This is a genomic window from Pseudolysinimonas sp., from assembly GCF_039912695.1.
In the GTDB taxonomy this organism is placed as follows: Bacteria; Actinomycetota; Actinomycetes; order Actinomycetales; family Microbacteriaceae; genus Pseudolysinimonas_A.
In genome coordinates, this window is record NZ_JBDSPJ010000016.1 from 1 (window position 1) to 55,319 (window position 55,319).

Below are 55,319 nucleotides of genomic sequence, written 5' to 3' on the forward strand. Positions count from 1 at the left end.
CAGGTCCGCTTGAGGAGCCTCCGGGCAGCCCGCCTGGCACAGCGGGGTTGGGCGGAGCCCCGTAGTGCGGGTTGGCGCCCGCGATGCTGTACGCGAATTCGTCGGTCTGGGCGATGCCCACGACATCCGCTCCCGCCTCGAGCAGCATGGCGACCGCTGGCGCCGAGCCGATCTCGACCTCTGCTTCGGCGAGGAAGGTCGGGTTGCCGAGTCCGACTTTGAAACCCTCCACGTCGTAGAGGTCTTTCACCGCGACGGTCTCGCCGCGCAACGGGCCTTCGGCAGCCCCCGCGATCAGCGGCTCACCGTACTCACGCCAGACCGAGGTGTCGAAGGAGGTCACTCCCCCACGCTATCGAGAAGCGAAGCGCGCGATCCACGGGGTCGCTGGCGCGGCAGCAAGTTCTGCGAGGGTGCCGCGCTGCACGATGAGCCCCTTCTCAATGACCGCGAGTTCGTCGCCGAGAGCCTTTGCATCGTCAAGATCGTGGCTCACGATGATCGTCGGCCCGCCGAAGTCACGTACGTAACCTGCCAAGTCGGTTCGCACGTCATCCCGAATCTCGACGTCGAGCGACGCCATCGGCTCGTCGAGCACGAGCACAGCGGGCTCTGAGGCGAGCGCCCGGGCCAGGGCCACGCGCTGCGCCTGCCCGCCCGACAGCGCTTCGGGATGCCGATCGGCCAGGCCCGCAAGGTCGAACCTGTCGAGCCAGGGTTGGGCCGCCTCGCGTGCGGCTTTCCACCCGCCGACGCTGACTCGCGCAGCGAACGCGACGTTGTCTCTGACGGTGAGATGCGGGAACAGCAGGAAGTCCTGGAAGACCACCCCGACCCCGCGCTGCTCGGCGGGCAGGTTGTTGAGGTCGCGGTCGTCCAGGTGGACTGAGCCCGTGCCATCCACGAGTCCGGCGATGGCGGCCAGCACCGTGGACTTGCCGGCGCCGTTGGGCCCGACCAGCGCCAGCGCGTGACCCGAGGTCACTTCGAGCTGTGCCACGACGTCGAACGCCGCGCGGGGGACGGTGATGTCGATCGTCAACGCGCTCATGACAGTGCCCCCGGAAGCCATCGATCGCGCAAGGCCAGCAGCACAGCGAGCGACACCACGAGCAGCACGAGGGCGAGGGCGATCGCGGTGTCGGGGTCGGAGTTCATCGCGAGGTACGACGCGATCGGCAGGGTGCGGGTCACCCCCGGCAGCGAGCCAGCGAAGGTGATGGTCGCCCCGAACTCTCCGAGTGCGCGGGTGAAGCAGAGCACGGCCCCGGCCGCGATGCCCGGGCCGATGAGTGGCAGGGTGACAAGTCGAAACACCTGCGCGGGGCTCGCCCCGAGGGATGACGCGGCGAGCTCCGAGCGGCGGTCGGCCGAGCGCAGGGCTCCCTCGACGGCAAACACCAGGAACGGCATCGCCACAAAGGTCTGCGCGATCACGACGGCTCCGGTGGTGAACGGGATCGTGACGCCAATCCCGTAGAGGAACTGTCCGATGAGGCCGCGACGCCCGAGCAGCAGCAGCAGCGCGATGCCGCCAATCACCGGAGGCAGCACGAGCGGAATCGTGATCGCCGCCCGCAACAGCCGACGCGGGATGACGTGCCACCGCACCGAGTGCGACAACAGCACTGCCAACGGGATGCCGAAGACGAGACAGAGGAGCGTCGAGATCGTCGCGGTGAGAAGCGATAGCCCGAGCGCCTGCAGCACGACATCGCTAGTGACGAGCGCGGGGATCTGCCCCCAGGGTGCGCGGAACAGCAGTCCGAGAAGGGGAAGGACGAGCAACGCGAGACCCGCCGCGGCGAGGATCGCGACGACCGGGCCGGTGCGTTGGCGCTGCAGGTTACGGCGCTTCGAAGCCGGCATCCACAAAGACTTTCACTCCGGCCGCCGACCTCAGGTAGTCGATGAACGCCTGCGCGGCATCCGGGTTCGCCGAGTCGGTGAGCAGCGAGATCGGGTACTCATTGATGACCTGCTGGGCCTCGGGAATTTCGATGCCCTCGACCTTGTCGCCGGCAACCTTCACATCGGTCACGTACACCAGCGCCGCGTCGACCTCGCCGAGTGAGACCTTGGTGAGGGCCGCCTTGACGTCTTCCTCCAGGGTGTCGACCGACGGCGTGATGCCGACCAGGGTGAACAGTTTGGCGGCGGCCGAGCCACACGGCACCGCAGGGTCGCACAGCGCGATCGTGAGGTCGGAGTTAGCGAAATCGCTGAGCCCGGTGACCTTGCCGGGGTTGCCCGCCGGCACAGCGATCTCGAGCACGTTCTCGAGCACGACGGTCGGCGCGACCGTGAGACCCGCGTCGGTGACCGTCTTCATCGTCGAGTCGTTGGCCGAGAAGAACACGTCGGCCGGGGATCCCGCGACGATCTGGGCGGCGAGCGCCGAACTGCCGCCATACGAAATCGTCACCTTCACGTTCGGGTGCAGAGCCTCAAAGGCTGTCACCACGTCGTCGAGCGACCCGGTCAGGGATGCGGCAGCGAGCACGGTGACGGTGCCGGTCAGAGCATCCGGGGTGATGCTCTCGGTCGGAGTCGCGGTCGGGGTTGAGCAACCGGCGAGGAGCGCAACCATGGCGGCGACCGGCAGGAACCTTTTCATGGATGCCTCGCTCAGTTCTCGGTCGGAACTTCGACAGTGACGACGGTGGCTTTCGCGCTCGCGACGGCGAGCATCCCCGGCTCGAGGCCGAGGTCGTCGGCGGCCTCGCGGGACATCAGCGAGACCACCCGGAACGGACCCGCCTGAATCACGACCTGCGCCATCACGCCGTCTTTGGTCACCGCGGTGACGATGCCCGTGAACCGGTTGCGTGCGGAAGCCTTCGCGAGCGGGAAGACTTCGGCGAGCGCGGATGCCGTCTCGGGTTCCTGAAGCAGGGGTAACAGATCGTTGCCAGCGACGACCTGGCGACCGTTCTCGCCCTTGTGAATCGGGAGTTTGCCGGTCTCACCCCAACGGCGCACGGTGTCATCGCTGACGCCGAGGAGCGCGGCGGCCTCACTGATCTTGAACTCGTTCATTTGCAGGCACCGCACTTGCGTGTCATTTTCCCCACTTTAGCCGCATCTGCGTGTACGGCCCGAGGTGAGCATCCAAGTTTCCCGGCGACCCCGACGAAGATTCAGGGCGAACCGACGAATTGGACCCGGAATAGGCCAGAAATCGCGGTTCAACCTGAATCTTGTGCATCCCGAGCACGATCTTTGGCATCCCGAGCGGGCGCTAGCGCACACCCACCCGACAGCAGCCCGCGCGGCGTACTGGGAGAATCAGAGAATGGTCGTCGATCCCTCCTCGCCGCGGTTCGCGCGCCAACGGGTGCTCGCCGGATTCGGCGAGGACGCCCAGCAGCGTCTCGCTGACTCGCACGTTCTGGTCATCGGCGCCGGTGGACTGGGCAGCGCGATCCTGCCCATTCTCGCGGCGGGCGGGGTCGGCATCCTGACGGTCGTCGATGACGACACTGTCGCGGAGTCGAACCTGCACCGGCAGACGCTGCACACCACCGACGATCTCGGCGCCGCGAAGGCCGAGTCGGCTGCCGAACGGTTGCGTGCGCTTGCGCCGGAGGCCGACATCCGGGTCTCCACGACACGCTTCGCCGAGGGCGCGACCTTCGACATCCTGCTCGACGTCGACGTGCTCGTCGACGCGAGCGACAACCCAGCCTCCCGGTACCTCGCGAATGACGCCGCGACGATCCGCGCCATCCCGCTGGTGTGGGGTTCCGCCCTCGGCTACGCGGGTCAAGTCGGCGTCGCGTGGGATGACAAGGGGATCGACTATCGGGACCTGTTTCCGCAAGACACGAGCGAGACCGGCGACACCTGCGAAATCGTCGGGGTGCTGCCGAGCGTCTGCGGAGTCATCGGCTCGATGATGGCAACCGAGGTATTCAAGATCATCACCGGGGTCGGCGAACCGCTGCTCGGCCGGGTCGCCGCATATGACGCGCTGACCGGGCGCACCCGCGAGATCGAGTACCGTCGCGATCCTGAGGCTCCGCGCCCCGGGTCGCTCGAGGAGAGGACCACCTTGCCTGAGATCATCCCGAATCGTGGCCTCGCTCCCGAAGAGCTAGCTGCCGAGCTGTCCGGCGACACCCCGCCGGTACTGCTCGATGTGCGCGAGCGCTGGGAGTCCGAACTGGTCTCCATCCCCGGCTCGGTGCTCATCCCGCTCGGCGAACTGCCCGACCGCCTGGGCGAACTCGACGCCGACGCCCCGACCGTTGTCTATTGCCATCACGGGATGCGGTCCGATCGCGCCCTCCAATTTCTTGAGCGGATGGAGTTCGCCCACGCCCGCCACCTCACCGGCGGGGTGGATGCCTGGGCGGCCAAGGTCGACCCGTCGCTCCCCCGGTACTGACGGCCGTGCCCCGCACCCCGGTCGCCGAGCATGAGGCACGTGTTCGTGCTCTGCTCTCGGATCTGAGCACGCGGGCGTCTGAGGTCGTGGCGCTCGCCGACGCTCTCGGACGGGTCACGGCATCCGACGTCGTGTCGCCCATCCCGCTGCCGCCCTTCCGCAACTCGCAGATGGACGGGTTCGCGGTTCTCTCGTCTGACGTCGTCGCAGTTCCGGTCGATCTGCCGCTCGTGGGCGAGATCGCCGCCGCCCCCGGAATGCCGGCACCCCTGATGGCAGGCACGGTCGTGCGCATCATGACCGGCGCGCCCGTTCCCGAGGGGGCGGATGCCGTTGTCCCCGTCGAAGACACGCACGTGAGCGGGTCGACAGTTTCGATCGCACGGGGCAGGGTATCCGGCGAGTACGTGCGTGAGATCGGGTCGGATCTTCCTGCCGGAGCCGTCGTCATTCCGGCGGGCGTGCGGCTGGCATCCCGTCATCTGGGAGCACTCGCCGCGTCGGGGCTCACGTCGGTCGAGGTGACCTCACCGGTTCGAGTCGCCGTGATCAGCACCGGCAGCGAACTCGTCGAAGCGGGGGAACCGCTCGGCCCGGGTCAGATTCCCGATTCCAACGGCGTCGCGCTCGCGGCCGCCGTGCGCGCGGTCGGTGCGTTCGTCATCGCCGAAGGTCGGGTGACGGATGTCGCCGAGAGGTTCCGCGCCGTGCTCGATGCCGCCGTTGACGCGGGCGCCGAACTGGTGCTCACGAGCGGCGGCATCTCGGAGGGTGAGTACGAGGTGGTGCGCGAAACCCTCGAACCGCTCGGGGCGCACGTCGACGTGCTCGCCATGCAGCCGGGCGGACCGCAGGCGACGGCCAGCTACCGCGGGGTTCCCGTGGTGTGCTTCCCGGGTAACCCGGTGTCGAGCCAGCTCAGCTTCCTGATTTTCGTCGAGCCGGTGTTGCGTGCTCTGGCCGGGCTGGCTCCCGCCGTGCGAACCACCGGGGTGCTCGACCGCGCGCTGACCTCGCAACCGGGCCGCCGCCAGTTTCTGCGCGGGGTGCGGTTGCCCGACGGACGGGTCGCGCCACACGGGGGATCGTCGTCGCACCTGGTCGCGACTCTCGCCGCAGCCGACGTGCTGCTGGTGATTCCCGAAGACGTTACCTCGCTCGACGCGGGGGCCGCTGTGGAAGTGTGGGACCTATGAGTGAGGGACCCAGCGAGCACGGTGCCTCCGAACTGAGCCACCTCGACCACGAAGGTCGCGCGCGCATGATCGACGTCGGCGGCAAAGCCGTCACCCGACGCGTGGCCACCGCGGGCGGCCGACTCGACACCACCGCCGAGGTCGTCGCCCTCGTGATGTCGGACGGGCTGAAGAAAGCCGACGCTCTCGCCACCGCTCGCGTCGCCGGCATCTCGGCCGCGAAGCGCACCTCAGAACTCATCCCGCTCGCGCACCTCCTCCCCCTCGACTCGGTGACGATCGAGTTCGAGCCCGGCGAGTCATCCATCTCGATCACCGCGACCGTTGCCGTCACCGCGAAGACCGGCGTCGAGATGGAGGCGCTCACCGCCGTCGCGATCGCCGGACTGACGCTGCACGACATGATCAAAGCCGTCGACCCGTCGGCCGTGCTCGGCGACATTCGGCTGCTGTCGAAAACCGGGGGGAAGAGTGGCCACTGGACGCCGTCTTCGGATGCGCAGGCGGTGGCCGGGTCGGCAGGATCCGCAATCGTCATCGTCTCGTCGACCGGCGCCTCCGAGGGTACCCGGGAAGATCGCACCGGCCCTCTGCTCGTCGAGTGGTTGACGGTGCACGGCTACACGGTCGGTGCACCCGTGGTGGTCGCCGACGCTTCGATCGACACAGCGGTTCGGGATGCCGTGGCCCGTGCGCCGGCGGTTCTGCTGACGACGGGTGGCACCGGGATACACCCGCAGGACCGCACCCCCGAAGCGACCCGTGCCGTGCTCGACCGCGAACTGCCGGGAGTCGCCGAGGCCATCCGTGCGGCAGGTCGGGGAGATACCCCGACGGCAGCACTTTCCCGGGCACTCGCCGGGGTCGCGGGGTCGACGATCGTGGTCAACCTCCCGGGCTCCCCCGGCGGCGTTCGGGATGGGCTCGCGGTGCTGGAATCCCTGCTTCCCCACCTGCACGATCAGCTCAGGGGCGGCGGGCATTGATTTCGTTCATCACCGACACCCCGCTCGACCGGGCCGCCCTCGAGGCCGCGGTGCGCACTCCCGCTGACGGAGCCGTCGTCGTTTTCGAGGGCGTCATCCGCGACCACGACCATGGCGACGGCGTTTCGTCGCTCGATTACCAGGCGCACCCCGATGCCGAGCGCTTTCTCGCCGAGGTCTGCGCGTCGGTGGCTGCCCAACACGGGTTACGAGTGGCGGCGGCACACCGCATCGGCCACCTCGAGATCGGTGACGTCGCTCTCATCGCAGTGGTCGCATCCGCTCATCGCGCCGAAGCATTCGCCGCCTGCGCCGAACTCGTGGAACAGATCAAGACGCGCGTGCCCATCTGGAAGCGCCAGCACCTCGCCAACGGCCCCTCCGAGTGGGTCGGGCTCTAGCCCGTCCGTTCCGGCAGCGTCAGTGGTGTCCGGGAATGTGGACCTCATGCTGAGACCTTTCGAGCCGTCCGACGCCGACGCCTACTTCGAGTGGATGCGTGACCCCGAAGCAGTTCGGCAGGCGGCGTTCACCGCGTCCGACCCCGACGACCGTGCCGCATTCGACGCCTGGCTCGCGCGCAACCTCGGGAATCCCGAGGTCATTAACCGCATCATCGAGGTCGACGGCACGGCGGTCGGGTCAATCTCAAGTTTCACGATCGAAGGCGACCGCGAGCTGAGCTACTGGATCGATCCGGCACTCTGGGGTCGCGGGTACGCATCCGCCGCGGTTGAAGAGTTCCTTGCGATCGAGCCAATCCGTCCGCTGTTTGCCCGCACGGCATCCCACAACGTCGGGTCAGCCCGGGTACTTGAACGCAACGGGTTCCTCGAGGTCGGCCGCGACGTCGGGTACGCCAACGGTGTCGGCGCCGAAATCGAAGAGATCATCCACCGCCTCGACTGAAGGCAGGGTTTCCAGACCTTCGGCGCCGCCACCGTTCGGACGCGGCCCGCCCGAGAAGCTGTTCGCCATGCCCCACCCACCCTTTCGTTCCGTCAGACGCTTACCCCAAATGGGGATTGACCAACTAAACTTGGTCAGCATGGTCTATCAAGTCAACGTCCAGGATGCGAAGACCCGACTCTCGGAACTTCTCGCGCGCGTCGAGCAAGGTGAAGAAGTCACGATCGCCCGCGGCGGCAAGCCGATCGCACGCCTGCTGCCGCTCGCGGACCCAGGTGCGCGCGCACTCGGTTTCGCACCCGGTCATCTCGATGATGCGTTCTTTGACGCGCTCTCTGTCGAAGAACTCGCCGCGTGGGAGAACCCGTTGTGAAAGTGCTGCTCGACACGCACTCACTCATTTGGGCACTGACCGATCCATCCCTACTGTCCCCCAAAGCGAGAGAAGTGATCGGCGCGCGCAGCAACGAACTCGTCGTTTCGGCGGCGAGCGCGTGGGAAATCGCGATCAAGTACCGCAATGGACGTCTGCCCCAGCTCGAGTCCACCGTTCTGTCGTACGAGGCTCAGCTGGCAACCCTCGGAACGGTTGAACTCGCGATCTCAACAGCCCACGCCCTGCTGGCCGGCCGCCTCGTCTGGGCGCACAAGGACCCCTTCGATCGGATGCTCGCCGCCCAGAGCATGCTCGAAAACGCCCCGTTGATCACCAGCGATTCAGTATTCGAGGGTCTGCCTGCGGTGCAGACCATCTGGTGAGCTGGAGCGTCATCCGCCCGAGAACGGCGGAAGAACATCCACCTTCGCGGTGATGGTGCGGTTTGCGTCGCGGGTGACGACACCGTCAACCAGGAACGACCCCGATTCGAGCACCTTCGCCATCGCGGGGTAGCGCTCAAGCAGGATGCCGCGCAGTTCGCCGACGGATGCCGCGAAGACGTTCTCCTCGTCGCGCCCGGCTACCTCGGCCGCGGCCGCGAAGTACCGAACGAGCACCTCAGCCACCGATGGCACCCATTGAGCGCACGGGACGGTGGAAGTCGTCGGCGTTGATGCCGTGGCCGGCCTGCTTGTTCCACATCGCGCCGCGCCAGTACTGGGCGATGAGGTCATCCGAAGACCCGTCGCGCAGCAGCGAGCGGAGGTCGGTTTCGTCGTCGCCGAACAGGCAGGAGCGCACCGTTCCTTCGGCGGTCAGCCGGGTGCGGTCGCAGGCTTCGCAGAACGAACGGGTAACCGACGCAATGATTCCTACGGTGGCGGGGCCGCCATCCACGAACCACTCTTCCGCGGGCGCGGACGGGTCTTCGCGGCCGGCTTCGGTCAGAGCGAACCGCGACCCGAGTTCTGCGAGCAGTTCGGCGGCTGAGACCAGGTTTTCGCGCCGCCAGGTCTCGTCGGCATCAAGCGGCATCTGCTCGATGAAACGCAGGCGCACGTCGTTCGCGAGCGCCCAGGCGAGCAGGTCGCCGGCATCCGGCAGGGTCTCGCGCAGCGCGACGGCGTTGATCTTGATCGGCCCGAGTCCGGCTTCTCGGGCGGCATCCAAACCGCGCAGCACTGCCGGCAGCCGATCGCGGCGGGTGACGGCGGCGAAGTGCTCGCGGTCGATCGTGTCGAGCGAGACGTTGATGCGCGTCAGGCCCGCCTCGGCCAGCGCGGCGGCCCGACGGTCGAGCCCGACGCCGTTCGTCGTCATCGACAGTTCCACCCCGGGAGCTGCGAGAGCCGAGAGCCGGATGATGTCCACCAGATCGGGGCGCGTCAGCGGCTCACCCCCGGTGAACCGCACTTCGCGAACGCCGAGGTCGCGCGCACCGATGCCGACGAGCCGCGCGATCTCGTGCGCTGACAGCAGCTCGTCCGTCGGGATGACCGGGAGCCCCTCGGCGGGCATGCAGTAGGTGCAGCGCAGCGAGCAAGCCGACGTGATTGACACCCGCAGGTCGTGCGCCACCCGGCCGAAAGAGTCGACGAGTTCGGCGCTGTCGGGGCGACCCTCCATCGATGGGGCCGTGGACGGATCGCGACGCAACGCCGGGATCCCGAGGGCGACCGACGACATCCCCTCAGCCTACGGCGCGGATGTTTGCGAAAGCCCGGACATGAGGTTGACTGACGAGTCGAGGAGGCGCGCATGGCAGGGGCACGACGACGCAGGATCACACGCGCCGCGATGGTTCTCGCGATCGCTCTGCCGCTCTCCGCCTGCGCAGCCTCGCCCGCCAGCAGCCATCTCGACCTCCGGTCGGCAGGGTGCCCCGACGACATTCGCATTCAGACGGATGCCATGCCGCGCGTCGAACTGGGCTTCCTGTACGGCTTGCTTGACCCGCATCACTATGAGCTCGGCGCCCACGAGGTGTCGGGCCCGCTCGTCTTCGAGGGGCGGGCAACGGGCGTGCGCCTCACCATCCTCACCGGCGACGCGACCGACGGGGTGAGCGGCAACGTCGCCCTCTACGACGACCCGTCGCTTCTGTTGGCGGCGGTTGACACCGATCAGGCGATGGTCGACAGTGTGCGGTATCCGACGGTCGGGGTGTTTGCGCCCCTCGCGAAAGACCCGCGGATCATCTACTGGGATGCCAACGTCTACCCGAAGGTGAGCAGCATCGGAGGCCTCGGCGCGACTCTCACGCCAGACGGGTCGACGGTCGTCCCGGTCGTCGCGGCTGAGCCGACACTGTTCGACGACTACCTTCTCGGCAAGAAGCTGCTTCGCGCAGATCAGGTCACGGTTGGCCCGGTGAGCCTCGCCACATTTGCGCGTGCCAACGGCATCTCGGCCCAACAGGGCGACGCACTCATCGATCCCTACGTGTTCGCGCAACCCGACGCCTACCCCGATACGATCCGCTCGCAATTCGCCGACGATGTCGGTTACACCCGCGACGCCGGGGTGCTGTCGGCCCGACGCCAGACCATCGTTCGCTACGCCGACTGCCTGCGTGAACTCGTTCCGCTCTTTCAGCGGTCACTGATCGGGTACGTCACCAGCCCCGATGCGACGACAGCTCTCATCGTCGACCTCGCAGCCGCCTACGGCGACGACACCTACCCGACTGACGTCGCGGTGCAGGCTGCAACGCGACTGAGCACCGAGCATTTCGTGGGAAATGGCCGCGACGACACCGTTGGCGACCTCGACATCGGACGGGTGCGCGGCCTCATCGACGACGCGCGACCGCTGCTCATTAAGGCCGGGGTCGATGTTCCGTCACGCGTTCAGCCTGACGACTTCGTGACCAACGAGTTCATCGACCGGTCGATCGGTTTCTAGCCTCGCCCGGCGCTCCTGACCGCCAACTACCGCGCGGCAGAACCCTCGACGTAGTCGGTGTCGGTCTGCTTCCAGGCGAACAGCGAACGCAGTTCCTTACCGGTCGACTCGATGGGGTGTGCGGCACCCTTGGCGCGCAGCGCGAGGAACTCGGGCGCGCCGGCATCCTGATCGGCGATGAAGCGCTTCGCGAACGCACCCGACTGGATGTCGCCGAGCACCTGCTTCATGTGCTCCTTGACCGACGGGTCGATCACGCGCGGGCCCGAGACGTAGTCGCCGTATTCGGCGGTGTCAGACACGGACCAACGCTGCTTCGCGATGCCGCCCTCCCACATCAGGTCGACGATCAGCTTCAGCTCGTGCAGTACCTCGAAGTACGCGATCTCCGGCTGGTAGCCCGCCTCGACCAGGGTCTCGAAGCCATACATGACGAGCTGCGAAGTGCCGCCGCAGAGCACCGACTGCTCACCGAACAGGTCAGTTTCGGTCTCTTCGGTGAAGGTGGTCTTGATGACGCCGGCGCGGGTGCCACCGATCGCCTTCGCGTACGACAGGGCGGTCGCCCAGGCGTCGCCCGAGGCGTCGCGCTCGACGGCGATGATGTCCGGGATGCCGCGGCCCGCGACGAACTCGCGACGCACCGTGTGGCCGGGGGCCTTCGGGGCGATCAGGATGACGTCGATTCCCTCGGGGGCGTCGATGTAGCCGAAGCGGATGTTGAAGCCGTGCGCGAAGGCCAGCGTCTTGCCGGGAGCCAGGTTGTCTTTAATGCTGTCGGCGTAAATGCCACGCTGGTGCTGGTCGGGCGCGAGGATCATGACGAGGTCAGCCCACTTGGTGGCGTCGGCGACGTTGAGCACCTTGAAGCCGTCTTCTTCGGCTTTCGCGGTCGACTTCGAGCCGTCCTTCAGGGCGATGACGACCTCGACACCGGAGTCGCGCAGGTTCTGCGCGTGGGCGTGGCCCTGCGAGCCATAGCCGACGATGGCCACCTTCTTGCTCTGGATGATCGAGAGGTCAGCGTCTTTGTCGTAGAAGATCTCAGCCATTACTTCGTTCCTTCGGTTTCAGTGTTCTTAGTTTTACGCCGCCCGGAGGGCGGGCCTAATTCTTAAATACGCGTTCGGTGATGCTCTTGCCGCCGCGGCCGATCGCGAGAAGACCCGACTGCGCGATCTCCTTGATGCCGTAGGGCTCGAGCATGCGCAGCAGCGCTTGCACCTTGCCGCTGTCGCCGGTGACCTCGATCACGAGGGCGTCGGGAGCGACATCCACCACCCGCGCGCGGAACAGGGTCACCGCCTCGAGAATCTGCGACCGGCTGGTGTTATCGACCTTGACCTTGACGAGCAGGTGTTCGCGCTGCACCGACGCGTCAGGGTCGAGTTTGACGATCTTGATCACGTTGACCAGCTTGTTGAGCTGCTTGGTGACCTGTTCCAGCGGCTGGTCTTCGACATCCACCACGACGGTGATGCGCGACAGCTCGGGAATCTCGCTCAACCCCACCGCGAGCGACTCGATGTTGAAGCCGCGGCGCGCGAAGAGTCCGGCGACTCGGGTCAGCAGACCCGGCTTGTCCTCAACGAGGAGAGACAGCACATGACGGCTCATTCTTCGTCCCAATCCGGTGCCGCATCCCGTGCGTACTGCACCTGCGAGTTGCCGACACCCTGTGGCACCATCGGCCACACCATCGCGTCACGGCTCACGATGAAATCGATGACGACAGGTCGGTCGTTGGTCGCGATCGCCAGCTTGATGGCGGGATCGATCTCTTCCGGCTTGGTGACCCGGATGCCGAGGGCGCCATACGCTTCGGCCAACTTCACAAAGTCGGGAATCATCCGCGTCTGCTCGTCAGGGCCGGTGTGCCCCGTGTTGAGGTCGGTGAACGAGTGGCGACCGTCGTAGAACAGCGACTGCCACTGGCGCACCATGCCGAGCGACGAGTTGTTGATGATCGCGACCTTGATCGGGATGTCGTTGATCGTGCAGGTGGCCAACTCCTGGTTGGTCATCTGGAAGCAGCCGTCGCCGTCGATCGCCCAGACCAGACGGTCGGGTTCGGCAACCTTCGCCCCCATGGCGGCGGGGACGGCGTAGCCCATCGTGCCGGCGCCGCCCGAGTTGAGCCAGGCGTGCGGGCGCTCGTACTTGATGAACTGGGCGGCCCACATCTGGTGTTGACCGACTCCGGCGGCATAGATCGCTTCGGGGCCCGACAGCTGCCCGATGCGCTCGATGACCGTTTGCGGGGCGAGGAGGCCGTCATCCGGATCGTCGGTGTAGCCCAGCGGGAAGTTCTCGCGGAGCTGGTTGAGCCGCACCCACCACTCGGCGATGTCAGCCTTCTGCTTGCCGGCAGCCTCCTTGTAGGCGTCGAGCAGGTCAACGAGCACATCCTTGAGGTCACCGACGATCGGCACATCGGCCTGCTTGATCTTGCCGATCTCGGCCGGGTCGATGTCGACGTGCACGATCTTCGCGTGCGGCGCGAATTCGGCAACACGGCCGGTCACCCGGTCGTCGAAGCGGGCACCGAGCGCGACGATCAGGTCGCTCTCCTGAAGGGCGAGCACCGCGGGCACCGTGCCGTGCATGCCCGGCATCCCGAGGTTCTGCTGGTGCGAGTCGGGGAACGCGCCACGCGCCATGAGGGTCGTGACGACGGGGGCGCCGCAGGCTTCCGCGAACTTCAGCAGTTCGGGCGACGCCTCGGCACGGATGACGCCGCCACCCACGTAGAGCACGGGACGCTTCGACTCGAACAGCAGTTCGGCGGCGGCGGTGATCTGCTTGCCGTGGGCCTTCGTGACCGGACGGTAGCCGGGGAGGTCGAGTTTCGGCGGCCAGTTGAAGGTCATCGGACCCTGCTGCGCATCCTTCGTGATGTCGACCAGCACCGGCCCCGGGCGACCTGTCGTCGCGATGAGGTATGCGGAGGCGATCGCCTCGGGAATGTCCTCGGCGCGCTTCACCAGAAATGAGTGCTTGGTGATCGGCATCGTGATGCCGACGATGTCGATCTCTTGGAAGGCGTCAGTCCCCATCAGGTGGCTGAACACCTGCCCGGTGATCGCGATCATCGGCACCGAGTCCATGTGAGCATCGGCGATGGCGGTGACGAGGTTGGTCGCACCCGGTCCCGAGGTGGCGATCGCAACACCCACCCGGCCCGATGCGGCGGCGTAGCCCTCGGCAGCGTGCCCGGCACCCTGCTCGTGACGCACCAGGATGTGACGGATCGAGGTCGAGGCCATCAACTCGTCGTAGAACGGCATGATCGCGCCGCCCGGGAGGCCGAAGACATCCGTGACGCCCAGCTTTTCGAGCGAGGCGAGGATGGCCCCTGAGCCGGTCATTTTCTGGCCGTTGCGTGGGGGGCCGTTTTCGGCTCGAGCTGGGCTCGGAGTCGCGGGCTCGGTGTCGCTGCGAGCGGCGTTCATGAGTGGTCCTTTAGGAGCGAGATGGGATGCGGGAGCGGGCTACCCCGTGACCGCACCCTCCGCGGCGGAGTGCACGAGCTTGGAGTATTTCGCGAGAACGCCACGGGTATAGCGCGGAGGCAGTGGTGCCCAGCCGTCACGGCGGGCTTCCAACTCGGCCGCCTCGACCAGTAGGTCGATGGACCGGGCGGCGATATCGACCCGTATCAGATCACCATCACGCACGAAGGCGATAGGACCTGAGTCCACCGCTTCCGGTGCAACGTGGCCGATGCACAGGCCGGTTGTGCCGCCCGAGAATCTGCCGTCTGTCAATAGTAGGACATCTTTTCCGAGGCCCGCGCCCTTGATCGCAGCGGTGATGGCGAGCATCTCGCGCATCCCCGGCCCGCCCTTGGGTCCTTCGTAGCGGATAACCACGACGTCGCCGTGCTTGATCTGCCCGGCCGCGAGGGCATCCATCGCGGCCCGCTCGCGTTCGAATACGCGAGCCGGCCCTTCGAAGGTGGCCGCGTCGAACCCGGCAGTCTTCACAACCGCACCGTCGGGGGCCATCGAACCCTTGAGGATCGTGAGGCCACCGGTGGCGTGAATCGGCTTGTCGAGCGGCTTGAGTACCTCGCCGTCGAGTGGCGGCGGGTTGAGTTCTTCGAGGTTCTCGCGCATCGTCTTGCCGGTCACGGTCATCACGTCGCCGTGCAGCAGACCGGCATCCAGTAGCGCCTTCATCAGCACCGGGATGCCGCCCCGGCGGTCGACATCGTTCATCACGTACTTGCCGAACGGCTTCAGGTCGCCGACGTGCGGAACCTTCGCCCCGATCCGGTTGAAGTCGTCGAGGGTCAGTTCGACCTCGGCCTCGTGCGCGATCGCGAGGAGGTGAAGCACGATGTTGGTCGAGCCACCCAGCGCCATACCGACCGCGATGGCGTTCTCAAACGCCTCCTTGGTGAGGATCTGGCGCGCCGTGATGCCCTTGTTGAGCAGGTTGACGACGGCCTCGCCCGAGCGGTGCGCGTACATGTCGCGGCGTCCGTCTGAGGCTGCCGGGCTCGCGCTACCCGGAAGGCTCAGGCCCAGGGCCTCCGCCACCGACGCCATCGTGTTCGCGGTGTACATGCCGCCGCAGGCACCCATTCCCGGCGCGAACGCGCACTCGATGCGGTGGGCGTCTTCGAGGCTCATCGTGCCGGCGAGCACCCCGCCGACCGCCTCGAAGGAGTCGATGATCGTGATGTCCTTTTCGGTGCCGTCGCTGAGGCGCACCCAGCCGGGTGCGATCGAACCCGCGTAGAGGAACACCGACGCCAGGTCGAGACGCGCGGCGGCCATCAGCATGCCGGGGATGGACTTGTCACAGCCCGCGAGCAGCACTGAGCCATCGAGCCGCTCGGCCTGCATGACGACCTCGACGGAGTCGGCGATGACCTCACGGGAGACCAGCGAGAAGTGCATCCCCTCGTGGCCCATCGAGATGCCGTCGCTAACACTGACGGTGCCGAATTGGAGCGGGTACCCGCCGCCGGCGTGCACCCCCTCTTTCGCCGCCCTTGCGAGGCGATCGAGCGACAGGTTGCAGGGCGTGATCTCGTTCCACGACGACGCGATGCCGATCTGCGCCTTATCCCAGTCGGCGTCGCCCATGCCGACAGCGCGCAGCATCCCGCGGCTGGTGGTGGCTTCGATTCCGTCGGTAACCGTGCGCGACCGTGGCTTGTGGTCCACCGCGGGCACGCCCGAGTTGGGGGATGTTTCCGGCATGTGACGAGGGTACCGCCCGCCCGGGCTCGCCGCCGTGAGGGTGCGGTGCTGTCGTGACCTCAGCGGGCGGCTGCCGCTCCTACCCCGCGTCCACCTGTTTCCGCGTTCTACGTCGCGCCCCGCGTTCTGCACCGCAGCAATTCGCGGAAGCCGACGTAAAACGCGGATCCGGGGGAGCCTTCACGAGGCGCATGAGAGCCGGAGGGGGGTCTCGTCGAGATCGAGGAGTAGCGCGTGCGGCGGGGCGCTTAGTGGCCGCTACGGTCCGAGTCGACACCGGCGTTGGGGCCGCCCGAGAGAGTCGCCATCGCGGCGAAGTCGTCGGGACTGAGCTCGAACGAGAACACGTCGAGGTTTTGCGCGAGCCGCGTGGGATCCGTCGACTTCGGGATGGCGACCAGCCCCTGCTGCACGTGCCACCGCAGTACGACCTGCGCCGGGGTGCGTTCGAGTCGGGATGCGATCTGCTGCACGGCGGACGGGTTGAGCGCGCCTGTACCCGACCCGCCGAGCGGACTCCACGACTCGGTGACGATCCCGTGGGCCTCGTGGTACGCCCGCTGCTCCATCCGGGGGATGGCCGGGCTCAGCTCGATCTGGTTCACCGCTGGCACGACCCCGGTCTCGGCCGCGAGCTTCTCGAGGTGCGCGACCTTGAAGTTCGAGACCCCGATCGCACGAGCGCGTCCGTCGTCGTAGAGCTCCTCGAACGTGCGCCACGTCGACACGTAGTCGTCCCGCTGTGGCAGCGGCCAGTGGATCAGCAGCAGGTCGACGTAGTCGAACGCCATCCGCTCAAGGGCCGCCCGCAGCCCCGCGATCGCGAGGTCACCCCCCTGGAACGCGCCGTCGAGTTTCGTTGTGACGAAGAAGTCTTCCCGCGCAATCCCCGAGCGGCGGATGCCTTCGGCCACACCTGCTTCGTTTCCGTACCTGGTTGCCGTGTCGATGTGCCGGTATCCCGCCTCGGCCGCGAGAACGACAGTGGCCGCGGCCTCAGCGTCGTCGAGGGGCCACGTGCCGAGGCCCATCTGCGGGATCGACGTTCCTGAGTTCAGAGGAATGGACGGAACGCTCATTCCCCCATCCTGCGCTACCCGTGCGACCTATTGCTCGTGCACGTCACCGTCGCGGAAGGTCGCGAGCGTCGTGAGCGCGAGCGCGATCTCTTCGGGGCCGGTGACCCGAAACTCGGCACCCGTTGCGCCGACGCCGCTCTTGACTCCGACGTCATGGGGCAGGAGGGCGGCGAAGGCATCCTCGTCGGTCACATCGTCGCCCGCATAGAACACGGCGTCGGCCGCGGTGTAACGACGCAGGTGCTCGAGCGCCTCGCCCTTCGTGGTCGAACGCACCGAGAACTCGAGCACATCTTTGCCGCGACGTACCGTGAGGTTCTGGATTTCGGCTTGAGCCTCGCTCAGCGCCACGAGGTGGGCGACGCGGGAGTTTTCGGCGGTCGCCAGCCGCGTGTGCAACGCGAACCCGGCCGGTTTCGTCTCAAGCCACACGCGGTCAATCGAGTCGGCGACATCACCCAGCACCTCGTGCAGCACCTCGACCTGCTCGATCTCAGCCGTGTCGAGACTCACCCGAAAGGCGGGATCATCCAATCTGATCTCGATCCCATGGGACCCAACCAGCAGCGCACTGTCGGGCAGGTCCGCAACCTGTTCGAGGCTCGTCAGCGCGCGGCCCGAGATCAGGGCGACGCGAGTGTTGCGCATGGCGAGGAGAGCGAGCACGGCCTCCCGCGCTTCGGGCAGGGCCCGCGCGTGCTCCGGTGAATCGACTTCGAAGGCGAGCGTGCCGTCGAAGTCGAGAGCGACCAGGAGGCGTCGGCTGCGGGCGAGTTCGCGCAACGCCCCGACCAGCGCCGACGGTAACGGGGAAGCGGGGATGCGATGTCGGGCTGTCAACGTTTCCCCGGACGTTCAACGGTCCACTCGAGGTCTCCGAGCGGGTCGCCGTCGGGGTCGCTGTCTGGATCGCTCTGCGAGTTCGACCCAGAGCCGTCGTGCACGTGGGCGAGCGCATGCAGAAAGTCACGTGACCAGTGCGCGACGTCGTTCTCGCGCACCTTCGCTCGCATCGCCCGCATCCGCTCGGCGCGCTCTGGCTGGGGCATCGCGATGGCCCGCATGATCGCATCCTTCAGACCATCGATGTCGTGAGGGTTGATCCGAAGGGAGGTAATCAGCTCGTCGGCAGCACCCGCAAACTCGCTGAGCACGAGCACCCCGTCTTCGTCGAAGCGCGCAGCGACGTACTCCTTGGCGACCAGGTTCATGCCGTCGCGCAAAGCCGTCACGAGCATGACATCGGCCGCGAGGTAGAGCGCCGCCATCTCCTCGCGCGGAAAGCCCTGGTGCAGGTACTTCACCGCCTGATGCGCGGTCGTGCCGAAGTCACCGTTGATCCGCCCGACGGTGAGTTCGATTTCGTCGCGTAGATGCTTGTAGGTCTCGACCCGCTCCCGGCTGGGGCTGGCGATCTGCACCAGGGTGACGTCGTCAACCTGCACCCGCCCGTCTTCGAGAAGCTCGCCGAAGGCCTTGAGTCGGTGCCCGATGCCCTTTGTATAGTCGAGGCGGTCGACGCCGAGCATGACGACCCGCGGATTGCCGAGCTCCTCCCGAATCTGCAGCGCTCTGGCCTGAACCTCGGGCGTTCGGGCGAGCGCTTCGAAGGCGGCGGCGTCAATCGAGATGGGAAACGACCGCGCGACAACGCGTCGAGTGGGTGAGGAGTCAGATGCCGGAACCTCGATGTAGGGGCTCGTGGTTGCGTACCCGAGCAGTCTGCGGGCGGCCCGCGAGAAGTTTCCGGCATCCGAGACTCGCTGGAAGCCGACCACATCGGCACCCAGCAGCCCGTCGATGATCTGGTTGCGCCACGGAAGTTGGGAGAACAACCCGTATGCCGGAAACGGAATGTGATTGAAGAACCCGATCAGCAGATCAGGTCGAGCGATGCGGAGCATCTTCGGTACCAACTGCAACTGGTAGTCCTGCACCCACACCGTCGCACCGTCCTGTGCGACAGAGGCCGCCGCATCCGCGAACCGTTGATTGACCTCGACGTAGCTGTCCCACCAATCGCGGTGGTACGTCGGGGGCGCGATGACGTCGTGATAGAGCGGCCAGATCGTGTCGTTGCTGAAGCCCTCGTAGTAGTTTTCGATCTCGTACTCCGACAGGGCGATCGGGATCACTCGGATGCGGTCGTGCGTGAACGGGGCGACGGCGGCATCAGGGAGGCCTGCCCAGCCGACCCACGCGCCGTCGGCGTCGCGCATCACCGGCTCGAGGGCGGTGACCAGGCCGCCGGGGGACTGATTCCAGGTGGCGGTGCCGTCCTCGTCGACCACTCTGTCTACCGGCAGACGGTTGGATACCACGACGAAGGCGTAGCGCTCGTCGGCCATTCGGTCACGATATCGCACCCTCCTGGGAGGGGCCGAGTTCCCGGTTTGGTCACATTTCGGACACATCTGCAGGTTAGGTTGGACCAAATGATTTCGATTGGCATGAGCACCTCCTGCAACTTCCCGATGGGAGTGGAGCAGTCGTTCCGGCTCGCACGCCTCGCCGGGTATGACGGGCTCGAGGTCATGGTGACGACCGATCCGGTCAGCCACAATGCCGCCGCTCTGCGTGCACTCAGCGAGCGATACTCGATGCCGATCTTCTCGATTCACGCCCCGTCGCTGTTTTGGATGCAACTCATCGGCGGTCGGGATGCGCAGGTCAAACTCGAACGCTCGGCAGCACTCGCGGCGGAGGTCGGAGCATCCACCGTCGTCGTGCACCCGCCGTTTCGCTGGGAGGCGGGCTACGCGCGCAACTTCGAGCGCATCGTGCGAGAGACCGCGAAGAACGCGGGCGTGACCATCGCGGTCGAGAACATGTTCCCGTGGAGGGTGCTGCCCGGAAAATTTCCCCGCCCCTTCACCGCCTACGCGCCGAGCCCCGATCCGCTTGATTTGGATGTCGACGCGATGACGCTCGATTTCTCCCACGCATCTTTGACGGGCCGTGACTCGCTCGAATACGCGATGGCGATGGGCGACAAGCTGCGCCATGTTCACCTCTGCGATGGCACCCGGTCGGTCGATGACGGCAACCTGCACGACGAGCACCTGGTCCCTGGCCGCGGCAACCAACCCGTCGCCGAAACCCTGACCTACCTCGCCGAGAGTGGGTTCGACGGTCATGTCGTCGCAGAGATCGGCTTGCACAAGATCCGCAACCAGCAGACCCGGCTCGACATGCTGATCGAGACGGCTGCCTTCGCCAAGGAGTACCTCGGCCAGGAGCACGTGACACGCGACCCGATGTCGATCTCGCGTGACGACCGCATCAACGGGCGCACGGTACGTCGCGCCCGGAAGGCAGCGGCCCGCGCCTAGCCCGCGTCAACCCCTCCCCGATGCCGGATCAGCGAGGTAGCGTGGGTCAACGACCACGGGAGGCCGCGTTGCGCAGGTACATCTTCAACTGGAGCGTTCTGAGTTCGCTCTTCGGCGCCGTCGGCGTCCTTCAGGCGACTCGACGCGGGCCCCGCGACTGGCGGCTCATCCTCATTTGGATCGCGTGGTTGATCAACGTCGCGCTCGCCGTCGGCACCGTCGTCGAAGATTCGCGCGACGGTGAAGAGTGGTGACCCGCAGAAGGAGCTCACGTCCTTGCGCGGCGGGACGCAGTCGTCGTGAATGACGCCGACGACATCCGAGAGTTGAAACAACAGGTCGCGCGGTTGACGCACCTGGTCGAGGCCAAGGCCGAGATCGAGTTGATCAAGGCGAGCCTGCGGTAGCGATCGGCACAGGGGGCTTAGTCCCCCAGCGCGACCACCACGACAGCCCACGACACCGGTGGGAGCGTCACCCTGAGGGCACCGTCCTGCACGCGGGTAATCGCCGCAACAGGGACTACCCGGTCGGGTTCGCTCATCGTGTTGACGGCGAACGGATCGTCATCGGCGATCAGCCAGGCTTCGACGACCTCCCCGATCGCCAGACCCGCCAGATTGATCTCGACCTCGTCCGTCGTGTCAAGTGAACGGTTAACCGCGAAGACCGTGAACCGTCGCGCGATCTCGTCGTAGGTCGCGACCGAATCCAGAAGCGGAACCTCATCGAACCGCCCTGTCGCGTACGACGAGGTTTCCGCCCGCGGCGCGAGAACGACTCCGCTCGCCAGGCGTGACGTGAGAGCGAACGGGTAGAACGTCGTCTGACGCCAGGCCGGCCCACCCGGTTCGGTCATGATCGGCGCGATCACGTTCACCAGTTGGGCGAGGCTTGCCGAGGTGACCCGGTCGGCATTGCGGATGAGGGTGATCAGCAGGCTGCCCAGCACCACGGCATCCGCCACCGTGTAGACGTCTTCGAGCAACCGGGGCGCGACCGTCCATTCGCGGGTGCCGTCGGTGTCGACGGCGGCGAGCGCGGCCTCTTGCTCCTGATGCTCTTTGAGGTACCAGATATTCCATTCGTCGAACGAGATGTTCATCGTCTTCGAGCTGCCGAGCGCAGCCTTCACCTGGTCGGCGTTCGAGGTGACAGTGTCGATGAAGTACTGCATGTCGAGCGCCGAGGCCAGGAAGGTCGGAAGATCGCCGTCGAGGATCTGGTAGTACGCGTGCGCCGAGATGTAGTCGACGTTCTCATACGTCTGCTCAAGAACAACGCGCTCCCACTCCCCGAAGGTCGGCATCTGCGACCCCGACGAACCGCACGCCACGAGTTCGAGCCCGGGGTCGGCGGTCTTCATCGCTGACGCGGTGCGACCGGCGAGTTTTCCGTAGTCGAGCGCGGTCATGTGACCGATCTGCCACGGGCCATCCATCTCGTTGCCGAGGCACCACATCCGGATGCCGTAGGGCTCGACGCCCCCGTTGGCGATTCGCTGATCGGCCAGAGTGGTTCCGGCAGCACCGTTGACGTACTCGAGCAGGTCGAGCGCTTCGAGCACCCCGCGGGTACCCAGGTTGACGGCGAGCATCACTTCGGCATCCACGAGGCGGCTCCAACGCGCGAACTCGTCGATGCCGATCTGGTTGGTCTCGAGCGAATGCCAGGCGAGGTCACGGCGTCGCGGGCGGGACTCCCGAGGGCCGACCCCGTCTTCCCAGCGGTATCCGGAAACGAAGTTGCCGCCGGGGTACCTCACGGTGCTGACGCCGAGTTCGGTCACTAGATCGGTCACGTCACGGCGGAACCCGTCGCCGTCGGCCGTCGGATGGCCAGGTTCGTACAACCCGTCGTAGACGCACCGCCCGAGGTGTTCGACGAAAGCACCGAACACTCGGCGGTTGAGGGGCGCAACGACGAGGTCGCGATCAAAGCTGACGCGGGAGTGCCCGGCCGGCGTGGTCATCGCCCGTTCCTCTCCAGCCACGCGCGGGACAACCGGAAACCGTCATCGAGCGACGCGCTGCTCTCCTCATCGACACACAACCACCCGGTGTAGCCGGTCTCATCCAGGGCAGCGAGGATGTCTGCCAGGGGGAGGTCACCTTCGCCCAGGAGACGCCATTGTTCACCGTCGTAGTCCTTGAGGTGAAGGTTATCGATCACGGAGCCGAACTCCCGAATGAACGCGGGGATGTCGTCGATGCCTGACTTGGCGAGGTGTGCGGTATCGACGGTCAGTCCCACGGTGTCACCGACCGCGTCGAAGAACACGCGGAAATCTTCGGGCATCATCACCGGCTGACCGAAGTGATGGTGCAGCGAGAGGGTGACCCCCTGATCACGCGCGGCCATCCCCTCAAGGGCCAGGATGCCCGCGAACCCGCGGAGCACGCCGGCGTCGACACCATCGCGGGGGTGATCGTGACAGAACACGACACGTTCGGAGCCGACAGCCGCCGCGAACGACACGATGTCGTGGAGCCTCTCGAGCCCGTCGGGCCGCAGAGTGTCGAACACGATGAGCGCTGAAAAGGTGCCGGGGTCGTCGCCCCAGCGCGTCAGAACGGCCTCGGGGTCGGCGACCTGGTCGAGGTACTGACCCTGCTTGAGCTGCAGACCCTCATACCCTTCGGCGCGATACGTGTCGACCAAGCGGTCGATCTCGCCTGCCGGGACTGGCTTAGAGAACGAGCGACGCATCATGCGCCCACTCCGATCGGCATCCCGTTCGAGAAGGTCACTGGAGCGCCACCGTGGGCGGCCGAGTCGTAGACCGCCTCAAGCAAGCCGATCGTGCGGAGGTTGTCGCGCCCGGAGTTCGGTGCTTCGCCCCCCGTGTCGATCGCGTCGAGAAGGTGTTCCAGTTGGCGGTACGCACTCAACGACTTCCCGTCTCCGAACCCCTCGCCCACCTGAACGTCGACACCATCGGCGGTGCGGATCTCAAGGCGGTTGTAGTCGAGGTGGAGCGTTCCCGCCTCACCCAACACGACCGTCTCTGTGCTGTCGACGCGGCTCGAGAAGCTCTGCACCAGGGTCGCCACGATGTCGCCGAATCGCACGAGGGCGAAGGCATCCGTCTCGCCGTTTGTTTCGATCGCCGGCGACGAGGCAATGCTCGCCGTCAGCCAAGTCGGGTCGGAGTCAGCGAGCATCCGGAAGCCATCGAACCAGTGAACGCCCATGATCATGAGCGCATACCGGTCGAGCTCCATGCGCCACCCGACCTCGCTGCGGAACTGCAGCTCGCGTTGCTCGATGCCGATCACGCGCCCGATACGCCCCGCCGCGATCGCGGCACGAGCCAACTCGAAGGGGTAGTGGTCGCGGAAGTTCTGGTCGACGGCGAGCTGCACGCCCCCCTCGTCGGCGGCGGCCACCATCTGCTGCGCTTCGTCGATGCTGTTGGCAAACGGCTTCTCGACCAGGATGTGCTTTCCTGCCGCCGCGAGTTCGCGCACAGCCGGAACTCTGACGTGACTCGGCGTCGCGACGACGGCGATATCGAAGTCGATGTCGGCGATGGCCTCGGCGATCGAGGCAACTGTCGGGATTCCGTAGGTATCGGCGGCCCAGGCGCGACGCTCGTCGCTCGGATCGACGGCACCGACCAATTCGATGCGCTCGGGGCGCATGGCGAAGTAGTCGAAGTGCATCGACGAGATGCGACCGGCGCCCACGACGACGACGCGGTGTCGTTCGGTCACTCTCCGATCACCTCGCGGTGCGCCGTGTTGAAGACGATGACCAGTTCGCACTGCTCGTCGCCGATATTCGTGGCGTTGTGGATCGACCCGATCGGGATCGAGATCGTGTCACCGGGGCCCATCTCGATGTAGTCGTCGCCCACCCGGTGGCGGATGCGGCCGCGCACGACGTGCAGCACCTCATCGCAGTTCGGGTGGTGGTGCACGGGGTTGGCCTGCCCGGGATCGATGAAGCACTTGCCGACGGTAAGGACGTCGGAGTTGTCGAGCGAACCCGCGATCATCCACTCGAGTCGACCCCAAGGCTGGGGTTCAACTCGCACGCTCGAGGCAGGTTGAAACCCGCCTCGACCCATCGTGTGCTCGGACATTTCTGATTCCTTTCTCACGGACTTCTCAGTCCTTCACGGCCCCGGCGGCGAGGCCCCCGGTGATCTGCTTCTGGAACACCAGGAAGACGATGACGATCGGCAACGCGACGATTGTCGACGCCGCCATCAGCGGACCCCACTCAGTGCCGTATTGCCCGATAAACGAATTGAGGGTCACCGTCACCGGCTGCATATCCTGCTTGGTCGTGAGGGTGAGTCCGAAGATGAACTCACCCCAGGTCATCACGAAGGTGAAGACGGCAACCGTCACGAGCCCCGGCCGAACCAGAGGCAGCACAATACGCAGGAACGCCTGCATCCGGGTCGCCCCGTCAACCGCGGCCGCCTCTTCGAGCGCCTTCGGAATGTTGAGGTAGAACGGCCTCAGCACGATCACCGCGAACGGGAGCACCGCGACCGTGTCAGCGAGGATGATGCCGAGGTAGTTGTTCACCAGGCCAACGCGGCTGAACAGTGTGAACATCGGCAGCGCGACGTTGATCGAGGGCAACAGCTGCGCGACCAGGAACGGAAGCAGCAGCAGCCCGGTCCACTTCAACTGAAGACGGCCCAGAGCGTACGCCGCGGGGGTCGCGAGCAGCAGAGCGAGCACACTCGTGCCGACGCTGATGATCAGGCTGTTTCCGAGGGAGCGCAGCATCGTTTCGTTCTCGAATACCGCGCGCAGGTAGTTCGAGAAGTCGAACTCGGTCGGGATCAGGGTCGGCGGTCGAGTGAACAGCTGGTCGGGCGACTTGAAGGAGGTCGACACCATCCAGTACAGCGGGAACAGGAAAATACCGACGACGACGATGCCGATCGCGGTGAGGTGCCACGCCGGTCGTTCCCGACTCGTTCGGCGTAGTTGAGGGCGTTGTGGCCGAGCCATTATGCGGACTCCTCACGTCGACGAACCAGGAGGTAGACGACCGAGACGATCAGCGGAATGACCAGAAGGATGTTCGCCGCCGCGGCACCGTCGCCGAGACGGAAGTATTCGAAGGAGAGGTTGTAGACCGCGATCGACAGCACGTTGGTAGCCCCCGCGGGACCGCCCGCCGTCATGACATAGATGACGTCGAACACCTTGAAGGTATGAACAAAACCGAGCAGGAGCGCGATCGCAACGACCGGGCGCATGAGCGGCACGGTGATCCCGAACAGACGTTGGCGGGCCGATGCACCGTCAAGGCTGGCCGCCTCGTACACCTCGTGCGGGACGCCCTGAAGTCCGGCGTAAACGAGCATCATGTGGAACGGGATGCCGAGCCAGATATTCGTGATGATCACCGCGATCAAGGCGGTCTGTGGGTTGACGAGCCACGCTTCATCGGTGTGGATTCCGAAGACGTCGAGAATCGAGTTGAACAAGCCGTAGCTGCCGGAGTACATCCAGCGCCAGAGGCTTGCCGACACAACCGCAGGCATGACCCAGACGACCAGCATGATGGCCCGCAGGAATCCCGAGAGCGGGAACTTGCGATTGAAGAACAGCGCGAACGCCCAGCCGATCAGGTGCTGGAAGGCGAGCGAGGCGAGCGTGAAGACGAGCGTGACCAGGAGCGACGAGAGGAATCCGGGCGACGACAGGAACTCGACGTAGTTGTCGAAGCCGACGAAGGCGGCGCCGCCCTTGAGGAAGTTCCCCACGTTGACGTCGAAGAGGCTGAGATTGAACGTGTACGCGATCGGATAGAACATGAACACGAGCAGGAAGATGATCGCGGGCGCGACGAAGAGATAGCGACTGAGCGCCGAGCGGCCACGCCGCCGCCCAGCGGTCGCCCGAAGGCGGACCGCTGGACGGCGGATTCGGAAAGAAGCGCTCATCACTTAAGCAAGGGCGCGATCGCCGTTGCGGCCGTTGTGAGGGCGTCTTTCGCCGTGTTCGATCCACTCAACACGCTCTGCAGTGCGACAACCACGTTGTCGGCGATCTCGGCGTAGTTCGCACCGTAGGCACGCGGGCGTGAGACCTTGAGCTGCTCGGCGAAGACCGCGAGGTTCGGATCGGTGTTACCGGACTTGACGTCGAGGCGAGTCGGCAGGCTGCCGGCCGCATCGTCAATCTGCTGAACCCGCTTGGGGTCCTGCATCCACTTGATCAGGTTCCACGCGGCATCAGCGTTGGGTCCGTCGGTGATGAGGTAGTTTTCACCACCGGTGACCGAAGCCTCATCCTGTCCTGCGGGCAGCAGAGCCACGCCGTAGTTGAGGTCAGGTGCGTTGGTCGCGAGGTAGGGAAGCTGCCAGGGCCCATTGAGCATCATGGCGGCGCGACCTTGAGCGAACTCAGCCGCAACAGCTGCCTGATCCCAGTTCAACGCCTCCCGCGAGACACTGCCGTCCTTGATGAGGCTTGCCGTGAATTCGAGAGCCTTGATGGCCTCGGGCGAGTCGACCTTGGTGAGGTCACCGCCGGCTTGCCACAGGGTCGGCAGCCACTGGAATACGGCCTGCTGGTTGTTGATGGCCGAGAAGGCGTAGCCGTAGTGGTCCGGCGACGTGAGCTTGGCCGCGACCTGGCTCATCTCTTGCCAGGTCGTCGGCGGCTTAACACCGGCGGCGGCGAGCAGGTCTTTGTTGTAGAACAGCGCGAGGCAGTTCGCGGTGATCGGCAGGCCGTAGATCTTGCCGTCCAGTGACGCGGAGTCGATGAGACCCTGCGGGTACTGGTCGAGTTGGCCCCAAGCGGCGATGCGATCGGTCAGGTCGGCGGCGATCCCCAGCTCAGCGAACTGCTGGTGGTCGGGGCCATTGACGATCGAGATATCGGGGAGCGCGCTCGCACCAGCCGACTGAAGAAGCGACTTCTTGAGGTCGGCGTAGGCGATGAACTCACGGTTGATCGTGACGTTCGGGTACTCGGTCTTGTACTCGGTGAGGAGCGCCTCAACGGCGTTCGACGGCGCGGAGTCCGCCGCGTAGTAGTCCCACCAGGTGAGAGTCACGGGAGCGGTGGGATCGAAGGTGCTGGCCGGCTCGGCAGCGCCGGGGCTACAGGCGGCGAGACTCGCCGCCATGGCGACAGCGGCCGCGACCGCGACCACCCGTCGATGTGTGCGTGTGAGGTACATGAATGGGATCTCCTTCATCGTTGAGCGAGAAGCCGCAATTGGTGGTGACGCCGGGATGACGGCGAACCGAAGCCCGGTGCGGGCGCTCACATCTTCTCTCTCGCGTCGCGGGCCGGAGAGAGCCAATATCGGCCGGATGGCCCACTATTCGGTCGCCGCATATGCCCGCCACGCCTCCGCGATCAACTCGATACCCCGCGCGAGCTCCTGCGGAGGTACCGCGTACGAGATGCGAACGTGATCGTCGAGAACGTCGGATGCGCTGAACGTGGGGCCTGGGAGGAACTGCACTCCGAGTTGCTCGGCTCGCTGCGCCAGAGTCGTCGCGCTCCCGGATGGCAGCCGAACCCACATTGACCCGCCGCCGGTCGGCAGCACCGGTTGCCAGTCGGGAAGCTCGCTCGTGAGCTTGTCGAGGGCGACCTGCCGATGCAGCGACAGCATTTCGCGACGCTGGTCGCGTGCCGACTCCAACTGGGGAAGAAGACGCGTCGAGACCAGTTGCGCGATGAGCGAAGTTCCCAGATCCAACTCGCCCTTGAGTGCCGCGAGTTCGCTCACCAGCACAGGGTCGGCCCGCAGCCACCCGACCCGGAGCCCGCCCCAGAACGACTTGCTGACGGAGCCGACCGTCGTGATCAGATCGCCGCCCGCAGCGAGCGGGATCGGCCGACGATTGCCGTCGATGATGGTGTCGGCGAGCGTGGCGTCGTCGATGACGGGAAGACGGAAACGATTCGAGAGGCTCGCGATTCGGCTGCGCCGGAAGTCGTCGAGCACAGAACCGACCGGGTTCTGGACCGTCGATTGCACCACCAGAAGTACCGGCGAGTGGGCTTTGATTGCTGAGGTCAGGTCATCGACATCAATCCCGTCGACCCCTGATTTCACGCCAATCAGGCGTCCTCCGAGGCTCTTGAGCGACTCGAGCGCGCCCCGGAAGGTGGGCTCTTCGACGAGAACCGGCGCGCCGGGACGGACGAACAATGAGGCAGTCAGACGGAGCGCCTGTTGCGCCCCCGACGTCACCAAAATGTGGTCGGGGGTCGTCGGCAACCCGAGGTCGGTGTAGTAGCTGGCGATGGCATCCCGAAGCTCGGGCAGGCCTGCGGGCAGGTAGCCGTGCGTCATCACGAGGCTGCGCAGACGCGCTCCGTCGATGTAGTTGAGCTCTTCTGCCACCATCGGAAGACCGGGCAGTGCGGCGCTGCGCAGATCGATCCGCTCGCTGACGGCTTCGCCCACGAAGCTGCTCAACCGGTCGTCGCCGCGGGTCGCCGACCGTTGGCGCGAGTACGTCACGTAGGTGCCATCGCCCTGCCTGCTCTGCAGGAGTCCGTCGGCGCGCAGAAGGTCGAGGGCCTTTGTGACAGTGTTACGACTCAAGCCCAGCACCTGACCCATCGAACGTTCCGCCGGAAGTCGAGTTCCTGAGCCGAGGGCACCGGATCGGATGAGCGATCGCAGGCCGCCTGCCAGGTCGTCGTGCAATGACTGAGTACCGGTTCGCCACTCGCCCAGAAGACGGACGAGACGATTCACGCCCATGGTCGCCAATCCAAACGAATTGGCCCTCGCTGACTGCAGTGTCATGGGCACATCATGATCATCGATTCGCGTGCGGTCAAACCGGCCGCCGCTTCTCCCGCATTTCACGTGAGGTATCGAAAATGACGCACACCGTCGTGCTGGTCGGAGCCTTGGACACCAAGGGTGCCGAATACGCGTTCGTTCGCGATCGTCTCGCCGCCGCCGGAGTGCGCTCCACGGTCGTCGATATTGGGGTTCTGGGCGAGCCGGAATTTGCGGCCGACATCTCGCGTGCCGAGGTTGCCCGTGCCGCGGGCTTCGACATCGCCGACCTCGTGTCGGCGGCAGACCGCGGCAAGGCGATGGATGCCATGGCCCGCGGCGCCGCACTCGTGGTCGCTTCGCTCGTGGAAGCCGGCGACGTGCAGGGGGCGCTGGCCCTCGGCGGAACGGGAGGCACGTCGGTCGCGGCGCAAGCATTCCGCGACCTGCCGCTCGGCTTCCCCCGATTGATCGTCTCGACGGCCGCTTCCGGCAACACCGAGCCGTACATCGGAGCCACCGACCTGATCCTGGCGCCGTCAATCGTCGACATTGCGGGCCTGAACCGCATCTCGCGTCGGATTCTCGCCAACGCCGCAGCCGCCGTCGCCGGAATGGTGGCCGCTGAACCGCTGCCCGAAGCATCCGATCGGCCCCTCGTTGCGGCGAGCATGTTCGGGGTCACGACGCCGAGCGTGACACGCGCCCGCGAGCGCCTCGAGTCGCTCGGCTACGAGGTGCTCGTCTTCCACATGACCGGCAGCGGTGGGCGTGCCATGGAGTCGCTGATCCGACAGGGTTACATCGCCGGCGTCCTCGACATGACGACCACCGAGCTGGCCGACAATCTCGTCGGTGGAGTCTTCGATGCCGGGCCCGATCGCCTCACCGCTGCGGCCTCCGCGGGAGTTCCGCAGGTCGTTTCGGTCGGCGCGCTCGACATGGTCAACTTCGGTGCCCGCGACACGGTGCCGGAGAAGTTCGAGAACCGCAATCTCTATGTGCACAACTCGAGCGTCACGCTCATGCGCACGACCGCGGCCGAGACCGCGAAGCTCGGCGCTGAGCTGGCTCGCAAGGTGGCGGCGTCGTCCGGCCCGGTCACCGTCGTGCTTCCGTTGCGGGGGATTTCGGCGATTGCGACCGAGGGCGGCCCGTTCCATGATGCCGCCGCCGACACCGCCCTCTTCGAGAGCATCCGCACCGGACTCGTCGGCACAGATGTCGAGCTCGTCGAAATCAACCTCGACATCAACGACCCCGCATTCGCCGACGCGTGTGCCGACCGGCTTCACGAATTGATCACTGCCCGCCGCTGATCCAGCTACTTGAGACCGACTTCCGAACTAGAGGACTTGCATGCCCTACATCAAACGCTCCGAGATCCTGTCCCGCCTGCGCACGAAGATCGAGCAACGCCTGCCGATCATCGGTGCGGGTGCCGGTACCGGCCTCTCCGCGAAGTGCGAGGAGGACGGCGGGTCCGACCTGATCGTGATCTACAACTCCGGTCGCTATCGCATGGCGGGCCGCGGGTCGCTCTCGGGTCTCCTCGCCTACGGCAACGCCAACGACCTCGTCGTCGAGATGGGTCGCGAGGTGCTGCCGGTCGTTCGCAACGTCCCCGTCCTTGCCGGCGTCAACGGAACTGACCCATTCATGAACCCCGTCCGCCTGATTCGCGACCTGAAAGACCAGGGATTCTCGGGCATCCAGAACTTTCCGACCGTCGGCCTGATCGACGGGGTCTTCCGCGCCAATCTCGAAGAGACCGGGATGAGCTATCAGCTCGAAGTCGACCTGGTACGCCTCGCCCACGACGCCGACATGTTGACCACCCCGTACGTGTTCTCGACGGCGGACGCCGCAGCGATGACGGAGGCGGGCGCCGACATCATCGTGTGCCACCTGGGTCTCACAACGGGTGGCGCGGTCGGAGCCGAGACAGCGAAGAGCCTCGACGACTGCGTGACCCTCGCCGAGGAGTGGGCCCAGGCCGCCCGTGCGGTCCGTGACGACGTCATCGTGCTCGTGCACGGCGGTCCCATCGCCGAGCCCGAAGATGCCCAGTACGTGCTGTCGCGCACCGCGGCGTTTGACGGCTTCTACGGCGCCTCGTCGATGGAGCGGCTCCCCACCGAGCGTGCCCTCACCGCGGCCGTGCGCGAGTTCGCGTCAATGACCCTTTCGGCCCGCTAGCCCTTTTCGGTCTTCTCGCGCGGCAGCGCGCCAGCGTGGTCTTCCACGTGCCGAAACTGCTCGCGCGGTGGCCGGTCGTAGTTGTCGGCTTTCGGACGAGGCGGGATCTTTACCGGTTCGGGATTGAGGTGCTCGTACGGCACCGTCGAGAGGATGTGCGTGATGGTGTTCAGCCGCGCGGCGCGCTTGTCGTCGCTCTCGACCGTGAACCACGGGGCGTCGGCCGTGTCGGTGAGCTCGAACATGTCGTCTTTCGCCCGGGAGTAGTCCTCCCACTTGGTGATCGACAACAGGTCGGTGTCAGAGAGTTTCCACCGGCGCATCGGATCCTTGAGCCGTGAGGTGAACCGCTTCTGCTGTTCGGCGTCGGAGACCGAGAACCAGAATTTGATCACGACGATCCCGTCGTCGACCAGGAGCCGCTCGAAGATCGGGGTCTGCTGCAGGAACCGGCGGTACTCGGTCGGCGTGCAGTACCCCAACACGTGCTCGACGCCCGCCCGGTTGTACCAGGACCGGTCCATCAGCACGATCTCACCAGCTGCAGGCAAATGCGAGATGTACCGCTGGTAGTACCACTGTCCCTTCTCGCGTTCACTCGGTTGCGGCAGGGCGACAACACGGGCCGTGCGCGGGTTCAGGTACTCAACGACGCGCTTGATCGCGCCACCCTTCCCAGCCGCGTCTCGACCCTCAAAGATCACCAGCAGTCGAAAACCTGTTGAGGTGATCCAGCGCTGCATGTCGACAAGTTCGACCTGCAACTTCTTCAGCTCATCCTCGTACGCGCGCTTGTCGACGCGGCGAACCTTCTGGGCCCTCTTGGATGGCATGCCCGCTCCCCTTAGTCCAACGCCGCAGCAGGGTCCGGCGCGGGCATCCGAACTGTCAACGCCAGCGGGTCGATTCGTGCCGTAAACCCGACCGTCGTGCCGAAACCGTCGCCGTCGAGTTCGAGGGCTTCGGCCCTCGTGAACTCGACATCGATGCTGGAGGCCGTTGTGTACTCAAGCGCTCTGATCGGCTTGCTGTCACGAGTGAGCTTGCGCCCGATCTTCGTTCTGCGCAGGATGCCGTTCTCCCACGCGACCTTGATCCAGATCTGGACCCAGCCGAAGAAACCATTCGGGCGCAGAAATGCGATGTCAAAAACCCCGTCGTCGATGCTGGCTTCGGGCATCAGCACCATGTTGGCGGGAAGCGATCCGCAATTTCCGACGATCAGAGTGTGAGCTCGAATCGATCTCGTCGGACCGTTATCGAGGCGCCGACGAATATTGAGTTGCGAGGTGTCGCGCATTGCGCGCGAAATCGCGTCGACGTAGGCGAGCCAGCCAACCCGTTTTTTGAGTTCTTCGTTCGTGTTCTCGACCATTTTCGCGTCGACTCCGGCGCCGGCCATGACCAGGAAAGCGTGCTGATCGCTGGTGCCATCCTGACGGTGGATGTCGATGACCCCGATGTCGATCGTGCGATCGACCCCGTTCAGTGCGACGTCAATCGCGTCGGAGAGGTCGTTGAGGGTGAGCTCAAGGTTGCGGGCCAACAGATTGCCCGTCCCCGACGGCACGAGCGCCAGCGGGATGCCCGTTCCTCGCAGTGACTCCGCGACCGCGCGGACCGTGCCGTCGCCTCCCGCCGCGATCACCAGGTCGACCCCCGCCTTCACGGCCCGCGCGGTGACCTTTTCGCCCGCATCATCCTCAGTGGTTTCCAGCCACATTGGCTCACCCCAGGATCCGCGGCCAGCGTCAAGCGCGGCACTCAGTTCTTCGCGTTTCACTTTCACCGGGTTGTAGATGACGGCAATCGTCCGCGAGGCGGTGCGGGGGCGTGAGGGGGGAGCTGTCTCGGGAAGGGCAGGCATCCCATGACTGTACGAAGTTGCACAGCGAGCGACGACCCGTCGACATCCGCCCTCGAATGTGCAACGATCCTGCGCCCCCTGCGCCCGGCAGGCCGACCAAAAACTACAGGCCGACCCAAGAAGGGCCAAAAGAAAAACCTCTGAGACCGGCGAGAGTCAACAGAGGTTTTTCAGTACACCCCCCGGGACTTGAACCCGGAACCCACTGATTAAGAGTCAGTTGCTCTGCCAATTGAGCTAGAGGTGCGCGAGGTCCGCGTAAGGCCGGACCGAGGGTCAACGATAGCATGCCCCTCGTGACCGATCCCATCCGTCTTGCAGAAGGATCTCTCGCCCCCGACTTCACGCTGCCCGACCAGGATGGGCATCCATTCAGGCTCTCGAGTACGCGCGGCTCGAAGACGATCGTGTACTTCTACGGCGAGGCGGGCACTCCGGCCTGCACGAGTCAAGCGTGCGACTTTCGCGACAACTCCGCGGTGTTCGCCGCTGCCGGCTATCGCGTCATCGGCATCTCCCGTGACGCGCCGGCGGTCAACGCCGGGTTCGCGCGCACGCAGCGTCTGCCGCAGGTCATCCTCAGCGATCCGACCCGCGAGGTGCACGGGCTCTACGGAACTTACGGCGAGAAGTTGCTCTACGGGCGCCCCGTCGCCGGAGTGATCCGCGCGACGTTCGTGCTCGACGAAGGCGGGCGCATCGACCAGGCGCTGTACAACGTCAAGGCCACGGGCCACGTCTCGATGCTGCTCAAGAGGCTGAAGTTGAGTCCCGCGAGCTGAGCCATCCGGCGACCGGCTTGCTGATCAGCAGCCCGAAACCGACCGCCGCGACGATGACGAGCGGCCAGCCCCAGGCGGGCTCAGCGAAGCTGCCCTGCAGTGCGCCCACGCCAATCGCGAACTGGAGCACCTGCCAAACGATTGCGGCGGCCCGCACCCAGGCGCGTCCGCGCCAGATACCGAGCAGGATGGCGGCGAGCCAGATGGTCGCCGCAGCCGCCAGCGCGATGAGGGCCACCGCCGAGCCGAGGGAGGACGCGGGAGTTGTGATCACCTCCCCCACGAGGACCACGACGACCGCGAGAGCTGCCAGGAGCTCGGCCGCAACCACGACAGAAAGTACCCAGACAATTGCTGGGCGTGAGCGTTCACCTATTGATTCGATGACCTAAGTATGAAACCCTGACTGTCGGTTGATGTGACGCCTACAGAGTCGTAGGTGAGTCCGGAGACTTTCCCCCAATTTTCCGTTCTCGCTTCGACCGTGCGCGAAATCTCTATTTCGCGCGGCGTCAGCAGGCAACTCAAAGGAGCACCACATGGATTGGCGTGACAAGTCCGCCTGTCTCACCGCAGACCCGGAACTCTTCTTTCCGGTCGGCAACACCGGACCCGCCGTCGACCAGATCGACAAGGCGAAAGCTGTCTGCGCGCGCTGCTCGGTCACCGAGCAGTGCCTCCAGTACGCGCTCGAGACCAACCAGGACTCCGGTGTCTGGGGCGGCCTCAGCGAAGACGAGCGTCGTGCGTTGAAGCGTCGCGCCGCTCGTGCTCGTCGCGCCTCCTAGGTGCGCCGCTGCGGCTCAGACCCGCGTCAGCCAGAGCAGAGGCACGTCGATCGTGACCTCGGTGCCTTCGCCTTCGAGCGTGTGCCAGTCGATGGTGCCACTCAGCTCACCCTGAATCAGGGTGCGCACGATCTGGGTGCCGAGACCTGAGCCGACCTTCCCTTCGGGCATGCCGACGCCATTGTCGCGCACCCGGATCGTCAACTGATCGTCTTTGCGCTTGGCCGAGATCTCGACCTGACCATCCTCACGTCCGGCGAGCCCGTGCTCGACAGCGTTGGTGACGAGTTCGGTGAGAGCCAGAGCCAGGGGCGTCGCGTACTGACTGGGCAGCGATCCGAACTTGCCGGTCTTCACCGGGCGCACCGCGGTCGTTCGACTCGACGCCACCTCCGCCACGAGCAGCAGCACGCGATCGAAGACTTCGTCGAAGTCGACGATCTGGTTGAGGCCCTCGCTCAGGGTGTCGTGCACGACGGCGATCGCCGCCACCCGCCGCATGGCCTGGTTGAGGGCATCCCGAGAGTCGTCGCTGTGTGCACGCCGGGCCTGGATGCGCAGCAGCGACGCGACGGTCTGCAGGTTGTTCTTGACCCGGTGATGAATCTCGCGGATGGTCGCGTCTTTGGTGATGAGCTCTTGCTCTTGGTGGCGCATTTCGGTTGTGTCACGCACCATGACCATCGCACCGACCCGCTCGCCCCGATAGCGAACCGGGATGGTGCGCAGAGTCAGCGTGACGCCGCGAGCCTCGATATCGGCGCGCCACGGCGCACGCCCGGTGACCACGAGCGGCAGCGATTCGTCGACGTGCAGCCGGCCGCTGATCAACCCGGTCGTCACTTCGGCGAGCGACTCCCCTTCGAGTTCGCCCTGGAAGCCCATGCGGTTGAACGCCGACAGTCCGTTCGGGCTGGCGAACGTGACGATGCCGTCGACGTCGAGCCGCAGCAGACCGTCGGAGGCACGCGGGGCGCCGCGGCGCGGACCGGACGGTGCAGAAAGGTCAGGAAAGTCGCCGGTCGCGATCATCGAGAAGATGTCGTTGGCGCACTGGTTGAACGTGAGTTCCTGGCGGCTGGGAGTGCGCGCCTCGCTGAGGTTGCTGTGCCGGGTGAGCACCGCGATGGGGGTGTTCGTCATCGCACCGCCACTGGGAGCGACCCGCCGCACGACCGGCACTGCGCGCACCCGGGTGGGTGTCTCTTCGTACCAATCGGGAGCGGCCGTGTCGACGATCTGCACCGTCTCGAAAGCCTCAGCGACCTGATGACGCCACTCGGGTTTGATCTGCTGCCCGACGAAGTCACGATAGAACAGCGTGGCGGCGGATGACGGCCGCGAGTGAGCCACCGCGACAAACCCGCCGTCGGCACTCGGAACCCACAGCACGATGTCGGCGAACGCCAGGTCGGCGAGCAACTGCCCGTCGGCAACCAGCAGGTGCAGCCACTCGACGTCGGCATCCGGGCGATGCTGGGCGAGCATCAGCTCCGAGAGGGTCGACACCGCACCAGGCTACCCGCGCGCGATGCACCTCCCGTCGCGCACACTCAGCGGCGAAGGTCGGAGGCCAACTTGCGGATGACGCCGCGCGCGGCCGAGCGCGGAGCGACTTCGGGCAGACTGCGACCGCTCAGCAGGGCCGCGTCGAACGACGCGGGATCCCACGGGATCAGGTGGGCGGGAGTCACGCCGCCGAACCGTTCGAGCGTCGAGCGCACCTGGCCGCCGGGATCGAGGCCGATCGCGCCGGAACGCACCTTGTTCGCGACAACCACCACGCGATCGGGGCCCGTGTGCTCGACGACCGTCGCGTAGCCGCGCAGAAACCTCGCCAGTCCCACGGGATCAGCTGCAGCGACGGCGATCACGCGATCGGCGCGACGCAGCACTTCGAGGGTCGCACCGTTGCGACGGGGCGCGGCGACGTCGCTCATCAGCTCCTCGTCTTCTTCGAGGTCGGCAGCAACATCGACGATCGTGATCTCGGCCCAGGTGCGCACGATGTCGAGAACCCCGGAGACGCGCTCGGCGGTGAGTTCGGGCCAGCGCGACGGACGCCCGAGTCCGGTCAGCACGCGGAATCCGCCGCGGTGCGACGACGCGACACGGTCGAGTTCGGCGAGCGTCAAGGATGCGGTGCCGGCCAGGCGACAGGCTGCCGCAAATCCAGGGGCCTCGTCGAGCAACCCCAGCGACGGGGCCACCGAGGCGCCGTGGGTGTCGGCGTCGGCGAGAGCGACCGAAACGCCCGCGGCTGCGAGTTCTCCGGCGAGGGCAATGGCCAGCGACGTGCGCCCCGGAGCGCCACCGGCACCCCAGACTGCGACGACCTGCCCGCGCGAGGTGGGAGCGACCGGCCCGGCGGAACGGCGAGATGCACCCTCGGCAAGCTCATCGGCGGTGGGGGCGGGACGCGGAGCGACCACGGGCGCGACAAGGGGCACGGCGCGAACCGGGATGCCACTGCCGGGTGTCAGCAGAGTCCAGGCCGGCGGACCGGGAACCGGATCGACAACCCCGAGGCTGGCGGCGAACTTGCGCTCGCGCGGAGTGTCACCCACCACAACGAGTCGAACCCCGTGCGCGTCGCAGGCCGCGACCAGGCGGGCGCTCAGGTGCGGCGCAGAAGCGGCGGCGATCACGACCTCGGGTTTCGCGACGGCGATCCGTGGCGCGAGAGCGTCGGCATCCGGAACCTCGGCGACCACCCGGTGCCCGTACCGCGTCGCCTCAGCGCCGAGTCGATCGACGTCGGCGACCGGAAGCGCAAGGCCGACGTCGGTCATCGCGACCCCAGCGGGATGCCGGCCGGCACGATCGCGAGCGCATCCCCGTTGGCGATCGCTTGCAATAAGCGCGCGACCCGGGTGCGAAGCACGAGTACTTCGACCGTCGCCGAACTCGATCCGCCGCCCGCGATCAGAGTCTGATCTTCGATCACGCGCACTACAGTCGCCTGCGGCGCCAACACGACCGGCGTGCCGATCTCCCCCTCGTCGAGCCGCGCGGTTCCCCAGACGTCGACGAGGGATCCCGGTTCGACGACCGTGCTGACCGGCCCGGAAAGTTGAAGCACGAGCGAGGTGGCCCGCACGCCGTCGGTGCTGCCGGCGGCCGACAGCGGGATGAGTTGGCCCGCGGCGACGGGTTGGGCGATGACGAACCCACCGGCGGGGATGGACCCCTCAGCGAGATAGAGGTCTTCGGCGCCGTCGAGCGCGACGCTGCGTTCGACCAGATCTGCGGCATCCACATGATCGCCCGGGGCGAGAGCGTCCGCGGCGGCGTAGACGACGAACCGCGCGTCGGCAGCCGAGACGAGCGCCATCACGGCGACGACTGAGGCCGCGACCAGAACGAGGCCGAGGACAAGGCGGATGTCGAGGGCGAACCGTCGACGTGGCCGGGGCGCGATCGCGGTCATCGGCATCTCCTTCTGCTTGCGTGAACGGCTCATGCTCACCCGACGCGCACGCCCCGGGCAGAAGTTCTCCACAGCACCCCCGTGAGCTGTGACCCCGGGCGCATAATCGAGGCATGACGGCATCCGACCCCGCCGCACTCGCGCGCTTCCTCACCCTCGCCGATACGTCCGAGGTGCTCGCGATCTCGCTGAGCCAGGCCTACGCGCTCGTGCGGTCGGGCGAGCTGCCCGCGATCAAGGTCGGCGGCGCCGGACACTGGCGGGTCGAGACAACCGTCCTTCAGGCCTACATCGACGGCAAGTACGAAGAGAACCGCCGGCGCGGACTCTGGCAGCAGGCCGAATACGCCGACGTCGCCGAGCTGTTCATCGAGCGCTGAGCCGCTCAGGTCACCGCCGGGTCAGAACCGCAGCACGTCGATCGCGCTGAACGCGACGAGTCTCACCCGCGACACCGCGGCCGTGCGACGGGGTTCTCCAACCGGGTGCTCGGCGAGGTCGAGGTGATCTCGGCCAACTCGATCGATCGTGCCGTGAGCCCGCTCGGGGCCCAGCAGCAGTTCGACGGCGGCCCTGCGGCGACACAGGTCACGCAGCACAAACGCCAGCCCGAGTCGTGCGGAGAGGGCCGTCGGGGGCTCCGGCGCTGGCTCGACCCGAAGGCTGGCCGCGAGTTGTTCGGCGTTCGGCACGATCGCTGTGAGCGCCCAGAGCGGGATGATCGCCGACCGCAGTTCGCCCGTCGCGAGCTCGCCCGCCACCCAGTCGCGCCCCACCGCCGCCGGCACGATATCGACGTGCTCCCCGCCGCGTACGGTGAGCCCCAGCGGTGTGCGCAAACGGGCGTCGTGAATGGCGCGGATCCGGTCACGCAGGCCAAGTCGACCCAGGCGCAGCCGCTCCTCCTCGGCGAGAAGGTCGACCTCTTCCGCGCCGAGTTCAGACTCGAGCTGGCTCTCGAGGTCGTCGAAGAGGTTCTGCCAGCGCACGCGGCGACGCTAGCCACGCGCCGCGATGGCGCCGCGAGGTTATCCACAGGGTGGTTGTTCCCCTCGACAGACCTGTCCGAATCCCAGCATGATGTTGGCATTCGTCCCCCATGCGGGGCACAACCGGAACCCATTCAGGGGAGGCAACGGGATGTCGATTGCACTGTTGGTCACAGATCACTCGTTCGAGGGCACCGCGTTCGAGGGCGAGGCGTTCGACGGCACCGCGGCGCGAGCACTCACCCCGCGGTTCCACGCCGACGATTTCTTCGACCAGCAGCCGACACCGTCGGCATCGTTGCCCGACCCGCGGCCGCTGCTCGAGAACCTCACGCGCTGCGTCATCGAGATCCTGGCCGGCGCGCGTGAACTCGACCAGATTGCACGATGGCTGAGCGACGACGTTTACCGCCACCTGCTGAAGCGGGTCGTGATCTCGAGCCGGGCGCGGCAGGCAAAAGGTGCCGCCGTGCTGCGCCCCACCTTCGCGATCGGGTCGATCATTGTCTGCGAACCCCGCGATAGCGTCGTCGAGGCGTCGGTCGTCGTGCGTGGCCGAGCGCGGGTGAGGGTGGTCGCCTTCCGCCTCGAGGGTCTCGATCGGCGCTGGCGGGCGACCGCCGTTCACGTTCTTTAGCGGGATCTGCCTCTAGCGGGCGTCCGAAGCCTCGGTGCCATCCGGACGGGCGGGGATCGTCACCTGATGACCCATCCCGAGGCCATCGCTGAACTCCGCAACCGTGTCGACGTACCACCACTGGCACGATGTGTAGTCGGGGTTCGCGTCGATCGCCAAAAAGCCGTGGCTGTCGAGGTCGCACCAGGTCATCGCGGGAAGGTTGCGCAGAAACGCCGCCTCGTAGTTGCGTGACTCGGCGCCGCGCGGCCAGCCCATCTTGTCGTCGAGGTTCGGTGACGTGATTGAGGTCACGGTCCACTCGACGAACTCGCCGGCGCGCAGATCGTGGCGATGCTCGGCCGAGAAGTGCACATCGCCGCTGAGCGCCACAGCGTGCGGGTCGCGCCCCACGGCATCCATCAAGGAGTCTTGCTCAAAGTCGAAACTGTCCCAGAGGTCGTGGAACGAGACCAGCGCGTCAGCCTCGGCCATCTTCAGCTTGCGCAGCGCAAACAGCGCTTCTTCATCGCCAAGTGCCGCGTCGAGGTCGGAGAGCATCGAGGGCACGGCGAGGTAGGTCCAGCCCGGGTGCGGCGTCGCGAGGCGGTCGAGCACCCAGGCCCGTTGCTCCAGCCCGAGCGCTGTCGAGGCCTTCGTGTGTGGCGTCTCGGGATTGGTGCGGGCCAGTCGGGTCTCACACAGCAGGATGCGACCGGCGATTCCCAGGTCGATCTCTTGCCAGATGTGGTCGCCGCGGGTCGGACGCCGCATGGTCGGCATCCAGTCGCTCCAGACATCCATCGCCGCCTCGGAGCGGGCCTGCCACGACCCATCCTTCGCGTCGTCGTGTTCCTGAGCGCCACCCAACCAGGCGTTGTCGGAGAGCTCGTGGTCGTCGATCGTTGCCACCATCGCGAAGGCACGATGCAGTTTCTGCAGGTCGGGATCGCTGCGGTAGAGCGCGTAGCGGCGGTCGTAGTCGGCAGCCGTCATGCAGTCGCCGAGCGGATCCATCGGCCGGCCGATGTCGATCCCCGGCGTCTGCTTGCCGGTGGGCACCTGGGCGGCTTCGTAGATGTAGTCGCCGAGGTGCAGCACGAAGTCGATGTCATCCATCGCCGCCAGCGCCCGGTAGGCGTTGAAGAACCCGGAGTTGTACTTCGCGCACGACACCACCGCGAACCGCACCGCGCGATCGATCGGGATGGTGCGAAACCGGCCCTCGTCGCTCGTCGTTCCGTCCGCGGCCGTGAACCCGTAGCGATAGCGCGACCCGGCCACGAGGTCGATCAGCGGCAGATGCACCGATCCGGTCGTCGGGTCGCTCAACACGACTCCGGTGAGCCGCGCCCCGCCCTCGGGTTCACACCACCAGGTCACCTCGGTGCCCGGTATCGTCTTTGCCCAGAGCACGATCGAGTCGTGCGTTACGTCGCCGCTGGCGACCCCGTACGGGAACATGGCGCCAGCGTAGGGGCCAGGGTCAGCGCGAACCTACTTGCGCTTCTCCTGCGCGCGTCGTTCGGCCCGGTTCTGCGGCGCCGGAGCGGCACCTTCGGCACGCTGCCCGAACGCCCCGCGCTGCTGCTGACCCTGGGCCGCGGGTGCTGCTCCGGGTCGCTGGGGCTGCTGCGGTTGCGCGGGAGCCTGACGGGCGAACCCTGCGGCCTGCTGCGCCGCCTGCTGCTGGGCGAGAGCGGTTGCCCGCTGCTCGACCTGGCCGCGCTGGTTACGCACCTCGACCTCGCCTTGCGCGTCGGCATTGGGCGCCGAGTACGAGAGGTTTTGCGGCGCCTGCTCACCGGCGAGGCCGCGCGCCGCAACAGCGGGCTGACCTTGATCGCCGTTCACCTGAACGTCGAGGTTGAACAGGAAGCCGACGGCCTCCTCGCGGATGGCGCCCATCATGCTCTGGAACAGCGCGAAGCCTTCGCGCTGGTATTCGACCAACGGGTCGCGCTGCGCCATGGCACGCAGACCGATGCCGTCTTTGAGGTAGTCCATCTCGTAGAGGTGATCGCGCCACTTGCGGTCGATCACCGAGAGCACGACGCGACGTTCGAGTTCACGCATCGCGGGCGCACCGAGTTGCTCTTCACGCTTGCGGTACGCGACGTGCGCGTCGGACAGGATCTCTTCCTTGAGCCGCTTCGCGCTCAGTCGGCCCTTGTTGCCGACCTCACTGAGCACTTCGTCGATCGTGATCGAGACCGGGTAGAGCGTCTTCAACTCAACCCACAGCGCCTCGAGATCCCAGTCGTCGCTGGTGCCCTCGGTCGTGTGCTCGTCGAGGACTTCGGTGAGCACCCGGTCCAAGAACTGTTGCACGCGCTCGTGCAGGTCGTCGCCCTCGAGGATGTGACGGCGGTCGGTGTAGATCGCGTCACGTTGGCGGTTGAGCACATCGTCGTACTTGAGCACGTTCTTGCGGATCTCGGCGTTGCGGCCTTCGACCTGCGACTGCGCCGAACGGATCGCTCGAGCCACAAACTTATTCTCGATCGCCATATCTTCGGGCAGACCGGATCGTCCGAGCAGACTCTCCACCGCGCCGGCGTTGAACAGGCGCATCAGGTCGTCTTGCAACGAGAGGTAGAACTTACTCACCCCCGGGTCGCCCTGACGACCGGAGCGACCACGCAACTGGTTGTCGATGCGGCGTGACTCGTGACGCTCGGTGCCGAGCACGTAGAGGCCGCCGGCATCCACGACCTTCGTCGCTTCTGCTTCGACCTCACGCTTGGTCTGGGCGAACACGTCATCCCAGGCGGCTTCGTACTCGTCGGGGGTCTCGACCGGCGAGAGCCCGCGCTCGTGCAGGCGGGCGGTGGCGAGGAACTCCGCGTTGCCGCCGAGCATCACGTCGGTACCACGACCGGCCATGTTGGTCGCGACGGTGACCGAGCCGAGCCGGCCGGCCTGGGCGACGATCGCCGCTTCGCGGGCGTGGTTCTTCGCGTTCAGCACCTCGTGCTTGATGCCGCGCTTGGCGAGCAGGCGCGAGAGCTCGTCGCTCTTCTCGACGCTCGTCGTTCCCACCAGAATCGGCTGGCCGGTGCGGTGCCGGTCGACGATGTCTTCGACGACCTGCCCGAACTTGATCGCCTCGTTCTTGTAAACCAGGTCGGTGTTGTCGACGCGGATCATCGGCTTGTTGGTTGGGATCGGGATGACGCCCAGCTTGTAGGTCGCCATGAACTCGGCTGCTTCGGTCTCGGCGGTACCGGTCATGCCGGAGAGCTTCTTGTACAGGCGGAAGTAGTTCTGCAGCGTGACGGTCGCCAGGGTCTGGTTCTCGGCCTTGACCTGAACGGCCTCTTTCGCCTCGATCGCCTGGTGGATGCCCTCGCTGTAGCGACGACCGACCAGGATGCGGCCGGTGTGCTCGTCGACGATCAGCACCTCGCCGTTCATCACGACGTAGTCCTTGTCGCGCTTGAACAGGGCCTTCGCCTTGATCGAGTTGTTGAGGAACGAGATCAGCGGGGTGTTCGCCGACTCGTACAGGTTGTCGATGCCGAGGTAGTCCTCGACCTTTTCGATGCCGGGTTCGAGCACGCCAACGGTGCGCTTCTTCTCGTCGACCTCGTAGTCTTCGCCGTCGATGAGTCGCTTCGCGATGTTGGCGAATTCGCCGAACCAGCGGTTTGCCTCGCCCGAGGCCGGACCCGAAATGATGAGCGGGGTCCGGGCCTCATCGATGAGGATCGAGTCGACCTCATCCACGATCGCGTAGTAGTGACCGCGCTGCACCATGTCGGCCGTCTGCCAGGCCATGTTGTCGCGCAGGTAGTCGAAGCCGAACTCGTTGTTGGTGCCGTACGTGACGTCGGCGGCGTACTGCTCTCGGCGTTCGGCCGGGCTCTGACCGGAGAGGATGCAGCCGGTCGTCATGCCGAGGGCGCGGAACACGCGGCCCATCAGCTCCGACTGGTACGAGGCGAGGTAGTCGTTAACCGTGACGACGTGAACGCCCTGGCCGGCGATCGCGTTGAGGTAGGCGGCGGTCGTTGCGGTCAGGGTCTTGCCCTCACCGGTCTTCATCTCAGAGATGTTGCCGAGGTGGAGGGCTGCGCCGCCCATCAACTGCACGTCGAAGGGCCGCATCCCGAGGGTTCGCTTGGCGGCTTCGCGGACGGCGGCGAAAGCCTCCGGCAGCAGGTCGTCGAGCGACTCACCGTCGGCGAAGCGGTCGCGGAACTGCACGGTCTCCGCGCGCAGTTCGTCGTCGGTCAGATCCTCGAAGTGCTCCTCGAGGTGGTTGATCGCCTCGGCGTAGCGCTTCAATTTGCGAAGGGTACGACCCTCCCCGACACGAAGGACTCTCTCCAAGACGTTGGCCACGGGTACTCCCACTCGTTCTGACGCGGGCACATGTAAGGCCCGCCGTTATCGCCGCGTAACAGTAGCAAGCGTAGCGTTTGGCCTTCCTGAGAGCCGCGCGCGCTTCGCTGAGAGCGGAGGCGCTTTCGCGCCTCCGCCGCGGCGCCAGCGCCGACGGCCGTCTCGGCCGACGGGCCGCTTACCGCCGACGGCGCGCGGCGACCTCATCTACCTGCGCCTCAAGGGAAATGACCCCGTACTGCCACCCCTTGCGGCGGTAGACGACGCTGGGCCGATCGGTGACCGAATCGACGAACAGGAAGAAGTCGTGGCCGACCAGTTCCATATGGTCGAGCGCGTCCTCGGGTGTCATCCGCGACTCGGGAAAAACCTTGTTGCGGATGACGACCGGCGTCCACTCCGCATCCTCCTGCGCGAGCACGATCGGGATCTCGCCGGTGGCGACTGCCGCCATCACTTCAGGGCTCGCCGGCACGAGGTCGGCAATCCTGCCATTGCTCGTGGTCTGCTGCATCGAGGCGGGGGCGTGCTGTCCGTGGTGAACCTTGCGACGATCCTTGGCCTGGCGAAGGCGCTCGAGAAGCTTGTCCATGGCGATATCGAAGGCCGCGTACTTGTCGAGGCCGGCGGCTTCGGCTCTCACGATGGGGCCCGGGCCGATGAGGGTGAGTTCGACTCGGTCACTGCCCGTCGAGCCACCGGTCTCATGGTGGCGGATCACGCGAATCTCGAGGGCCAGGGCCTTGTCAGCGAGATGCGCGACCTTGTCGGCCTTCTCGGTGGCGTAATCCTCAAAGCGATCGGGAATCTCGACTCCGCGACCGGTGATGGTGATGTCCATGCGCACCCTCCTGCTCGTTCGTGCTCACTCAAGCGTGGCGTCCGCCGGCAGAGGCTGCCTGCTCGGCGGCGCCTTTGGCCCCACCGTAGCCCCGCTCCCTCGGGATGTCACGGGAACATCACGAAGATCGGCTGAGAGTGCCGCTCGAGCGTCCGTCGAACCGGGGAGTGGCCGCGAGGGTGACCGCACCGAGCACTCGAGCCTGGCCCGCGCCGAGCACGTCGGCGGCGGCTCGCAGGGTGGATCCGGTGGTGACCAGGTCGTCGACCAGCAGCACCCGACATCCCGCCACGGTTCGTCGCAGGGCGAATACCCCGTCGAGGTTGCGGGAACGTTCGAGCACGTCGAGACCCTTTTGCACGGGATGCGGCGCTGCCGGTGCAAACACCGGGGTGAGCAGCACTCCTGCGCGCGTTGCGAGCAGCTCGACCGGGTCAAACCCGCGGCGGCGACGGGATGCCCTCGAAGGTGGCACCGGCACGAGGATCGCGTTCGGCTGCGACGCGAGTGCCGCGTCGACGGCCGCCGCGAACGGTCGCGCGAGAGTTGAGACCAGTCCCGGTCGGCCGCCCTCTTTGACCGCGAGTACGACATCCCGAGTGACGCCTTCGTAGCGCAGCGCCGACCACACGGTGCCGACCCCGGCCACATCGTGCGAGATCGGCTCGGGTCGAAGTCGTGCCGCACAGTCGCCGCAGAGAGCGCGGCCCTCGCGGCCACACCCCGCGCACGGCACCGGAAACAGATACGCCAGGGCCGATACGAGCCGGTCGAGCATTCCCTCACCCTGCGCCGCAACGTCGCACGAAATGACGTTGGCGCCGAGAGCTGGGGAGCGGCCTACTGCTGGGTGCCTAGGAAGGACGCCCTGAACCCGGTGTTGACCCAGCCGCCCGCGCTGCTCGGACGCAGCACCGAGCCGTCGGACGACAGCACCCGCAGGCCCTCTTGGAGGTTGCCGCCGACGATCTGGACGCCGTTCTCGACAGGTCCAAGGCTCACCTCAGGTCCCCCGAGCGGGATGACGTCGACCCGCGAGCCGGCTACACCCGCCGAGAGGATCGCCACCGTCGAGCCGTCGAGCCAGGCCACGTCGAGGATCGGATCGCTCTGCCGCAACTCGAGCGGGGAACTCAGCGCGACAGGCGCGAGGTTAGCGTCGCGCTGAACACCGGCCACGAACAGTCGGGGGCCATCCGGCGTCGAAAGCCCCGCCAGAAGGCGCGTCCCGTCGCGCGACAACTCGATCGCAATCACAGTGCCGTCGGCGTCGAGTGGGACGGAATGCGAGGTGCCGTCGGCTCCCACCGCAATCAATCCGTCCGGCTGATTCGCCGGCACCGACCACGCGTACCCCTGCGGATCAATCGTCGGAGTCACAAGTCCCGGGCGCTTGTCGACGACGACCGGGTCGCCGGTTGGCCCCACGATGGAAACACCGCCGGCGCCGAGCACGACGGCGGTGTCACGAGTTCGCGACAGCGATACGGCAACAGGCTGCAGAGCATCGATTCGGTTCCCGATACTGGGAAGCGCCGTGATCCCGTCGAGAACGATCGTGCCGAATTGCCCGTTCACCTCGCCGATCGGATCACGCACCTGATATTGCGAGTCCGGGATGAGCGACTCGGGCGCCGGAGCGAGTGAGAGCCCGCCTGCCGTCACCACAACCTCGCCAACGTTCGGCAGGGTCACCAGGCTCGCAGTGAGCTGCTGGATCATCCGACGCTGCGTGATCGGCGACTCCGCCCCGACACTTGCCGACAGATCGACACTGACTCGCGGTGCCGCCAGGTCGGCCTGCCCGACCGTGCCCAGAGGGAACGCCGAGATCGTCACGGGCGAGCTGATCAGGGGCGACGGCCCGGTCAGCAACTCACTCACGATGCGATCGGCCGCCGCACGCACGGCCGGGAACCAGCGAAGATCGGGAACCAAGTACCGGAACGACGGGTCGAAGAAATACAGCGGATGCGAATCGAAGGCGCCGGTGAAGCCGCCCGGAGTGAGCACAATCCCGGGCGCGGCCGTCAGAATGCGGTTCTCGCCGTCGACAACGCTGAAGACATAGGTCAGGGTTTGGGTCGACGGCACCGCGAGCGCGACATACCGACCCGTGGCATCGACCTCGGCCGTGACGTCCACCGTGATCGTCAACGTGTCCTCGCCCGTGCGCACCGGAGCGATCGCGCTCGACGTGATCAGCACCTGAGCCGTGCCGCTCCACTCGGCCTTGGGGGCGAGAAACTCTTTGGCGACGTTGAACCCGTTCTGGGGTCCCCGGCCGGCTCGAATGAACCCCTGCAGGATCTCCTCCTGCGACTGACCCGAGGTGGGATGGTCGGGAAGGGAAACCTGTGGGTTTTCGTCTGAATCAACCTTGATTTCGGCACTCTGCACCGATCCCGACGTGGGGATGCCGACACACCCGGCGAGCAGCACGGCAAGACCCAGCAGCGGAACGAGCCCGAGACGCTGGCGGATCACGGGTTCTCCTCCGGCGGCAGACCCAGCGGCGACCCGGTCAGCTCGTCGCCTCGTCGCCGCGGGAGGGTCAGGCGGAAACAGCTGCCCTGGGAGGGCTCTGACCACACCTCCAGCGCACCGCCGTGAACCGTCGCGTCTTCTAGTGAGATCGCGAGGCCCAGGCCCGTGCCTCCGGTCGAGCGCTGCCGCGACGGGTCGGCGCGCCAGAACCTGTCGAAGACGTGCTGCATCTCGGCGTCGACCATGCCGATGCCGTGGTCGCGCACGGCGATCGCCACGGCATCCTCATCGCTGTCGACGTAGACGTCGATCGGCTTCGCGTCGCCGTGGTCGATCGCATTGCCCAGCAGATTGACCAGAACGCGGCGCACGCGGCGCGCATCGACATCGGCCTCAAAATAGCCGCCGGGCGCGATGAGTCGGATCTCGGTGTGCTTCTCGCGAGAGAGGGGTTCGACCGTCTCGATCGCGTCCTCGGCGAGGCGTACCAGGTTGGTTGGCTCCAATTCGAGCTGCACGGCACCGGCGTCGTACCGGCTCATCTCGAGCAGGTCGGCGAGGAGTGACTCGAACCGCTGAGTCTGAGTGTGCAGCAGCTCAGCTGTTCTCGCGGTTGCCGCCGGAAATCCCTTCCGCTGGTCGTAGAGCATCTCGCCGGCCATCCGGATGGTGGTCAGCGGGGTCCGCAGTTCGTGCGAGACATCCGACACGAACCGCTGCTGAACGCGCGACAGGTCGGCGAGCTGCCCGATCTGACTTTGGAGGCTGTCGGCCATCCGGTTGAAGGAACGCGCGAGGGTGGAGAGTTCATCGTCGCCATCCTCGGGAAGCCGAGATTCGAGTTCGCCGGCGGCGAGTTTCTCGCTCGCCTCGGCAGCGACCCGCACCGGCCCCACGACAAGCCGCACCACGAGGTACGCCACCGCCCCGATCAGCAACACGAGTGCGACCCCGGCGAGCAGCAGTGAGCCCTGCACGAAGTCGAGGGTGTCTTGCACCGGGCGGAGGTTGTAGACGATGTAGAGCTCGTACTGCTCGCCCTGCGGAAGGTGCAGGAGGGTGCCGACGATGATGCCCGGGTCGACGGCGGTGTCGTTGGGAATCGCAATCGACTGCCACGAGGCGACATCCTGCTCGGACGCGTCGACCGTGGCGCGAAGGTCGGAACTCACCATCGTCTGCGGCGAGAAGCCTTCGCTCACCGAATCGATGAGCGGTGCCTGACCGGTCTGTCCGGGGGCCCGCAGGATCCCGATCAACGGGGTCGTCGAGGTGATGTTCTGCACCGCCTTAGTCGCGTCGCTCTTCACCTGCTCGAGGTCGTCGGTGCCACCGGATTCTTCAGCCGTCGTAAACACCTTTTGCGCAGCTACAGCAGCACGGCCGGCTTCGGCCACCACCTGACGCTGGTTCTGATCGAAGAGGTTCGCCTGAACGCTCGTGACGATGTAACCGCCAACGACAGTCACTGCAAGCGCCGAGAGCACGAGGGTCAAGGCAACCGTGCGCAACTGCAACGACCCGCGCCACTGTCGAATGGCGCGGTCGAGAAGCCCCCGCCAGTCGAACCGCAGCACCATCGGCGTGCGGGAGCTGAGGGTCAGGTGACCGCGCCGGCGCGATAGCCAACACCGCGAACGGTGGTGACAATGCGCGGGTTGTCGGGATCGTGCTCAACCTTCGCGCGCAAGCGCTGCACGTGCACGTTCACCAGTCGGGTATCGGCCTTGTAGTGGTAACCCCACACCTGTTCGAGCAGCATCTCGCGCGTGAACACCTGCTGCGGCTTGGCAGCGAGCGCCAACAGTAGCTGGAACTCGAGCGGAGTCAGATTGATGCGCGCACCTCCGCGACGCACCTCGTGGCCAGCGACATCGATCACCAGATCGCCGATGGCCACCGTGTCGGTGTCGGATACCGGCGTCGGGCGCAGCCGGGTGCGAACGCGGGCGACCAGCTCCTTCGGGTCGAAGGGCTTCACCACGTAGTCGTCGGCGCCGCTCTCGAGGCCGCGCACGACATCCGTGGTCTCGCCCTTGGCCGTGAGCATGATGATCGGCACACCACTCTCGGCGCGAATCTGGGCGCACACCTCGATACCGTCGATCCCGGGCAGCATGAGGTCGAGAAGCACCAGGTCGGGGTTGGTCGCGTGGAAGGATGCCAGGGCCGCCGCGCCGTCAGCCGCGAACGACGGTTCGTACCCTTCGGCACGCAGAACGATGCCGATCATCTCGGCGATTGCGGAGTCATCGTCGACTACCAGAATGCGTGCGTTCATCGTGCGCCCCAGAATAGTCGAGGCCGCCGGAGCGTTGAGCGTGAGAACATGACCGTGAGTCGCCGACAGGGAAGGACTTCAGTGGACGACAGCGGATCGGGGGCCTCGCGCGACTCGATAGGCGATGCGTGGCAAGCGCCGAGTTTCCCGGCGTCGACCGCGTCCCGCTCGGTGACGCTCGCGCCGCTCGAGGGCGAGATTTCCCGTCGGCCCAGCTGGACTCCGCCGCCGAAGCGGGGGCTCGTGCCGCTTCGACCGATCGGGTTCGGGCCCGTGGTCAGCGCACCCTTCCGCCTTCAGCGCAAAACCCCCCGCACCACACTCGGCCCGGCGTTGGTCATCAGTCTCATCACGACCGCCCTCGCCGCTCTCGTGACCTACGTCGCCACCGCCGGCCCGCTCGCGGCACTCGATAGCTCCTACTACCAGGACTACGTCGCGGTCTCGCAGTTATCCACAACCCTGTCGGGACTCGCAGCGTGGGTGCCGGTCGTCTTCGCCCTCACCGCCAACGCGTTTCTGGTCGGGATCTTCGTCGTTCCGACCGCCCGGGCGATCGTCGCCGAACGTGTCTCGTTCCGCGGCCTGCGCTGGCGGTTGAAGGGCCGCCTCGCGCGGCTGTCGGTCTGGACCACGATCGTCTTCGCGGTGAGCGCCGTGATCTTCGCGCTCGCGGCGCTCCCGGTGCTGAGCGTCGGCACCAGCATCCCGTACCTCGGTCCGACCTTCGCCGCCCTGGTCGGCTTCGGGGAGGCGATTGCGCTGATCCTCGGGGTGGGCATCCTGTTCGCCCGCCTGGGCTTCGTGAGCGAAGCGATCACTCTCGAAGGCCTGAAACTCCGGGCCGCGATCGCCCGCTCGTGGAGCCTGTCGCGCGGATCATCGTGGCGGCTGTTCGGGCAGCAGTTTCTCATTTGGCTGATGGTCGGCATCGCCTCAGCAGTGCTCGCCCAGCCGGTGAAGCTGCTGCTGGGACTGGTCTTTCCGCTGCTCTTCCCGAACGGCGGAACGCAGGCCGACTACGCGATCTACGACGCTGTCTCGACGGTGGTCACGACCATGGTGGCGACCGTCATCGGCGCTTTCGGTCTCGTGCTGCAGAGCGGCGTCGGCGCCCTGCTCTACCTCGATGCCCGGATGCGCCGGGAGGGCCTCGACCTGGCTTTGGCGCGCTATGTCGATGACCGCCAACGGGGTGTCAAGGTCGCCGATCCGTTCCCGGGCGGGGGCGCAGCATGATCGCGGGCCTGCCCATCGATGTGCCGGTCGATCCCGGCGACGACCAGGCCCGGGAGTGGCTGCAAGAGGAGCTCGGAAACAACTCCTACGTGCCCCCGGCCCAACCCGATTGGTGGGACCTCCCCTCGGTGCCCGAAGGTCCGGGTCAAATCGCGAACACGGGAGGAACCGTTGGCGTCGTGATCGGCGTCGTCATCCTGGTCGCGATCCTGGGCGTCGCCTTCTGGATCTTCGGCCTTCCCCGACTACGTCGCCGCAGCAAGGTCACCGGCGACCTGTTCGGCGAGGATGACGACCGCAGTGCCGTTTCGATCCGCACCGCCGCAGAGAAGGCGGCCGCGGCAGGTGACTACACGAGCGCCGTCGTCGAGGCATTCCGCGCGATGGCCCGCGATCTGGCCGAGCGCGGAATCGTTCAGACCTTCCCGGGAACCACGGCGCGCGACTTCGGCCGCCGGGCCGGTGCGGTCTTTCCCACCACCACCGAACGGCTCGGCGTCGCCGCGGCCGTCTTCGACGGAGTGCGCTACCTCGGACGCGTTGGCACCGCTGACGAGTGGGAGCGGATGTCATCCCTCGCCACCGAACTGCGCGGGGCCCGCAAACCCATGGCACGAGCTGTCGACGCGTTCGACGACGTCGAGCCCTCGCCTGCTCCGAGGTCGCGATGACGATCGCACCGCCTACCGCCACGACGTCGGCTCCAACCCGCTCGATGCGTTCGGTGGTGATCGGCATCGCCGCCCTGATTGTGGTCGCGATCGTCGCCATTGTGGTCTTCGCCGCAACCCGGCCGCCGGCGCGGGGCGACAACTTCCTCTCGCCAACGTCAGGCAGCCCGGAGGGTGCTCGTGCCCTGGTACAGGTACTGGGTGACCAGGGCGTTACCGTGGCCTCGGCCACGACGCTCGCGGAGGTGCTCGACGCGACCGACGACCCCGACAACACGACGATCGTTGTCTACGACTATTACCAACTGCTCGGGTCGGAGCAGCGCCAGACGTTGCTGCACCAGGCCCACCGCATTGTCGTGCTCGACCCGTCCGACGACGAACTCGCGGACTACGCGCCCGGCGTCGTGCTCGAGCCGAGCGGAACGTCGGGCCGCATCCCGACCGATTGCATGCTGTTCGCCGCGAAACAGGCCCGTGCCGTGACGATCTCGTCCTACGGGTACGACGTCTCGAACGCCGATAACGACGTGCTCGGCTGCTACCAGTACGCGGCCGACACGTACGCCGCCGTTCAGACCACGACTCAGGGCGATCAGGTGACGCTCGTCGGCTTTTCGCAGTCATTCACCAACGGGTCAATCCTGGAGTCGGGAAACGCGGCGTTCGCCCTCAACATTCTGGGCGAGGATCCGAACCTCGTCTGGTACCTCCCGGGCTTCTCGGACTACGACGCCGGTGCCGGCGCCACGAATGCGCGCAACCTCACGCCGCCTTGGCTCACACCACTGCTGATCCTCGGCGGGGTGCTGCTGCTGGCCGTGGCGTTCTGGCGGGCCCGTCGCTTCGGCCCTCTCGTCGCCGAGAAGCTGCCGGTGATCGTGCGCTCCAACGAAACGATGGAAGGTCGGGCCCGATTGTACGAACGCGCGGGAGCTCGAGGCCACGCCCTCGACTCGCTGCGCATCGGCACGATCGCTCGACTCGCAACGGTGTGTGGCCTCCCTCGCCGCTCGACCGTCAACGACGTGGTGGATACGGTGGCCGCGCTCGTGCGCCGCCCCCGCGCCGAGGTGGCTGGCCTGCTGATCGACGCGGTCCCCGCAACCGACACAGCCCTCGTGAACCTCTCTGACGAACTTCTCCGCCTGGAGGCGGAGGTCATCAAGATCGCCCGCTCCTAAAAGCTCTGCCCCTTCTCAATAGATTGGCTGACATGACCGACACCGCACCCGCCGCCCCGCCTCAGGGCGCGCCGGCAGCCCCGCCAGCCCCGGCCGTTGCGGGCGACTCCCAGCTTCGCGACGCGCTGGTCGCCGTTCGCACCGAGGTCGGTAAAGCTGTCGTCGGACAAGACGGCGCCGTGACCGGCCTGATGATCGCCCTGCTCGCCGGCGGCCACGTGCTGCTCGAGGGCGTGCCCGGTGTCGCCAAGACACTCCTGGTGCGCACCCTCAGCCAGGCGATGAGCCTCGACACCAAGCGCATCCAGTTCACGCCCGACCTGATGCCCGGTGACATCACCGGCTCCGCGGTCTACGACCCGAAGTCGGGCCAGTTCGAGTTTCGCGAAGGCCCGGTGTTCACCAACATCCTGCTCGCCGACGAAATCAACCGCACTCCCCCGAAGACGCAGTCGGCACTGCTTGAGGCGATGGAAGAGCGTCAGGTCTCGGCCGACGGCGTCACCCGCAAGTTGCCGGCCCCGTTCCTGGTTGCGGCGACGATGAACCCGATCGAGTACGAAGGCACCTACACGTTGCCCGAGGCGCAGCTCGACCGGTTCCTGCTGAAACTGGTGCTCGACCTGCCCGAACGCGCGCAAGAACTCGAGGTTGCCAGCCGCCATGCAAACGGCTTCAACCCACGCGACCTCGCCGCCGCCGGCGTGCACCCGGTACTCGACGCCGCGACCCTGGCGAAGGCTCAAGCCGATGTCGCGACCGTGACCGTGGCTCCGGATGTTCTCGGCTACGCGGTCGACCTGGCGCGCGGCACCCGCCAGAGCCCCTCGGTGAAACTCGGCGTCTCGCCCCGTGGCACGACGGCTCTCGTTGCCGCCGCGCGGGCCTGGGCGTGGCTCAGCGGTTCCAGCGGTGTGACACCCGACCACATTCAGACGATGGCGATCCCGGTGATGCGGCACCGCATCCAACTGCGGACCGAAGCGGAACTCGAAGGGGTTTCGGCCGACACCGTGCTGCGTTCGGTGCTTCAGCAGGTGCAGGTGCCGATCTAATGCCCCCGCTCGCACCGGAACAGATCTAGATCAGTGGCCGTCTCGGGATGGTTTGTGGCGCTCGTCGCACTCGGCGCGGTTCCCGTCGTGTTCTTCGGCGGACTGCCCGGACTCGCGATCTGGGGCGGGGTGCTCGTCGTCGTGCTCGCCTTCGAGCTCGCCCTGGCCGGATCGCCCGCGGCACTCGAACTCGCCCGCGACCTGCCGGCCCGGGTGCGACTCGGGGAGAGCGTCCCGGCCCGACTCGCGCTGGCAAACTTGGGTCGGCGGCCCGTGCACGGCATCGTTCGGGATGCCTGGGAACCGTCGGCCGGCGCTCGCCCGAACCGGCAGGCCATCAACATCCCCGCGGGTGAGCGGGTGGTGATCACGACCACATTGCGACCGACGCGGCGTGGCGAACGTCGCGCAGCGCACGTGACCGTCCGCGCCTTTGGACCGCTCCGGATCGCGGCGCGCCAGCGTACGATGCCGCTCTCCGGAGCCGTGCGAGTGCTGCCACCGTTCAACTCCCGCAAACACCTGCCCTCGCGGCTCGCCCGGTTGCGCGAACTCGACGGCCGCACCTCAGTGATGGTGCGGGGCCAGGGCACCGAGTTCGACTCGCTGCGCGAATACGTCAGTGGGGATGACGTGCGCTCCCTCGACTGGCGTGCAACAGCACGTCGCCGCGACCCCGCGAGCGGGCAGATGAAACTCGTCGTGCGAACCTGGCGCCCGGAGCGCGACCGCCGGGTGATCATCGTCATCGACTCGAGCCGCACCTCGGCCGCTCGCATCGCGGATGAACCTCGCCTCGACACGGCGTTTGAAGCCTCACTACTGCTCGCAGCACTCGCCTCCCAGGCCGGCGACCGCGTCGACCTGCTGGTGCACGACCGCGTCATCCGGGGCAGGGTTCAGGGTGCGATCGGTGCTGACCTGCTCGCCCGCATGGTTGACACCCTCGCCCCGATCGAGCCGGAACTCATCGAAGGCGACTGGAGCGCCATCCCGACCCTCATCGACAGCATCACCACGCAGCACGCGCTCGTGGTGCTCGTGACGCCGATCGACACCCCCGGCGCCTCACGCCCGCTGCTGGCGATGCTGCCCACCCTGGCGCGGAAGCACACCGTGGTCGTTGCCGCTGTTACCGATCCGGATGTCGTGGGCGCCACCCGGGAGCGCGCGGGCAGCAACGAGGTCTACCGGGCGGCATCCGCTGAGCGCGCTCTGCTGGATATCGCCCGCGTTGCCGCCGCGCTGCGCCAGGGCGGCGCGGAAGTCGTCACTGCCCCACCCGCCGATCTGCCTCCGGCACTGGCAGACAAGTACCTCGCATTGAAAGCTGCCGGTCGGCTGTAGACGTCGACATGGGCAGGACCCGCCTAGGAGCGGGTCGCGCTCTCGCCGAGTGGCCACGAGCGCTACCGTGTC

At 66.5% G+C, this 55,319-nt stretch carries 57 protein-coding genes and 1 tRNA gene; 21 read left to right on the forward strand and 37 right to left on the reverse strand.

Translation table 11 applies throughout. From position 1 onward, the window contains the following. The 5 genes from ABIR17_RS06160 to ABIR17_RS06180 form a co-directional block, all read right to left on the reverse strand. The coding region (locus ABIR17_RS06160; RefSeq protein ID WP_348003499.1) for an amidase family protein at nt 1-343 on the reverse strand (343 nt) is incomplete at its 3' end. Between the two features lie 9 nt (nt 344-352). Then, entirely contained in the window at nt 353-1,051 is a 699-nt protein-coding gene (locus tag ABIR17_RS06165; protein WP_348003500.1) for an ABC transporter ATP-binding protein, read from the reverse strand. Next, complete coding sequence (locus ABIR17_RS06170) at nt 1,048-1,869, reverse strand: ABC transporter permease (protein ID WP_348003501.1); 822 nt, start codon at nt 1,867-1,869, stop codon at nt 1,048-1,050. Before ABIR17_RS06170 ends, ABIR17_RS06165 begins: the two co-directional genes overlap by 4 nt. Continuing rightward, the gene (modA, locus tag ABIR17_RS06175; protein ID WP_348003502.1) at nt 1,847-2,617 is read right to left on the reverse strand and encodes a molybdate ABC transporter substrate-binding protein; all 771 of its coding nucleotides are present in this window, start codon (nt 2,615-2,617) and stop codon (nt 1,847-1,849) included. Before modA ends, ABIR17_RS06170 begins: the two co-directional genes overlap by 23 nt. Nucleotides 2,618-2,628: 11 nt before the next feature. Beyond that, nucleotides 2,629-3,039 carry a helix-turn-helix transcriptional regulator gene (locus tag ABIR17_RS06180; protein WP_348003503.1) on the reverse strand — a complete coding sequence of 137 codons (411 nt, stop codon included), beginning with the start codon at nt 3,037-3,039 and terminating at the stop codon, nt 2,629-2,631. Nucleotides 3,040-3,295: 256 nt separating this feature from the next. Here ABIR17_RS06180 and ABIR17_RS06185 point away from each other — a divergent pair, with 256 nt between their 5' ends. The 7 genes from ABIR17_RS06185 to ABIR17_RS06215 all read left to right on the forward strand — a co-directional run bounded on the left by ABIR17_RS06185 (nt 3,296) and on the right by ABIR17_RS06215 (nt 8,240). After that, the gene (locus tag ABIR17_RS06185) at nt 3,296-4,390 is read left to right on the forward strand and encodes a ThiF family adenylyltransferase (protein ID WP_348003504.1); all 1,095 of its coding nucleotides are present in this window, start codon (nt 3,296-3,298) and stop codon (nt 4,388-4,390) included. 5 nt (nt 4,391-4,395) lie between these two features. Next, nucleotides 4,396-5,586, forward strand: coding sequence for a gephyrin-like molybdotransferase Glp (gene glp / locus ABIR17_RS06190; protein WP_348003505.1), 1,191 nt, complete (start codon nt 4,396-4,398; stop codon nt 5,584-5,586). Continuing rightward, a complete protein-coding gene (moaCB, locus tag ABIR17_RS06195) occupies nt 5,583-6,572 on the forward strand; it encodes a bifunctional molybdenum cofactor biosynthesis protein MoaC/MoaB (RefSeq protein ID WP_348003506.1) in 990 nt (329 codons plus the stop codon). The genes glp and moaCB overlap by 4 nt, the downstream gene beginning before the upstream one ends. Further along, nucleotides 6,569-6,973, forward strand: coding sequence for a molybdenum cofactor biosynthesis protein MoaE (locus ABIR17_RS06200; RefSeq protein ID WP_348003507.1), 405 nt, complete (start codon nt 6,569-6,571; stop codon nt 6,971-6,973). Before moaCB ends, ABIR17_RS06200 begins: the two co-directional genes overlap by 4 nt. Before the next feature lie 46 nt (nt 6,974-7,019). Further along, nucleotides 7,020-7,481 (forward strand): GNAT family N-acetyltransferase, encoded by a 462-nt coding sequence (locus tag ABIR17_RS06205; RefSeq protein WP_348003508.1) that lies wholly within the window; start codon nt 7,020-7,022, stop codon nt 7,479-7,481. A gap of 139 nt (nt 7,482-7,620) precedes the next feature. Then, nucleotides 7,621-7,854 (forward strand): type II toxin-antitoxin system prevent-host-death family antitoxin, encoded by a 234-nt coding sequence (locus tag ABIR17_RS06210; protein WP_348003509.1) that lies wholly within the window; start codon nt 7,621-7,623, stop codon nt 7,852-7,854. Next, entirely contained in the window at nt 7,836-8,240 is a 405-nt protein-coding gene (locus ABIR17_RS06215) for a type II toxin-antitoxin system VapC family toxin (RefSeq protein ID WP_348003510.1), read from the forward strand. Before ABIR17_RS06210 ends, ABIR17_RS06215 begins: the two co-directional genes overlap by 19 nt. A 9-nt stretch (nt 8,241-8,249) precedes the next feature. Here the strand turns inward: ABIR17_RS06215 and ABIR17_RS06220 are convergent, their stop codons facing one another. Further along, nucleotides 8,250-8,495 (reverse strand): MoaD/ThiS family protein, encoded by a 246-nt coding sequence (locus ABIR17_RS06220; RefSeq protein ID WP_348003511.1) that lies wholly within the window; start codon nt 8,493-8,495, stop codon nt 8,250-8,252. Then, on the reverse strand, nt 8,479-9,546 hold the full coding sequence (gene moaA / locus ABIR17_RS06225) for a GTP 3',8-cyclase MoaA (protein ID WP_348003512.1): 1,068 nt from the start codon (nt 9,544-9,546) through the stop codon (nt 8,479-8,481). Before moaA ends, ABIR17_RS06220 begins: the two co-directional genes overlap by 17 nt. A 72-nt stretch (nt 9,547-9,618) precedes the next feature. On the opposite strand from moaA, the gene ABIR17_RS06230 reads away from it, so the two are divergent. Beyond that, nucleotides 9,619-10,764, forward strand: a complete 1,146-nt coding sequence (locus tag ABIR17_RS06230) for a hypothetical protein (protein ID WP_348003513.1) — start codon at nt 9,619-9,621, stop codon at nt 10,762-10,764. A 26-nt stretch (nt 10,765-10,790) separates the two neighbouring features. Here the strand turns inward: ABIR17_RS06230 and ilvC are convergent, their stop codons facing one another. The 7 genes from ilvC to otsA all read right to left on the reverse strand — a co-directional run bounded on the left by ilvC (nt 10,791) and on the right by otsA (nt 19,404). Next, nucleotides 10,791-11,816: a ketol-acid reductoisomerase gene (gene ilvC / locus ABIR17_RS06235; protein ID WP_348003514.1), complete on the reverse strand. Its 1,026-nt coding sequence runs from the start codon at nt 11,814-11,816 to the stop codon at nt 10,791-10,793. A 55-nt stretch (nt 11,817-11,871) separates the two neighbouring features. Further along, nucleotides 11,872-12,381, reverse strand: a complete 510-nt coding sequence (gene ilvN, locus ABIR17_RS06240; RefSeq protein ID WP_348003515.1) for an acetolactate synthase small subunit — start codon at nt 12,379-12,381, stop codon at nt 11,872-11,874. Continuing rightward, nucleotides 12,378-14,132 (reverse strand): acetolactate synthase large subunit, encoded by a 1,755-nt coding sequence (locus ABIR17_RS06245; RefSeq protein ID WP_348003559.1) that lies wholly within the window; start codon nt 14,130-14,132, stop codon nt 12,378-12,380. The genes ilvN and ABIR17_RS06245 overlap by 4 nt, the downstream gene beginning before the upstream one ends. Nucleotides 14,133-14,255: 123 nt before the next feature. Further along, a complete protein-coding gene (gene ilvD / locus ABIR17_RS06250) occupies nt 14,256-15,977 on the reverse strand; it encodes a dihydroxy-acid dehydratase (RefSeq protein ID WP_348003516.1) in 1,722 nt (573 codons plus the stop codon). A 248-nt stretch (nt 15,978-16,225) separates the two neighbouring features. After that, nucleotides 16,226-17,056 carry an aldo/keto reductase gene (locus tag ABIR17_RS06255; protein WP_348003517.1) on the reverse strand — a complete coding sequence of 277 codons (831 nt, stop codon included), beginning with the start codon at nt 17,054-17,056 and terminating at the stop codon, nt 16,226-16,228. A 27-nt stretch (nt 17,057-17,083) separates the two neighbouring features. After that, a complete protein-coding gene (otsB, locus tag ABIR17_RS06260) occupies nt 17,084-17,896 on the reverse strand; it encodes a trehalose-phosphatase (protein WP_348003518.1) in 813 nt (270 codons plus the stop codon). Beyond that, entirely contained in the window at nt 17,893-19,404 is a 1,512-nt protein-coding gene (otsA, locus tag ABIR17_RS06265; protein WP_348003519.1) for an alpha,alpha-trehalose-phosphate synthase (UDP-forming), read from the reverse strand. Before otsA ends, otsB begins: the two co-directional genes overlap by 4 nt. 87 nt (nt 19,405-19,491) lie before the next feature. Between otsA and ABIR17_RS06270 the strand changes: the two genes are divergently transcribed. Both ABIR17_RS06270 and ABIR17_RS06275 read left to right on the forward strand, forming a co-directional pair. Then, a complete protein-coding gene (locus tag ABIR17_RS06270; RefSeq protein ID WP_348003520.1) occupies nt 19,492-20,388 on the forward strand; it encodes a sugar phosphate isomerase/epimerase in 897 nt (298 codons plus the stop codon). Nucleotides 20,389-20,429: 41 nt separating this feature from the next. Beyond that, nucleotides 20,430-20,642, forward strand: a complete 213-nt coding sequence (locus tag ABIR17_RS06275; protein WP_348003521.1) for a hypothetical protein — start codon at nt 20,430-20,432, stop codon at nt 20,640-20,642. Between the two features lie 170 nt (nt 20,643-20,812). Here the strand turns inward: ABIR17_RS06275 and ABIR17_RS06280 are convergent, their stop codons facing one another. The 8 genes from ABIR17_RS06280 to ABIR17_RS06315 are packed head-to-tail and all read right to left on the reverse strand — an operon-like array spanning nt 20,813 to nt 29,100. Then, nucleotides 20,813-22,360: an alpha-N-arabinofuranosidase gene (locus ABIR17_RS06280; protein ID WP_348003522.1), complete on the reverse strand. Its 1,548-nt coding sequence runs from the start codon at nt 22,358-22,360 to the stop codon at nt 20,813-20,815. Further along, nucleotides 22,357-23,100: a sugar phosphate isomerase/epimerase gene (locus tag ABIR17_RS06285; RefSeq protein WP_348003523.1), complete on the reverse strand. Its 744-nt coding sequence runs from the start codon at nt 23,098-23,100 to the stop codon at nt 22,357-22,359. The genes ABIR17_RS06280 and ABIR17_RS06285 overlap by 4 nt, the downstream gene beginning before the upstream one ends. Then, on the reverse strand, nt 23,097-24,104 hold the full coding sequence (locus tag ABIR17_RS06290) for a Gfo/Idh/MocA family oxidoreductase (protein ID WP_348003524.1): 1,008 nt from the start codon (nt 24,102-24,104) through the stop codon (nt 23,097-23,099). The genes ABIR17_RS06285 and ABIR17_RS06290 overlap by 4 nt, the downstream gene beginning before the upstream one ends. Then, complete coding sequence (locus ABIR17_RS06295; protein ID WP_348003525.1) at nt 24,101-24,475, reverse strand: cupin domain-containing protein; 375 nt, start codon at nt 24,473-24,475, stop codon at nt 24,101-24,103. Before ABIR17_RS06295 ends, ABIR17_RS06290 begins: the two co-directional genes overlap by 4 nt. 25 nt (nt 24,476-24,500) lie before the next feature. Continuing rightward, nucleotides 24,501-25,364 carry a carbohydrate ABC transporter permease gene (locus ABIR17_RS06300; RefSeq protein WP_348003526.1) on the reverse strand — a complete coding sequence of 288 codons (864 nt, stop codon included), beginning with the start codon at nt 25,362-25,364 and terminating at the stop codon, nt 24,501-24,503. Continuing rightward, nucleotides 25,364-26,305, reverse strand: coding sequence for a sugar ABC transporter permease (locus ABIR17_RS06305; RefSeq protein ID WP_348003527.1), 942 nt, complete (start codon nt 26,303-26,305; stop codon nt 25,364-25,366). Before ABIR17_RS06305 ends, ABIR17_RS06300 begins: the two co-directional genes overlap by 1 nt. Beyond that, nucleotides 26,305-27,642 carry a sugar ABC transporter substrate-binding protein gene (locus ABIR17_RS06310; protein ID WP_348003528.1) on the reverse strand — a complete coding sequence of 446 codons (1,338 nt, stop codon included), beginning with the start codon at nt 27,640-27,642 and terminating at the stop codon, nt 26,305-26,307. The genes ABIR17_RS06305 and ABIR17_RS06310 overlap by 1 nt, the downstream gene beginning before the upstream one ends. 54 nt (nt 27,643-27,696) lie before the next feature. Continuing rightward, entirely contained in the window at nt 27,697-29,100 is a 1,404-nt protein-coding gene (locus ABIR17_RS06315) for a PLP-dependent aminotransferase family protein (RefSeq protein WP_348003529.1), read from the reverse strand. A 122-nt stretch (nt 29,101-29,222) separates the two neighbouring features. Between ABIR17_RS06315 and ABIR17_RS06320 the strand changes: the two genes are divergently transcribed. Both ABIR17_RS06320 and ABIR17_RS06325 read left to right on the forward strand, forming a co-directional pair. After that, a complete protein-coding gene (locus ABIR17_RS06320; protein WP_348003530.1) occupies nt 29,223-30,443 on the forward strand; it encodes a Tm-1-like ATP-binding domain-containing protein in 1,221 nt (406 codons plus the stop codon). A gap of 40 nt (nt 30,444-30,483) precedes the next feature. Beyond that, entirely contained in the window at nt 30,484-31,323 is an 840-nt protein-coding gene (locus tag ABIR17_RS06325; protein ID WP_348003531.1) for a phosphoenolpyruvate hydrolase family protein, read from the forward strand. On the opposite strand, the gene ppk2 is transcribed toward ABIR17_RS06325, so the two are convergent. The 3 genes from ppk2 to ABIR17_RS06340 form a co-directional block, all read right to left on the reverse strand. Further along, nucleotides 31,320-32,156, reverse strand: a complete 837-nt coding sequence (gene ppk2 / locus ABIR17_RS06330; RefSeq protein ID WP_348003532.1) for a polyphosphate kinase 2 — start codon at nt 32,154-32,156, stop codon at nt 31,320-31,322. The genes ABIR17_RS06325 and ppk2 overlap by 4 nt on opposite strands. A gap of 11 nt (nt 32,157-32,167) precedes the next feature. Further along, nucleotides 32,168-33,190: a diacylglycerol kinase family protein gene (locus ABIR17_RS06335; protein WP_348003533.1), complete on the reverse strand. Its 1,023-nt coding sequence runs from the start codon at nt 33,188-33,190 to the stop codon at nt 32,168-32,170. A 174-nt stretch (nt 33,191-33,364) separates the two neighbouring features. Further along, nucleotides 33,365-33,437: transfer RNA gene (locus tag ABIR17_RS06340), tRNA-Lys, on the reverse strand. A 40-nt stretch (nt 33,438-33,477) separates the two neighbouring features. On the opposite strand from ABIR17_RS06340, the gene ABIR17_RS06345 reads away from it, so the two are divergent. Next, nucleotides 33,478-33,972: a peroxiredoxin gene (locus ABIR17_RS06345; RefSeq protein WP_348003534.1), complete on the forward strand. Its 495-nt coding sequence runs from the start codon at nt 33,478-33,480 to the stop codon at nt 33,970-33,972. On the opposite strand, the gene ABIR17_RS06350 is transcribed toward ABIR17_RS06345, so the two are convergent. Continuing rightward, the gene (locus ABIR17_RS06350) at nt 33,941-34,303 is read right to left on the reverse strand and encodes a hypothetical protein (RefSeq protein ID WP_348003535.1); all 363 of its coding nucleotides are present in this window, start codon (nt 34,301-34,303) and stop codon (nt 33,941-33,943) included. The genes ABIR17_RS06345 and ABIR17_RS06350 overlap by 32 nt on opposite strands. Nucleotides 34,304-34,511: 208 nt before the next feature. On the opposite strand from ABIR17_RS06350, the gene ABIR17_RS06355 reads away from it, so the two are divergent. Next, nucleotides 34,512-34,760 carry a WhiB family transcriptional regulator gene (locus ABIR17_RS06355; protein WP_348003536.1) on the forward strand — a complete coding sequence of 83 codons (249 nt, stop codon included), beginning with the start codon at nt 34,512-34,514 and terminating at the stop codon, nt 34,758-34,760. 15 nt (nt 34,761-34,775) lie between these two features. Here ABIR17_RS06355 and ABIR17_RS06360 read toward each other — a convergent pair whose 3' ends face one another. The 3 genes from ABIR17_RS06360 to ABIR17_RS06370 are packed head-to-tail and all read right to left on the reverse strand — an operon-like array spanning nt 34,776 to nt 38,223. After that, entirely contained in the window at nt 34,776-36,269 is a 1,494-nt protein-coding gene (locus ABIR17_RS06360; protein ID WP_348003537.1) for a histidine kinase N-terminal domain-containing protein, read from the reverse strand. Nucleotides 36,270-36,313: 44 nt separating this feature from the next. Further along, nucleotides 36,314-37,552, reverse strand: coding sequence for a regulator (locus tag ABIR17_RS06365; RefSeq protein ID WP_348003538.1), 1,239 nt, complete (start codon nt 37,550-37,552; stop codon nt 36,314-36,316). Then, nucleotides 37,549-38,223 carry a hypothetical protein gene (locus ABIR17_RS06370; RefSeq protein WP_348003539.1) on the reverse strand — a complete coding sequence of 225 codons (675 nt, stop codon included), beginning with the start codon at nt 38,221-38,223 and terminating at the stop codon, nt 37,549-37,551. The genes ABIR17_RS06365 and ABIR17_RS06370 overlap by 4 nt, the downstream gene beginning before the upstream one ends. A gap of 80 nt (nt 38,224-38,303) precedes the next feature. Between ABIR17_RS06370 and ABIR17_RS06375 the strand changes: the two genes are divergently transcribed. Beyond that, a complete protein-coding gene (locus tag ABIR17_RS06375) occupies nt 38,304-38,570 on the forward strand; it encodes a helix-turn-helix domain-containing protein (RefSeq protein ID WP_348003540.1) in 267 nt (88 codons plus the stop codon). Between the two features lie 21 nt (nt 38,571-38,591). On the opposite strand, the gene ABIR17_RS06380 is transcribed toward ABIR17_RS06375, so the two are convergent. Next, nucleotides 38,592-39,179, reverse strand: a complete 588-nt coding sequence (locus ABIR17_RS06380; protein WP_348003541.1) for a hypothetical protein — start codon at nt 39,177-39,179, stop codon at nt 38,592-38,594. Between the two features lie 151 nt (nt 39,180-39,330). On the opposite strand from ABIR17_RS06380, the gene ABIR17_RS06385 reads away from it, so the two are divergent. Continuing rightward, nucleotides 39,331-39,816, forward strand: a complete 486-nt coding sequence (locus ABIR17_RS06385) for an Rv3235 family protein (protein WP_348003542.1) — start codon at nt 39,331-39,333, stop codon at nt 39,814-39,816. Nucleotides 39,817-39,828: 12 nt separating this feature from the next. On the opposite strand, the gene ABIR17_RS06390 is transcribed toward ABIR17_RS06385, so the two are convergent. The 7 genes from ABIR17_RS06390 to mtrA form a co-directional block, all read right to left on the reverse strand. Then, a complete protein-coding gene (locus ABIR17_RS06390; RefSeq protein WP_348003543.1) occupies nt 39,829-41,259 on the reverse strand; it encodes an alkaline phosphatase D family protein in 1,431 nt (476 codons plus the stop codon). Between the two features lie 33 nt (nt 41,260-41,292). Beyond that, nucleotides 41,293-44,142 (reverse strand): preprotein translocase subunit SecA, encoded by a 2,850-nt coding sequence (secA, locus tag ABIR17_RS06395; protein ID WP_348003544.1) that lies wholly within the window; start codon nt 44,140-44,142, stop codon nt 41,293-41,295. Nucleotides 44,143-44,320: 178 nt separating this feature from the next. Continuing rightward, nucleotides 44,321-44,983, reverse strand: a complete 663-nt coding sequence (raiA, locus tag ABIR17_RS06400) for a ribosome-associated translation inhibitor RaiA (RefSeq protein WP_348003545.1) — start codon at nt 44,981-44,983, stop codon at nt 44,321-44,323. A 118-nt stretch (nt 44,984-45,101) separates the two neighbouring features. Next, a complete protein-coding gene (locus tag ABIR17_RS06405; RefSeq protein WP_348003546.1) occupies nt 45,102-45,761 on the reverse strand; it encodes a phosphoribosyltransferase family protein in 660 nt (219 codons plus the stop codon). A 62-nt stretch (nt 45,762-45,823) separates the two neighbouring features. Continuing rightward, nucleotides 45,824-47,470 (reverse strand): LpqB family beta-propeller domain-containing protein, encoded by a 1,647-nt coding sequence (locus tag ABIR17_RS06410; protein WP_348003547.1) that lies wholly within the window; start codon nt 47,468-47,470, stop codon nt 45,824-45,826. Next, nucleotides 47,467-49,050: an MtrAB system histidine kinase MtrB gene (gene mtrB, locus ABIR17_RS06415; protein ID WP_348003548.1), complete on the reverse strand. Its 1,584-nt coding sequence runs from the start codon at nt 49,048-49,050 to the stop codon at nt 47,467-47,469. The genes ABIR17_RS06410 and mtrB overlap by 4 nt, the downstream gene beginning before the upstream one ends. 20 nt (nt 49,051-49,070) lie before the next feature. Next, the gene (gene mtrA / locus ABIR17_RS06420) at nt 49,071-49,751 is read right to left on the reverse strand and encodes an MtrAB system response regulator MtrA (RefSeq protein ID WP_348003549.1); all 681 of its coding nucleotides are present in this window, start codon (nt 49,749-49,751) and stop codon (nt 49,071-49,073) included. 81 nt (nt 49,752-49,832) lie between these two features. Between mtrA and ABIR17_RS06425 the strand changes: the two genes are divergently transcribed. Genes ABIR17_RS06425 through ABIR17_RS06445 form a run of 5 tightly spaced genes read left to right on the forward strand, consistent with a single transcriptional unit; the run spans nt 49,833 to nt 55,247 of the window. Beyond that, the gene (locus ABIR17_RS06425; RefSeq protein ID WP_348003550.1) at nt 49,833-50,990 is read left to right on the forward strand and encodes a hypothetical protein; all 1,158 of its coding nucleotides are present in this window, start codon (nt 49,833-49,835) and stop codon (nt 50,988-50,990) included. After that, entirely contained in the window at nt 50,987-51,661 is a 675-nt protein-coding gene (locus ABIR17_RS06430; protein WP_348003551.1) for a DUF4129 domain-containing protein, read from the forward strand. Before ABIR17_RS06425 ends, ABIR17_RS06430 begins: the two co-directional genes overlap by 4 nt. After that, the gene (locus ABIR17_RS06435; RefSeq protein WP_348003552.1) at nt 51,658-52,845 is read left to right on the forward strand and encodes a DUF4350 domain-containing protein; all 1,188 of its coding nucleotides are present in this window, start codon (nt 51,658-51,660) and stop codon (nt 52,843-52,845) included. Before ABIR17_RS06430 ends, ABIR17_RS06435 begins: the two co-directional genes overlap by 4 nt. A 32-nt stretch (nt 52,846-52,877) precedes the next feature. Beyond that, nucleotides 52,878-53,900 (forward strand): MoxR family ATPase, encoded by a 1,023-nt coding sequence (locus ABIR17_RS06440; RefSeq protein WP_348003553.1) that lies wholly within the window; start codon nt 52,878-52,880, stop codon nt 53,898-53,900. Nucleotides 53,901-53,933: 33 nt separating this feature from the next. Continuing rightward, the gene (locus ABIR17_RS06445) at nt 53,934-55,247 is read left to right on the forward strand and encodes a DUF58 domain-containing protein (RefSeq protein WP_348003554.1); all 1,314 of its coding nucleotides are present in this window, start codon (nt 53,934-53,936) and stop codon (nt 55,245-55,247) included. Nucleotides 55,248-55,319 lie beyond the last annotated feature (72 nt).

Excerpts from the sequence above, each read along its gene's own strand:
- ABIR17_RS06165 (WP_348003500.1), bottom strand. The coding sequence starts at position 1,051 with ATGAGCGCGTTGACGATCGACATCACCGTCCCCCGCGCGGCGTTCGAC.
- ABIR17_RS06170 (WP_348003501.1), bottom strand. The coding sequence starts at position 1,869 with ATGCCGGCTTCGAAGCGCCGTAACCTGCAGCGCCAACGCACCGGCCCG.
- modA (WP_348003502.1), bottom strand. The coding sequence starts at position 2,617 with ATGAAAAGGTTCCTGCCGGTCGCCGCCATGGTTGCGCTCCTCGCCGGT.
- ABIR17_RS06180 (WP_348003503.1), bottom strand. The coding sequence starts at position 3,039 with ATGAACGAGTTCAAGATCAGTGAGGCCGCCGCGCTCCTCGGCGTCAGC.
- ABIR17_RS06185 (WP_348003504.1), top strand. The coding sequence starts at position 3,296 with ATGGTCGTCGATCCCTCCTCGCCGCGGTTCGCGCGCCAACGGGTGCTC.
- moaCB (WP_348003506.1), top strand. The coding sequence starts at position 5,583 with ATGAGTGAGGGACCCAGCGAGCACGGTGCCTCCGAACTGAGCCACCTC.
- ABIR17_RS06205 (WP_348003508.1), top strand. The coding sequence starts at position 7,020 with ATGCTGAGACCTTTCGAGCCGTCCGACGCCGACGCCTACTTCGAGTGG.
- ABIR17_RS06210 (WP_348003509.1), top strand. The coding sequence starts at position 7,621 with ATGGTCTATCAAGTCAACGTCCAGGATGCGAAGACCCGACTCTCGGAA.
- moaA (WP_348003512.1), bottom strand. The coding sequence starts at position 9,546 with ATGTCGTCGGTCGCCCTCGGGATCCCGGCGTTGCGTCGCGATCCGTCC.
- ABIR17_RS06230 (WP_348003513.1), top strand. The coding sequence starts at position 9,619 with ATGGCAGGGGCACGACGACGCAGGATCACACGCGCCGCGATGGTTCTC.
- ilvC (WP_348003514.1), bottom strand. The coding sequence starts at position 11,816 with ATGGCTGAGATCTTCTACGACAAAGACGCTGACCTCTCGATCATCCAG.
- ilvN (WP_348003515.1), bottom strand. The coding sequence starts at position 12,381 with ATGAGCCGTCATGTGCTGTCTCTCCTCGTTGAGGACAAGCCGGGTCTG.
- ABIR17_RS06245 (WP_348003559.1), bottom strand. The coding sequence starts at position 14,132 with ATGACCGGCTCAGGGGCCATCCTCGCCTCGCTCGAAAAGCTGGGCGTC.
- ilvD (WP_348003516.1), bottom strand. The coding sequence starts at position 15,977 with ATGCCGGAAACATCCCCCAACTCGGGCGTGCCCGCGGTGGACCACAAG.
- ABIR17_RS06255 (WP_348003517.1), bottom strand. The coding sequence starts at position 17,056 with ATGAGCGTTCCGTCCATTCCTCTGAACTCAGGAACGTCGATCCCGCAG.
- otsA (WP_348003519.1), bottom strand. The coding sequence starts at position 19,404 with ATGGCCGACGAGCGCTACGCCTTCGTCGTGGTATCCAACCGTCTGCCG.
- ABIR17_RS06270 (WP_348003520.1), top strand. The coding sequence starts at position 19,492 with ATGATTTCGATTGGCATGAGCACCTCCTGCAACTTCCCGATGGGAGTG.
- ABIR17_RS06280 (WP_348003522.1), bottom strand. The coding sequence starts at position 22,360 with ATGACCACGCCGGCCGGGCACTCCCGCGTCAGCTTTGATCGCGACCTC.
- ABIR17_RS06285 (WP_348003523.1), bottom strand. The coding sequence starts at position 23,100 with ATGATGCGTCGCTCGTTCTCTAAGCCAGTCCCGGCAGGCGAGATCGAC.
- ABIR17_RS06295 (WP_348003525.1), bottom strand. The coding sequence starts at position 24,475 with ATGTCCGAGCACACGATGGGTCGAGGCGGGTTTCAACCTGCCTCGAGC.
- ABIR17_RS06300 (WP_348003526.1), bottom strand. The coding sequence starts at position 25,364 with ATGGCTCGGCCACAACGCCCTCAACTACGCCGAACGAGTCGGGAACGA.
- ABIR17_RS06305 (WP_348003527.1), bottom strand. The coding sequence starts at position 26,305 with ATGAGCGCTTCTTTCCGAATCCGCCGTCCAGCGGTCCGCCTTCGGGCG.
- ABIR17_RS06315 (WP_348003529.1), bottom strand. The coding sequence starts at position 29,100 with ATGGGCGTGAATCGTCTCGTCCGTCTTCTGGGCGAGTGGCGAACCGGT.
- ABIR17_RS06320 (WP_348003530.1), top strand. The coding sequence starts at position 29,223 with ATGACGCACACCGTCGTGCTGGTCGGAGCCTTGGACACCAAGGGTGCC.
- ABIR17_RS06325 (WP_348003531.1), top strand. The coding sequence starts at position 30,484 with ATGCCCTACATCAAACGCTCCGAGATCCTGTCCCGCCTGCGCACGAAG.
- ppk2 (WP_348003532.1), bottom strand. The coding sequence starts at position 32,156 with ATGCCATCCAAGAGGGCCCAGAAGGTTCGCCGCGTCGACAAGCGCGCG.
- ABIR17_RS06335 (WP_348003533.1), bottom strand. The coding sequence starts at position 33,190 with ATGCCTGCCCTTCCCGAGACAGCTCCCCCCTCACGCCCCCGCACCGCC.
- ABIR17_RS06345 (WP_348003534.1), top strand. The coding sequence starts at position 33,478 with ATGCCCCTCGTGACCGATCCCATCCGTCTTGCAGAAGGATCTCTCGCC.
- ABIR17_RS06355 (WP_348003536.1), top strand. The coding sequence starts at position 34,512 with ATGGATTGGCGTGACAAGTCCGCCTGTCTCACCGCAGACCCGGAACTC.
- ABIR17_RS06365 (WP_348003538.1), bottom strand. The coding sequence starts at position 37,552 with ATGACCGACGTCGGCCTTGCGCTTCCGGTCGCCGACGTCGATCGACTC.
- ABIR17_RS06370 (WP_348003539.1), bottom strand. The coding sequence starts at position 38,223 with ATGAGCCGTTCACGCAAGCAGAAGGAGATGCCGATGACCGCGATCGCG.
- ABIR17_RS06375 (WP_348003540.1), top strand. The coding sequence starts at position 38,304 with ATGACGGCATCCGACCCCGCCGCACTCGCGCGCTTCCTCACCCTCGCC.
- ABIR17_RS06385 (WP_348003542.1), top strand. The coding sequence starts at position 39,331 with ATGTCGATTGCACTGTTGGTCACAGATCACTCGTTCGAGGGCACCGCG.
- ABIR17_RS06390 (WP_348003543.1), bottom strand. The coding sequence starts at position 41,259 with ATGTTCCCGTACGGGGTCGCCAGCGGCGACGTAACGCACGACTCGATC.
- raiA (WP_348003545.1), bottom strand. The coding sequence starts at position 44,983 with ATGGACATCACCATCACCGGTCGCGGAGTCGAGATTCCCGATCGCTTT.
- ABIR17_RS06405 (WP_348003546.1), bottom strand. The coding sequence starts at position 45,761 with ATGCTCGACCGGCTCGTATCGGCCCTGGCGTATCTGTTTCCGGTGCCG.
- mtrB (WP_348003548.1), bottom strand. The coding sequence starts at position 49,050 with ATGGTGCTGCGGTTCGACTGGCGGGGGCTTCTCGACCGCGCCATTCGA.
- mtrA (WP_348003549.1), bottom strand. The coding sequence starts at position 49,751 with ATGAACGCACGCATTCTGGTAGTCGACGATGACTCCGCAATCGCCGAG.
- ABIR17_RS06430 (WP_348003551.1), top strand. The coding sequence starts at position 50,987 with ATGATCGCGGGCCTGCCCATCGATGTGCCGGTCGATCCCGGCGACGAC.
- ABIR17_RS06435 (WP_348003552.1), top strand. The coding sequence starts at position 51,658 with ATGACGATCGCACCGCCTACCGCCACGACGTCGGCTCCAACCCGCTCG.
- ABIR17_RS06440 (WP_348003553.1), top strand. The coding sequence starts at position 52,878 with ATGACCGACACCGCACCCGCCGCCCCGCCTCAGGGCGCGCCGGCAGCC.